Genomic DNA, 57,671 nt, shown 5'->3' with positions numbered 1-57,671 from the left:
TCGGCGGGAACCGCTGGTACAAGGTGCTGAACGGCGCCTCGTCACTCAGCGCCAAAAGCTTCTCCGAATATGAGCTGAGCTTCCGGCTCAAGACACCGGCAGTGATGGGTGATAATGTGACCCTGTATGTATTTGACAGGCAGGCCGGCAGCGGCTCCAGCCGGATCGGTTATAAGACGCGGGCGGACGGCAGCTCCGCCTGGCTGCTGTACAATGCGGCGTGGACGGTGCTTAAGGAAGTGAAGCTGCCGGAGCATGACCTGCTGCCGGATACGGAATATAACGTCAAAATGCTTGTAAAAGGCGGAGATATCAGCCTCTACCTGGACGGGGAATTCCGGCTGAAGGGCAATGATCCGGGGCACAATGCGGCGGGGAAAGTTGGCTTCTATGTCAATAACGTCAGCCACATGCTGTTCGATGACATTCAGTTCAAGGCCCCGACCACGGAGCTGGCCGGAATCATTCCAGCGGAAAGCCAGGTGCGGCTTGCCGCCTGGGAACAGCAGCAGCTGCATTTGTCCTTCGATCCTTCGGATACGCCTGACACAGGAGTTACCTGGCAGTCGGCTAACCCGGCGGTAGCTGCTGTAGATCAGACTGGAGTTGTCAGTGCTGTGTATGAAGGAAACACGATAATTACAGCGGTATCAGTGGCGAATCCGCTGATTAAGGCAGACATTGCCGTAACCGTGTCCAATATCATGCATGAGACTACCTTTGAGAACGGCGGCAACGGCTGGCCGGTGGACCCTAACCGCAGCATTTCAGCCGATCCTGACGGGAACCGGCGTTACAAGCTGCTGAACGGTGCAACTGCGCTGCTTGAGCGCAGTTTTACGTCCTACCAGCTGGAGTTCAAGCTGAAGACACCGTCCGTGATGCCGGATAACGGGATTCTCTATCTCTTTGACCGCCAGGACAGTACCGGCTCGACCCGGGTCGGCTACCGTACCCGGGCTGACGGCACCTCGGCCTGGATTCTGTACAATACTGCCTGGCAGAAGCTGACCGAGTCCGTCCTGCCTGGACATGACCTGCAGCCGGATACGGAATATACGGTGAAGCTGACGGCCAAGGACGGCGACATCAGCGTATATGTAGACGGCGCATTAAGGCTGACCGGCAACGATCCGGGCCACCGGCCTTCGGGCAAAGTTGGATTCTACACCAGCGGTTTTGAGTACATGCTGTTCGATGACATCGTGTTCTCGGTTATGCCTTGAGTGGTTGAGAGCAGGGGGGCAGAAGTGAAGGAGTGCAGAGGTGCTTGAGTGCCGGAGGACAAAAGTGCAATGAGTACAAGAGTGCAAGAGAGCAAGGATGCAAGAGTGCGAGGGTGCAAGAATGCAAGGGTGCAAGAATGCAAGAGTGCTAGAGCACTAGAGCACTAGAGCACAAGAGAGCAAGAGAGCAAGAGAGCAAGAGAGCAAGAGTGCAAGGATGTAAGGATGCTAAAGGCTGGCGGCGCCCTCCCTGCGGGGAGGGCTTTTTGGTTCTTGATGGCGCAGGCGAGGATACTGGGACAATACAACACAGGTACTAAGCAACACTGATATTAAACAACACGGGCACTAAACAACACCCAATGTGATACTCAATCAAACCAACCGTCGCGTGATTGTACTTTGTGCAACAGAATCCTTTCTAAACAACTGGCAATTTCATTCTATTGCATTCCATACAATTGATTTTAGGGAAATAAGGATAAAGGGACTGATATCTGAGAATCTGCTGTACAAAATACAACAGAATCCGTATTTAGGCTGATTTAACCGTTATCTGTTGTACAAAATGCAATAGAACCTCTTATCCCTCATCCTGAAGAAATCCGGCCTTCTTTTATAGGCTGGATCACAGGTTTTATCTGTTTAAAGCGTGTCGTTATTATGCTAAACATAGTCAGCATCGTCAAGGCGGTACCCGTTTGTATACGGTAACATGAAAGAGAACACAACGTTTGGGAGGTGCAGCATGAAGCGCTGTTTGTATAGGGCCGAATGGCTCGGGGATGAGAAGGGGGCGGCTGCTTTTTTCGGGAGCGGCGAGCTTTCTGTTTCGCTTAAAGAAGCGATGGTAGGTCTGCGTGTGGATCATTTAAGCCTGTTTGCCGCCGGTAAACAGCTGTTTCTGTATTATGAGTGCCTGGCAGAGCCGGCTACACCGGAGCAGCTGCTGCCGGATGCCTTACAGCGGCTTGCCGTCTGGCCGGGAGGGGTGCCGGGACGGTGCTGGGCACCGCTGGCTGATATTTTTCATTACCAGCAGCCTGTGTCGGCGGAACATTGGCAGCGGCGGAACACTGCGGGTAAGCCTTACGGCCGCCTGGCTATGCTGAAGCCGGATGCGGCGGCGAGCTACATTTACTACCATTATCAGTATCAGGAGGAACGGCCGGGGGACGGGGATAAGTACGGCATTATCGGACTGCATGAGAACGTGCTGTTTTTTTATGCCGAGCAGCCGGACACCCGGGAGCCTGCCCCGTATGAAGGTAAGCTGAAAACCTCGCTGCGTCCCGATAACTGGGCGGAAGTGATGGAGCCGCATTTTATGAAATGGGCAAGTGCACCGGTTGGGCAGGAGCTGTGGAAGAACATGGAGCTGCTGCTTGAGGTGTACTCCGCAAACGGAAGGCCGGTGATACGACATGCGTAATTTATTTTGCCTGAATGGGGAATGGGATTTCATGCCTCTGTATGATCAGCCGCAATGCCGCAGCCTGCCGGAAATCATCGTCTACGAGGATCGCAAGGTGCTCGTACCCTCCAGCTGGAGGAGGACCTATCCGCAGCCGGACGGCAAAACCTTCGGGAAGATTGCGGAGTATGATTATGCACCGTTTGACCTGCATGGTTATCCGGAGGAATGGGATGCTGCTGAGGCAGGAGTGCTGCACCGCAGCTTCCGGGTTCCGGAGAGTATGGCGGGACAGCGGATTGTGCTGCGGCTGGACGGTATTATGCAGAAAGCGGTCATCTATATAGACGGCCGGGAAGCAGGTGTATGGGAGGACGGCTATCTGCCGCTCAGGCTCGACCTCACTTCGATGGTGGAGCAGGGACGGGAGCATCAGCTGCATGTGGTGTGCAGCAGCTTCGACACGGTGCTTCTGCCGAATGGAACGCCCAAGATCACCGGGCTGATGGGCTCCTGGTACGGCAGAATCAGCCGGGGGATCTGGCAGGATGTGTATCTGGAAGGCTATCCTCAGGTTGCGCTGGAGGATGTAACGATCCGCACCTCTGTCAGGGAAGGACGGTTGGAGGTTCAGGCGGTTGCAGCCGGGGCGGAGGAAGCTGCGGCTGGCCGTGGTCCGTTAAAGGTGAGGCTGAGCGTCTGGGAGAAGGGTGTGCTGCGGCGGGGTGAGAACGGCGCGGAAAGGCCTGATGTGCGGGGAATAGATGAGGATACCGGGGAGCCGGAAGGGCTTAAAGAGCTGAAAGAATTGGAAGAGCTGAAAGAGCTGAAAGAGCTGAAAGAGCTGAAAGAGCTGAAAGAGCTGAAAGAGCTTGGAGCCGGGGGAGTACCGGGAGCTGTTGCCGGCCCTGTCCTGTCAGCAGAGGGTAAGGCTGAGCTGGTAGATGCTGCGGCTGCTGGGGAGCTCAGGCTGTGCGAGAACGCGCGGGACGGGGCTGTATACTGTGCCTCCTTCCAGCTGGATTGGGACAATGCCCGGCCGTGGAGTCCGGATCAGCCGTTTCTCTACACTGCGGTGCTGGAGCTGCTGGAGGGCGAAACGGTTATTGACCGTCACACTGAGGATTTTGGCTTCCGTGAATTCTGGAGCGAAGGCCCGCAGTTTATGCTGAACGGCATTCCGGTCAACCTGCGCGGCGATTCCTGGCATTTTCAGGGCGGGCTGCAGATGACGGAAGCTTATATCCGCAACTGGTACCGCATCTGCCAAAGCGTCGGCATCAACAGCATCCGTCTGCATGCCGAGCCTTATCCGGCTGATTATCTGCGGATTGCCGATGAGGAAGGCATGCTGATTGTCGATGAGACAGCGATTTATGGCTCGGGCAAATCGATGCTGGCTGACCATCCGGCATATGTGGAGAACTGCCGGAAGCATGTGCGGCGGCTGGTGCAGCGTGACAAAAACCATCCGTCCGTTATCCTCTGGAGCCTGCAGAATGAAATGCGCTGGGTGGACGGGCGGGACGGCTTCAAGCTGCACATGCCCGGCCTGATGGAGGAGATCCGTCAGCTTGATCCGACCAGGCTAATCATCGCCGAAGGGGACAACCGGCTGCTGGCCAAGGAGCATACGGAGGTGGAGAGCCGTCACTATAACATCGACGGAACGATCAGCCAGTGGGATCGGAAGGCTCCGCTGACCTTTGGGGAGCACGGCGGCTGGTGGTATATCTGCCCGCAGAACAGCAGCATGTACACCGGCCTTGAGGTGTACCGGGGAACAGATGAGAGCACTGCGGGGCTGGCGCAGAAGGAGCGGCTGTTTGTGGAGCATGCCAGACGGCAAGGGGTATCCGGCATTTCTACCTTTAATTTCGCCCATTATTTCATGCGGGCGATGCCGGAACGCGAGCTGGTACTGCCGCTTGCTGATCCGGCTACGCCAGGAGTGAAACCGAAGACGGTACCTGCCTATTCACTGACGATTAACAACGGAATGCTGCCGGAGGAATATCCGCTGTATATTCCCAACCCCGCCTTTGCCATTATGGCTGAAGCATTCAAGCCCGTAACGATTATGGCAGCTGAATACAACAGCTGGTTTTATGATCATAAACCGGTTGTCCGCAGCTTTGATGTCTATAACGATACTTATTCGCGCCAGGATGTCCGGGTGGAGATCGTAATCCGCCAGGGAGGCAAGAGCATCCATGAGCAGACCTTCCGGTTCGTTCAGCAGCCTGCTGAACATAAGGTTATCGGGCTGGAGTGGATGCCTCTCCCGGCTGGTGACGGAGAGCAGGCTGTGCTGACAGCACTTTTGTTTCATAACGGACAGCAGCTGCATGAGCTGCGTCTGGAATACAGAATGGTGTCCGCAGGCCTGCTGGAGACGCCGCTGAACCTGAGGCGGCAGGCAGCCTATTACGGAGCGGACCGTGATTTCGCCTATATCCGCAGGCTTGTTCCGGGTTGTGAACGGGTGGACTCCGCTGAGGTGGCCGGACTTGCTCCCGGTTCGCTGCTGATTATCGGCAGCTATGCGGAGGATGCGGACAGCACGCTTGAGGCCGGGCTGCAGGCCTTCGCCGCACGCGGCGGCCGGGTGCTGCTGCTGGAGCAGAGCAGCTTGTCGCCCGGCAGGCTGCCGCTCTCGCGGCGGCCGTTCCTCCGCGCCTATGCCGGCAGCTACCGGCATCCGGTGCTGGAGGGCTTCAGCGACAGCAGCCTTATGTTCTGGCACGCGGAGCTGCGTGAAGAAGGGCCGCTGCCGATTATCCGCGCGGCCTTCGAGAAGCCGGTGACCGGCGATTTCACCCTGCTGCTGGAATGCAGCTCGGGCGATTTCGGCGACGGCGGCGATCTGTGGTCGCCGCTGCTGGAATACCGCAGCGGAGCGGGCCTGCTCCTGGCCAATCAGCTGGAGCTGATGGCCAATCTGGAGCAGGTCCCGCAGGCCTGCCTGCTGCTGCGGAACCTGCTGGCCCACGCCGGGGGCACCGCCGGCGCAGGCCAGCCCCTCCCCGGGGCGCCGCTGGCGCGCCCCGGTAAGCCCGCCGCCGCGCTGGTCCGCGCCGGCGGTGAAGCCGCAGCCCTCCTGGAGGGGCTGCGGCTGCGGTACACGGCGCTGGAGGCACCAGCGCCGGCACTGCCGGGCGCGCCTGACGCAGCGGCGCGCGCACAACTGCAGGACTTCGGCTTAATTATAGCCGAAGCCTGCATGCTGGAAGCGCCGGGCACAGCCGCGGCGCTCCGGCACTACGCCGAAGCCGGCGGGCAGCTGGTGCTGCTGCCGGCTGAGCCAGGGCAGCAGGCGGCGCTCGGCAGCCTGCTGGACCGGCCCGTGCGCGTACAGCCGCACGAGGCGTATCATCTGGCGGCGGACTATGATTACGCCGCCGTGCAGGGGTTCAGCCCTGTCGACCTGTTCGGCTTCGACAAGGTGTTTTTGTCGCCGCGCGAGGTCAAGAACCATGTGCTGGCTGCGCACAGCCTGGACATCGCCGGTGCGGACGCGCTCTGCACAAGCGTCGAGGGAACAGCCTGGAAGGACTACTTCGTGCATGGTTATACCGCAGAATACAGCCGGCTCGCGCTGGTGGAGCTGAACCGCAGAAAGGCCCGCCCTGCAGGAACGTTTATGGCTGAAGTCAGGCTTGGCGAAGGGGCTGTAATCTGCTCGCAGCTCCTGACCGATCCCGGCAATGACAAGGCGGTCCGCCTGTATACCCGGCTGCTGGCCAATCTGGGCGCATCCTTTGATGACGGCCTGCTGGACAGCGTGAAGGGGGACGGGGAATGGGCTGTGGAAACGATGATGGCCCTGCCATGCCTGCCCCACATTCATTATGAAGAGATGAAGGCGTACTACATCGACCCGGAATTCTCATTAAATAACCTGGGCGAGGGCCTGTACGGCTGGATGCAGAAAAAAGAGCGCCGCCCCGGTGACGGCACCCTGCGTATAGCAAATGCAGGGAATAACCGCTGGTTTTTGAGCTGTTTTGTACATGTCCCGGAAAAAGCAGGGGAGGCCGCTCAGCATTACCCGGGCCGGCTGCGGATCAACACGGACGTACCTTATGAAATCTACCTGAACGGTGAGTTTGTAGCTGAGCCGGAACGGGAGTTTAGGCTGCAGACCGGGCTTAACCGGCTGATCGCCACCCTGCAGGGAACGGGCGGAGACCTGGCGTTCGGCCTGACCTTTTTGAACCGGGATGGCACCTACATGAAGGGCCTGGAATACCGTCTGACCCTGGATGAGGTCGAGCCGAAATAACCCCATTACATTATAGAGGAGCTGAAGCCCGGTGAATGCGGAGCTTACCAGAAATAACGACCCGAAAGCATACTATACCTTCAGGGATGAGGAAAAAGAGGTCGAATTCAAGCGGCACGACATGCCGACGCCGTGGATGAACTATCTGTCGAACGGCACCTTCCATACGATGCTGTCGCATGCCGGCGGAGGGGTGGCATTTTATAAGTCGCCCCAGATCTGGCGGATCACACGCTACCGTTTCTTCCATCTGCCGATGGACCGTTCCGGCCCGTACATCTACGTTCAGGATGCCAAGACGGGCAGCTACTGGTGCCCGACCAGCGAGCCCGCCCTGGATAAGCCCGAGGAATGGAAAAGTGCCCACGGGATGGGCTACACCCGCTTTGAGGCAAAGCGCGGCGATATCGCGGCCCGGACGGTGTATTTTGTCGGACCGCATGAGAATTCGCTGATCTGGAATCTGACCTTGACCAATGATGGGACCGAGGCAAGAGAGCTGAAGGTCTACGCCTACGCTGAATTCGGGATGATGGAATTTATGCGTGAGCTGCAGTGGCAGTGCTACAACAAGCATCAGGTGTCCGTGCAGTATCATGAGGCTGAGGCGCTGGTCTACCGGTACGGGGTGGAGAACCAGCCGAAGCCTGAGGAGACGCCGCTTGTCTATCTGGCTGCGGATACGCCGCTTGCCGGCTATGACGGTGACCGTGAGGAGTTTATCGGGAGCTACCGCAGTGAAACCAATCCGGCGGCCATTGAAAATGGCGGCTGTACCGGATCGACGCTGCTGGGCGGCGACCCGTGCGGCGCGCTGCAGTTCAATGTTACCCTTAAGCCGGGTGAGAGCCGGACGATTAATGTGTTTCTCGGCACAGCGGCGGATGAGGGGGAGGTGTCGCGGGCAATCGCCTATTCCAGGGAAGCCGGATTTGTAGAAGCCTCCTTCCAGGCGTTAAAGGAGAACTGGTCCGCCTATCTGGGCGCCTGGGAGAGCCGGCTGCCGGATCAGGATGCCGAGCGGATGATCAATATCTGGAATCCGTATCAGGCGCACCGAAACTTTCTGTTTTCGCGCAACATCTCCTTTTACGCGACCGGGACGTTCCGCGGTGTAGGCTACCGGGATACAGCCCAGGATATACTCTCGGTTGTGCCCTTTGATACGGAGCTTGCTTTTGACAAGCTGAAGCTGCTGCTCGGCCAGCAGTACAGGGACGGTCATGTGAACCATTACTTCTTCCCGAACGAGGGCTGGGAGCCGGTAACAAGCATTCACTCGGATGACCATCTGTGGACGGCGCTTTCGGCCTGGGACCTGCTGGCGGAGACAGGGGATGCTGCGTTCCTGCAGACAAAGGTGCCTTATTATGACGGCGGTGAGGGCACGGTGTATGAGCATTTGCGGGCGGCTATAGATTTTACGGCCTCACAGCTTGGCTCCCGCGGCTTTCCGCTGATGCTGCGCTCGGACTGGAATGACCAGCTGTTCCGGGTCTGCCGCGAGGGGAAAGGGGAAAGCATCTGGACCTCGATGCAGCTCGGAACCGTACTGCTGCGGATGATTGACCTTGCTGCGGCTGCCGGGCATCCGGAGGATGCCACCCTGTACGGGGAGATGTATGAGCGTCAGCGTGAGCTGGTCAACAGCATCGGCTGGGACGGCCGCTGGTTCCGCCGGGCGATCATGGATGACGGCCGGTACCTCGGCAGCGATGAACACGACGAGGCCAAAATCTGGCTCAACGCCCAGACCTGGGCCACCATCTCCGGTATGGCAGACGTGGACAAGGGGCTGCAGGCGATGGACAGTGTGCGGGAAATGCTGGACACCGAGCTCGGCATCAAAAAAATCCACCCGTCCATTACCACCTTCCCCGATCCTGCCGACCCTCTGACCAATTACAACAAGGGAACAGGAGAGAACGGAGCGGTTTTCTGCCACGCCAACACCTGGGCGATTATTGCGGAATGCCTGCTGGGCCGCGGGGAGCTGGCTTATAAATATTACCGCCAGCTGCTGCCGAATGTTGCCATGGATAAAGCAGGTCTATGGCGCTACAAAGCCGAGCCTTATGTCTATGCCTCCAACCTGTTCGGGCCGGAGTCCGACAAGTTCGGATTGGCTAACGTCTCCTGGCTGACCGGTACCGCTGCCTGGATGTACGTGGCCGTTACCCAGTATATTCTCGGGGTAAAGCCGGTATTGAATGGGCTGTCCATCGACCCGTGCATTCCGGCTGACTGGGAAGGGTTCACGGTCAAGCGCCGTTTCCGGGGCTGTGTTTACGATATCACTGTTACCAATACCAATAAGGTCTGCAAAGGCGTCAAAAGCATCACCGCCGACGGCGTACTGCTGGAGGGCAACATTCTTCCCGCGTATCCCGGACGCGCATCCGTCAGGGTTGAGGTTGTCCTGTAAAAAAACAGGTTTATCTCATTCAGCGGACTGTATGGGGTGTTTGAGCATACCGCCCATAGGCAAAATGGCTGTTCAACCCTTCCATTTGCCTATGGGCGGTTATTTGTGAATGCTGCCTGCTCAACATTTACGCCTGGTTCCAGCCCAAAATAATAGAGCGAGTACACTTACACCTGCTCCGAGCCAGCATACCCCGTTCCATCCGGCATAAGCGTAGATGCTTGTTGCGGCAATAGAACCGGCAGAGCTGCCGATCGAATAAAAGATCATATAAGCGGCGGTGAGACGGCTGCGGGCCTCGGGACGCACATTAAAAATCATACTCTGATTCGTAACGTGTACCGCTTGAACGGCCATGTCCAGAACTAAGATTCCGATAACAAGCGCTGCCAGGGAGCGCTCCGTACAGCTGATAGGCAGCCAGGAAAAGAGGAGCAGCGTGAGCGCAATTCCGGTTGTGATCTGTCCATATCCGCGGTCGGCCAGCCGTCCGGCACGGGTTGCCCCCAATGCCCCGGCGACTCCGGCTAAGCCAAATGCCCCGATGGCAGAGTGAGAGAGTGACAGCGGAGGCTGGCTGAGCGGTAACACAAGCGAAGTCCACAAGATGCTGAAAGCGGCAAAAATAAACATGCAAAGCAAGGAACGGATACGTAAAATCCGCTCTTCTTTATACATACTCAGTACGGAACGCAGCAGCTTGAAATAGGTAAGGGAGGTTTTTCGTTCCTCCTGAGGCATAATCCGCAGCAGCGTTAATGCAATTGCAAGAATGCAGACTGCAGACAGGAGATAGACCGCCCGCCAGCCTGCTACATCAGTGAGCACTCCTGCAGCGGATCGTGCCAGCAAAATACCGATGACAACCCCGCCGGTCACGATCCCAACCGTACGCCCCCGTTCGGATGGTGCGGCTAAGGTTGCAGCGTAAGCAACTAAGGTTTGTGTAACTACCGCCAATAACCCCACAATGGCCAGGCCCGAAAAAAACACGCCGACATTCGGGGCGAATGAGATTGCAGTTAAAGCCAACACGGATAACAGCATCTGAGCGGGAATCAGCAGGCGCTTGGTGAGTATATCGCCAAGGGGCACCAGCAGAAAAAGGCCTATCGCATAACAAACCTGTGTAACCGTAATAACAATACCCACGGATGAAGGGGCTATAGCGAATTCCTCCGCGATGACATCCAGCAGCGGCTGGGCGTAATACACATTGGCAACAGACAGCCCGCAGGCTATGGCGAATAATAAAGTTACTCTACGCGGCATAAAAGCCGGCTGTCCGGCAGTTGCGCCGGGTTTCCCCGTTACCTTTTGGATCCCCGCTTTTTCGCTGATTTGCAGCTTACCCAAGTGGTTTCACACTCCTCACATTATAAATGTACTTTACAGTATAATATACTGAATGATACAAAAAGCATGGAATAAAAATAAACTCTTTAGTAACTATAGTCAAGGCAAATTTAAAGAGTGGTTTGACAATCAGACGGCGTAATTATAGAATTTATAATATACCGATTAGTATGATATGGAGGGTGAACAATGGTCCGGCTCAGGGAGTTTGATGAGGAAAAGGTGCTTCATGCGGCGATGCGTGTTTTTTGGGAGAAGGGCTATGAGGCGACTTCAATTAACGATTTGACCTCGGCCATGGCGATTCAGCGGCCCAGTCTTTATTTAGCTTTTGGCGATAAAAAACAGCTGTTTGAAACCACTCTGCGAAAATACACCCAATGGCACGCTGCAAGTATACGGAAGAAGCTTGAAAGTAATCATTCTGTCCGGGAAGCCTTTCGTAGTTACTTCAAAGGTTTAGTTGACGGGGAGTACGCGGGGCAGGGGAGCCCGGGGTGCTTTTGCATCAATACAATGGTCGAGCTGTCGCCTCATGATGAGAAATTTGAAATTATTACGCGGGAGCATCAGATGTACCTTGCCGTCCTGTTTCAGGAAACGATCGAACGCGGAATCCGGTCAGGCGAGCTTCATCAAGAGACGAACGCCAAAGCTCTGGCTCAAAGTCTCGTTGTATCCTTAATCGGAATCACGGTATTGCTGAAGTCCCGGCCTGACCGGTCTTTTGTCGATAATGCGGTTGCGGTCTCGTTATCCCATTTGTAATCAGCTTTGTTCAGCGGATGCTCTTCCTGTACTGTTCCGGTGAGATTCCTTTTTGCTTTTTGAACATTTGGCTAAAATACGACGGAGAATAGCCGCCGACTTCTGCAGCGATCTCCTGGACAGACATGGAGGTGTTGGCGAGCAGAATACTGGCTTCCCGTACACGCCGCTGCATTACATACTCAGACAGGGTGATCCCGGCAAAATCCTTAAATAAATGTGAAATATGGTACGGGGACAGGTGCATCGCAGCGGCCAGCGTCTCCAGGCTAAAAGGCTTTTTGTAGTGTTCGTCCAGCCAACCGGTAATCCGTTCAACATGCGAACCTCCGCGTGACTGGTTATTGAAATCCCCGGGCAACACGCCGGACATGTTCTTTTGCAGCAGCCGGATTAACTGGAGCATCAGAAGTCCCATATTTTCTTCTCTATCCGCAGCGGAGTTATTGTCGGCGTAATGCAATTCCTCCAGCACAGCGGCAACCGGCGTATTTTGCAGGTCATATACAACCGGCCGCTGCAGGCTCCCCCTCCACAGGCTGCGAAAATACTTCTCCAGTAAAGGAAAAGCCGCAAGATAACGCTCCAAAAAACCGGGATCAAAGGTCAGATTGGTCCGGATATACGAATGGCCCTGGGCCGCCGGAACAAGTACACGGTGCAGCTGATAGGGCTGAAACCAGACCAGCGTGTGATCCCGGATCGGATACGTCTGATTCTCTGCCATAATCTCGCCGCGGCCGCTATAAATGTACAGCATCTCAATGCCCCTATGCGCGTGGAACCAATGGGCTTCCGCATCCTCAACCTTATACTTGTACATAAACAACCCGGGCTCCAGCCCCTGGGGCGGATGATTGTTCCTGTTCATATAGCGCTCCCTCATGAACCAGTATTACTTTTAGTATAAGTAGCCGTCCGGTAAAAAGAAACCGTTTCATCTGCGTACTTAAGTAACTATGCAGCTCCAAGTAACCAGGTAAATCCTTAGTGGGAAAAATCCCATTAAGTAGTCCAGTTCAGCCCGTAGACAGCCACTATAGAGGGAAAAATACCTCTGATTCCGGCGGATTAGGGGAAATGGGCCAAATGAAGGCAAAAATGCCCTTGATTCCGGCGGATGAGGGGAAATGGGCGAAATGAGAGGCAAAAATGCCTCTGATTCCGGCGGATGAGGGGAAATGGGCGAAATGAGAGGCAAAAATGCCCTTGAATCCGACGGATGAGTGGAAACGTGCGAAATGAAAGGCAAAAATGCCTCTGATTCCGGCGGATTAGGGGAAATGGGCGAAATGAAAGGCAAAAATGCCTTTGATTCCGGCGGATTAGGGGAAATGGGCGAAATGAGAGGCAAAAATGCCTCTGATTCCGGCGGATTAGGGGAAATGGGCGAAATGAAAGGCAAAAATGCCTTTGATTCCGGCGTATAAGGGGAAATGGGCGAAATGAAAGGCAAAAATGCCCTTGATTCCGGCGGATGAGGGAAAATGTGCGAAATGAGAGGCAAAAATGCCTCTGATTTCGGCGGATGAGGGGAAATGGGCAAAATGAGAGGCAAAAATGCCTCTGATTCCGGCGGATTAGGGGAAATGGGCGAAATGAGAGGCAAAAAGACTGGTTACTCCTAACTAACTATCGAGCCTACCTCTCAGCTAAACTCTGACTTTGTCACCTACTGCCCCACACACCCATCCAGAATGCTAACCAGCTCAGCACTCCACTCGATGCACTCACCAAACTAACCCGCTTAGCACTCCAACTGATACACTCGCCAAACTAACCCGCTCAGCACTCCGTCCGACACACTCACCAAACTAACCAGCTCAGCACTCCACTCGACGCACTCACCAACTAACCAGCTCAGCACTCCACTCGATGCACTCACCAAACTAACCCGCTTAGCACTCCAACTGATACACTCGCCAAACTAACCCGCTCAGCACTCCGTCCGACACACTCACCAAACTAACCAGCTCAGCACTCCACTCGACGCACTCACCAAACTCACCCGCTTAGCACTCCAACTGATACACTCACCAAACTAACCCGCTCAGTACTCCGCCCCACACTCTCACCAGACACACCCACCCAACTCTCCACCATTCCAATCACCAGTCTCCAGCCAGGTCCCCGCGCCTCACCAACCTACCATGCCCCCTAATCCTGCCGGCCGTACCAATACCCCGGAATGCCCTGCTCCAGGCGCAGCAGCGCCTCCAGGAAGAAATAGTCGCCCCAGATCATGAAATCGTCCGGGGAGGAGTTGCCTCTGACGGAATAGGAGCCGTGGCGCAGGAAGCCTTCCTCGTCTGGATTGCCGGCGGTGAAGTAGTTGCCGATCAAGGAATCCATTGACCGGGTTACCGCGTCGCTCAGCAAAGCGCGGTCCGGGTCGCCTTCCGGGAGATGGTCCAGCAGCTCAAGCACGCCGCACACAAAGATGGCTGAGGCCGAGCTGTCACGTGCTGTGCCTTCCTCCTGCGGGGCATCGAAATCCCAATAGGCGACATGGTCCTCTGGGAGATGCTCCAGGAAGTAGCGGGCCAGCCTCCGCGAGGTTTCGAGGAAACGCTCCTCCCGCGTATAGCGGTAAGCCAGCGCGAAGCCGTAGACGCCCCAGGCCTGGCCCCGCGTCCAGGTCGATCCGTCCTGGAAGCCCTGCGCGGTTCCGCCGCGGATGGCATTTCCGTTCTCCTGGTCAAAGTAAAAGGTGTGGTAGGAGGAGTCGTCCCCCCGCACCAGGAAGCGGCGGCTTTTGTCGGCATGAATAGTGGCGCACTCGGCATAGCTGCGGTCTCCGGTCTGTTCAGCTGCCCAGTAGAGCAGCGGGAGGTTCATCAGGCAGTCGATGATAATCCGCCCGCCGTTGTCGGGGTCACCTTCCGGCCCCCACGCCTGGAACACCTGCGGTGCTGAGCGCCAGCGCTTCATCAGCACATCGGCGGCCTGCAGTGCCAGCAGGCGGGAGGTTTCATCGTTGTCGACGATCCACCGCGCTTTGGCGGACAGCGAGTAGAGGAAGCCGATGTCATGATGATCCAGCTCTTGCCCTGCTTCCATGCGCTCACGGAAGGAATCCACCGTCTGGATCGCTGCATAATAAAGGGCGGGATCTTTGCTGTATTCATAGCTCAGCCACAAAATACCGGACCAGAAGCCCTCCGTCCAGTTGGTCTGGTCAGTCAAAAAGTATTTGCCGTCACCCATACTGACAATTGGAAAACGGTTACCGAAACGCTCAATGTTAAGGCGGGTGATGGCCAGGGTCTGTTCAATTACGGATTTCCGGTTCATGCTGGAATAACCTCCTAGTATCGCTTTATTGTTCTTAACCTCATTATAAATCTGATGTTATATCGGTTTGTTGTGTAATTGATTAGGTATATTGCGGTTTGAACATGGCCGGATTAAAGATTGTGAAGACAATCCCCCGGTCTTATGGTAAAAATTACTTATGCCGATAGAGCAGACCTACATAATGTTATTAACCACAAGGGGGACCAGATGGAGAAGGTTAACCGAAGCATTTCTGTAATTTTTACAGCCGTTATGGCAGCTGCCGGGATATACTGGGCAACGCATGCCAGCAGCTGGACATTTATGGGCACTGCAGCTGCAGCGGCCTGTTACGGATTGTTCATCATGACCGGCCTGCGTGCCATTCCCGCATTAACCGAATATATTGCAGCAGGCGGGAACCCCCAGCATGCCAGACTGGAAGCTGCCGCGGATCTGCGCAGACAGGCGTGGACGAAAATTATTGTCTGGGTGCTGCTCAGCAGGCTGCTTATGGCGGTTGCCGCCTACGCTTTTCTGATCCTGAAGAACGGTTACACCGGGGGGCTAATTGAGCACCTAAATGAGGCTTGGCATATAAAAGGAATCGATGCTCCATCTTATCTGGGCATTGCCGAGAACTGGTATGTGACGGAGGGGGATCCCCGGTTCCATATCGTGTTCCTGCCTTTTTTCCCAATCCTGATCAAGGTAGTTCACTTCTTTACCAATAATTATCTTGCTGCTGGCTATGCCGTAGCCAATCTCTGTACAGTTGCCTTTGCACTGGTTGCTTATGAGCTTGCGGCGCTGGACATGGACAGGAAAGAAGCGCTACGGGTAATAAAATATATGTTTATTTTTCCAGCTAGCTTCTTCTTCCTGCTGCCGATGACGGAGTCCTTATTCCTGCTGTTGTCGTTATTATCCATTTATCTGGTCCGCAAAAAGAAGTGGCTGTTTGGTTGCCTGTGCGCCGCCCTGGCCGGATTCACGCGTTCTCCCGGGGTCCTGCTGGCGGTACCGATTGTTATTCTGCTGTGGCGCGACCTTGCTGAAACGTACAAATCTGCCCATAAAGGAGCGTTCAAGCGCAAGCTTGCAGCTGCTGCCGGATGCCTGGCAATCGTGCTGCTCGGCCTGCTGGCCTATCTGTACATTAACTATGCGGTCTACGGAAACGCGCTGCAGTTCAGCATTTATCAGCGGGAGCACTGGTTCCAGCGGCAGTATCTGTTTTTTGATACCGTGAGGTACCAGATGGAGTACGCGGTCGGCAAGTTCAAGGAAGGGGACAGCCGCAGTTTTCTCGGGCTCTGGCTGCCGAATCTGATTGCTATTTTTACTACACTGTATGCAATGTTCAAAAGCGCCAGGAAGCTCCACCCCTCCTATACTGCTTATATGCTTGTGTATTTTGTATTCGTCACCGGTCCGACCTGGCTGCTGTCCGCGCCGCGTTATCTGGCTGGAGCTTTTCCGCTGGCCTTTGCGGTTGTGCTGCTTACGAAGGATAAGGCTAAGGACAGTGCCATAACGGTATTATGTATAGTAGGAAGTCTGTTGTATCTGGCGATGTTCGTATGGGGATATCCGATTTATTGAGTTTCGCTGATTGTAACGGTTAAGGAGAGCTGTGCTTATGTCCAAAATAATGATTGTGGAGGATGACATCAAGATTGCGGAGCTGCTGCAGTCTGCCATCCAAAAATACGGGTACGAGGCGGTGCTGGTCCAGGATTTCGGGCAGGTGCTGGAGGAATTCCGGCAAGCACAGCCGGAGCTGGTACTGCTTGATGTGAACCTGCCGAGTTATGACGGCTATTACTGGTGCAGGCAAATCCGCCGCGTCTCCACTTGTCCTATCCTGTTTATCTCAGCCCGTGAGGGTGAGATGGACCAGATTATGGCGCTGGAGAACGGCGGGGATGATTATATCACCAAGCCGTTTCATTCCGGGGTTGTGCTGGCCAAAATCCGCAGCCATCTGCGGCGGGCGTTCGGGGAATATGCCGGAGTACGCCAGGAAACAGTGATTGAGCAGGACGGGCTTATTCTGTATCCCGAGAGGCTCGAGCTGCAGCTTGGGACAAGCCTGGTAAGCCTGACTCAAAAGGAAACGGATATTCTGGAGAGCCTGATGGAGCGTTACCCGCGGGTAGCCAGCAGGGAAGCACTGCTTGAGAAGCTGTGGGACCAGCCTCAGGCTTTTGTTGATGAAAATACGCTTAATGTGAACATTACCCGGGTCCGTAAAAAGCTGCATGAGCTTGGGATCGAGGAGGCTGTGCTGACGGTCAGGGGAACGGGCTACAGGCTGAATGTTACCTGGGGAGAGGGTGTCTGATGAAGCTGTTTATCCGGGAGCACCTGCTGCTGATTGCTGTCCAGCTGGTCCAGTTCGGAGCGATCATCTCCATTTACTGGCTGGACGGTTACCGTCACTTGCCGGTTGCCTTGTATGCCGTGTTTATAGGATTTTTCTTCCTCTCCTGTTATCTGGTTCACCAGTACCTGACCCGCCGCCGCTTTTACCTCCGGCTTAGCCGGCCGCTCGATTCACTGGATGAAGCCTTTCAAAAAATAGAGGAGGCCCCCGTATCCAAAGCCCTTGAGGAGCTGCTGCATTCCCACTACCGCCATACCATGCAGCAGCTTACCACAATGAAAAAGCAGCAGGAGCAGCATCTGAGCTTCATCGACCAGTGGGTGCACCAGATGAAAACCCCGCTTTCGGTTATCGAGCTTACCGTCCAGAACATGGACGAGCCTGAGTTTGCCAGCATCCGGGAGGAGCTGGAGCGGATGCGCAGCGGTCTGCATACGGTGCTGTACATGGCCAGGCTGCGGGCGTTCGAGAAGGATTTTAACATCAGACAGGTGGTTCTGCCGCAGCTGATCCATGAGGTTCTGCATGAGCATAAACGCCAGTTTATCCGCAACCGGATCTATCCGGCGGTGGAGGCAGCTGATCCGGGCATTTCCGTCCAGACGGACGAGAAATGGCTGTTCTTCATGCTGTCGCAGATCATTAACAATGCGATCAAATACACTGCGGTTAAAGCTTCCGGCGATAAAAAAATCACAGTTTCCTGTTATTTGCGGGACAGCGAGGCTGTTATAGAGGTCAGGGACGAGGGGATCGGCATTCAGGCGTCCGACCTTAAGCGGGTATTTGATCCCTTTTTCACCGGTGAGAACGGGCGGGGCCTGCGTGAATCCACAGGGATGGGGCTGTATCTGACCAAGGAGTCTGCCGACCGGCTCGGGCATGTAATTGAACTGGAGTCAGAGGCCGGGAAGGGAACGGCGGTCCGGCTTATTTTTGCAGCGAATATATAGCTTACATGCATGTAAGAAAAGTGAAACCTTAATCAATAGCGGCTCTTCTGCCTGCCCTGTATATTGGGAACAGAACCCGCCGGCTATAGAAAGGAGACAAGAGCAAAGATGCTGCAGGTAAAACAAGTCAACAAAATATATGAAGGCAACATCGCCTACCGGGCGCTGACAGATATTGATCTGACGGTGGAAGAGGGGGAATTCATCGGGATCATGGGGCCGTCCGGAAGCGGAAAAACGACACTCCTGAACCTGATTGCCACTGTCGATAGCCCGACAACCGGAGAGATTCTGATTGACGGCAGGAGCATAGGCGCGATGGGCAAAAATGAGCTGGCCGTCTTCCGCCGCCGTCAGCTGGGCTTCGTCTTCCAGGACTTCAATCTGCTGAACACGCTGACGGTGGAGGAGAACATGGTCCTGCCGCTGACGCTGGACGGAGTCCCGGTCCGTGAGATGAAGGAGAAGGCGCAGCGGATCGCTGACAAGCTGGGCATAGCCTCTATTCTAAAAAAGCGTACTTATGAAATCTCGGGAGGCCAGTCCCAGCGGACAGCCATTGCCAGAGCGATGATTCATTCGCCCAAGCTGCTGCTGGCCGATGAGCCTACCGGCAATCTGGATTCCAAGGCAGCCAAGGATGTTCTGGATATGCTGATGACAATCAACCAGGAGCAAAAAACGACGATGCTGCTCGTTACCCATGATGCCGTGGCCGCAAGCTACTGTCATCGTGTGGTGTTCATCAAGGACGGCCGGTTTTATACCGAGATTCACCGCGGCGACAACCGCCAGGGCTTTTTCCAGAAAATCATTGATACACTTTCGCTGCTGGGGGGATACGGCAATGACGTTCCGTCAATTCGCATTCCGTAATGTCACCCGCAACAAACGGCTGTACAGCGCTTATTTTCTCAGCAGCATGTTCATGGTTATGGTGTTCTTTACGTTCTCGATCTTTGCCTCGCATCCGCAGCTTAGTGCCGACAGGCTGAATTCGGGAACTGTGGTTGCCCTGAGCGTGTCGATATGGATTATTTATGTATTCTCCTTTTTCTTCGTACTATACTCGATGAGTGCCTTTCTGCAGTCACGCAAAAAGGAATTCGGCCTCATGATTCTGCAGGGCATGACGACCGGTCAGCTGCGTAAGATGATTTTTATGGAAAATATGCTGATCGGCATCAGTGCCATTGCCGGCGGTCTGGGCCTTGGACTGGTCTTCGCGAAGGGGATTCTGCTGGCCGGGGAAAATATAATCGCGCTTAATGAGCGGCTGTATTTCTATTTTCCGCTGCAGGCGATTGTGCTTACCCTGGTCTCCTTTCTGCTGCTGTTCGTGCTAATCTCCCTGTTTATTTCGGCGGTACTGCGGAGCGGCAAGCTGATTACCCTGATCAAGTCAGACCGTCAGCCGAAAAAGGAGCCGAAAGCCTCGCTGCTGCTGTCCCTGCTTGTCGTAGCCCTGATCGGGAGCAGCTACTTCCTGTCGCTGCGTGCGGAAGGGCTGGAGGCCGTGTTCCTGCTTCTGCCTGTGGTGATTATGGTTACTGTAGCAACCTATCTGCTGTTCACCCAGCTCAGCGTCTATATCATCCGGAGGCTGAAGAGTCAGGAGCGTCTTTTCTGGTCCAAAACCAATATGCTGCTGTTCTCCGACCTCTCCTACCGGATGAAGGATAATGCGCGTACTTTTTTTCTGGTGGCTATTATTTCAACGGTGTCCTTCTGTGCCATCGGGGCGTTGTACGGCTTCCAGTCGATGCTGTACGGTTCAATGCCCAAGCATAACCCTTATTTGTTCACTTACTTAGCTAAGGAAGATGACAGTATGGAGCAGACACATCTGCAGCTGATCCGTCAGAAGCTCAGTGAATCGGGGCTGAGGACTGAGCCGGCTGAGCTAACGCTTAGTTATTATCCGCTTGCGGCAGGGAACGATGAAATGCTGCTGCTGGTGAAGCAAAGTCAGTACAACCATATTGCGGAGCTGATGGAGCTTGAAACTATAGAGCTGGAAGAGGGACAGGCGGTGGCTGTCGATTTCGGGCTGTCCCGCAATGGAGAGGGCATGCTGAACCAGCCTTTGCAGCTGCGGACGGGGACCGTGGTGGAAGCGGACCGGGCCATTCTTTCTCCGGTTGTCAGCGTTGTCAGCCATTATTTGGTTGTCCCGGACGCGCTGCTGTCAGGCCTCGGCAATCCGTCCAAGGCGGATCATTACTATACCTGGCACGGACCGGCTGGTCAAAAGGGAGCAGTGGCTACAGGGGGACAGCTGCTGAACAAGCTGCCCTACTCCGAGGCTTATCAGTTCGATGCCTTGGATTATCAGATGGACATGACGGTTAAAAATTTCGGACCCATGATGTTCGTAGGTTTCTTTGTCGGCATTGTGTTCTTTGTGTCGGCAGGCAGCTTCCTGTACTTCCGGCTGTACAGCGATCTGGATGAGGATAAGCACAAGTTCAAGGCAATATCCAAGCTGGGCCTCAGTGAAAAAGAGCTGGGCCGGATTTTGAACCGCCAGATCAGCCTGCTGTTTTTTGCGCCTATTCTTGTAGCGCTGGTCCATGGAGCCGTGGCGCTTACGACCCTGTCGCATATGTTCCAGTATTCATTGCTCAAGGAATCCGCGCTTGTGCTGGGTATGTTCTGCATCATCCAGCTGGTCTATTTCCTGATTGTGCGGCTGTTCTATACTAGACAGGTGAAATTGGCGCTTAGGCAGTAGTGGTATAAAAAGAGGCCGCATCCCGGTTAGGGGAGCGGCCTCTTTGCTGTGCTTGGATATTACACCAGGTTCGGGATGTCTACCGCCGGATCGGTGTCTGCTTCATAATCCACACCTTCTGTGCGGAAGCCGAACAGGTTGAAGAAATCCTCCTGGTAGCCTGGCAGATCAGCCAGTTCAGGTACATTGGCTGTCTCAATTTCGCTCCAGCGCTTCATCACCTCAGCCTGAACGTCCTCACGCATTTCCCAGTCGTCGATGCGGATCAGATGGCTGCCGGCTTCACTGTTATACAGGTGCTCCGCGAACAGACGGTACATCTGCTGGATACAGTTCTCATGCAGCTCTTTTTCCTTCATCACTCTGTACAGGGCGGAAATGTACAGCGGGACAACCGGAATGGCCGAGCTGGACTGGGTTACCAGTGCCTTGTTAACCGATACATAAGCCCGTCCGTTTGTAGCGCTCAGCTTCTCGTTCAGTGCGATTGCCGTTTTCTCCAGGTCATTTTTGGCTTGCCCGATTGTTCCGTCTTTATATATCGGGTGAGTAACCTCAGGTCCGATGTAGGAGTAGGCTACCGTTGTTGCCCCTTCAGCAAGCGCGCCTGCTGCCTGAAGCTGGTCGATCCACATGCCCCAGTCCTCGCCGCCCATAACCGCGATCGTCTGGCGCACTTCATCGTCCGTTGCCGGCTCGATCGTTACGTTCGTAACTTCACCGGAGTGGAAGTTCATTGTTTTGTTGGTATACGCATTGCCTACCGGCTTGATCACGGAGGAGAAGGTTTCTCCTGTAACCGGATGAGTGCGGCGCGGGGAAGCCACGCTGTACACTACGAGATCAACGTTGCCGAATTCGGCTTTGATCAAATCGATCGTCTTGGTCTTGATGCTGTCAGAGAACGCGTCACCGACGATGCTGAACGACTTCAGGCCCTGTTCGGCAGCAGCCTTCTCCAGCGCAGCGGAGTTATACCAGCCTGCGGAAGCCGTACGTGCGCCTTCGGCGGGCTTGTCAAAGAAGACGCCGATCGTGTTCGCTCCGGCACCAAAAGCAGCGGTAATCCGCGAAGCCAGTCCATATCCGGTGGAGGCTCCGACAACCAGAACATTGACGGGTCCGCTCAGTTTTTTGTGTGCTTTTACATAGTCAATTTGCTGCTGTACCTGCCGGGCACAGCCTTCGGGATGCGCCGTGGTGCAGATGAAGCCGCGTGTTTTGGGCTGGATGATCATATAGGAAATCCCCTTTGTTTTTAATTTTAACTTTACAACCACTGTTATAGAGTATAGCAAATGATGGCTCAGAAAGATAAGCCCCCCGGTTATTTTATCTCCGGTATTTCGCAAACGGCCAGGATAGCGCTATGATAAATAGAAGAAAAAAGATAGCTGACAAGACTGGAGGCCGTACATCATGCTGGTGATTAACGGAAAAGAAACAGCGGAGATTCTATCGATGCAAGCCTGTATCGGTGTCATGCAGGATGTGCTGGCAGCACTGTCTTCAGGGGATGCGGTTCAGAGCCTGCGGCAGGTTATGCCGCTTGCGGACGGAAATCTGTTCGGGCTGATGCCGGCTTATCTGCGGCAGGAGGCGGCGGCGGGAGCCAAGCTGATCAGCGTGTTCCCGCACAATCATAACAGAGGGCTGCCCTCCCATCAGGGGGCGGTTGCCCTGTTCGATGCAGAGACCGGCAGGCTGAATGCCATCGTGGACGGCCGGCAGATTACGGCAATCCGCACAGCGGCGGTCAGTGCGGTAGCAACCAGGCTGCTGGCCCGGGAAGATGCCGGTGTACTGGCGATTCTCGGCACCGGCGAGCAGGCGGCCAGCCATCTGGAGGCGATGCTGCTGGTGCGCAGCATCCGCGAGGTCCGTGTCTGGGGGAGAACGCCGGACAAGGCGCAGCGTTTTGCCGCGGAGATGGCCGCCAGATACGGTATAGAAATAACGGCAGCGGCTACCGTGCGCGAGGCGGTACAGAAAGCCGACATTATCTGTACCGTGACGGCCTCTAGTGTACCGGTGCTGAATGGCGAGTGGGTCCCGGAGGGAGCCCATATCAACGCCGTCGGCGCCTGCCGGCCGCATGAGCGGGAGCTGGACTCGGCGCTGGTGGCGGCATCCAGGCTCTACGTGGACCGGCTGGAATCCGCAATCCATGAGGCGGGGGACTACCTCATTCCGCTGGCTGAGGGTGCCATAGCTGAAGGCCATATCGCCGGCGAGCTCGGCGGGCTGCTCCTGCAACAAGTGGAGGGCAGAACAAGCCGGGAGCAAATCACCCTGTTCAAGGGGCTGGGCCTGGCGATTGAGGATCTGGCGGCGGCGCATTATATTTACAATCAGGCGGTGCTTTTGCATAAGGGTGTTGAGGTGGAGATGTAATTGGAGGAGGCCAGACAGATGAGCTTACAGTCAGGATTGTATGATTTTAAATTAACGGAGGCGCAGGAGCTCCGCGCACAGCGGCTGCATGAGCAGAATATCAACATTGATCTGCTGTTTCAGGGGCCGTTGTCACCAAGCGCAATTCCCGCTGCTGTCTCGGATAGAATCAGGGAGCTGAGCGAGCCGTACAAGGATGAGCCGATGGCCTACAGCTCCATGCCGGCCAAATGGGTGACCAAGCTGGCTGCGGGCGGCGACATTCCCCAGTACAAAGAGGAGTGGTTCAAGTCCGGCATTACAGCCGGCAACCGGGAGCTGCACCTGAACGATATGGACAGCCTGATTACGAGCATGGGCGAGGTGCAGCTGCAGTTTGATGCCAATGACTGGCTGATTAAGGCGCTGACTGCCGGAGATATCCGCAGCGCCAAGCAGTCCGGCAAGGTGGCGGGCATTGTGACAGCACAGGAGACGGATGCCCTCGGCACCAATCTGGAGCTGCTGGAGGTGCTGCATAACTTCGGGCTGCGTATTCTGCAGCTGACCTACAATAAGCAGAATCTGATCGGCTCCGGCTGCGCGGAGCAGGGGAACGGCGGTCTGTCGAATTTCGGGGTCCGGTTTGTGCAGCGGATGAACGAGCTGGGGATCATTGTCGATACCGGACATTGCGGCAAACAGACGACCCTGGATGCCTGCAAGGTTTCAAGCACACCGGTCATTGCCTCACACACCGGAGTAGAAGCGATATATCCGCATATGCGCTGTAAAAGCGATGAGGAGATTCTCGCCATTGCCGGTACCGGCGGCGTCATCGGGATTTTTGCCATGCCGTGGTTTGTCCATGAAGACCCTGACCACACGACGATCGACCATGTGCTGGATCATATGGAGTACGTGATCCGTCTGGTCGGCGTGGATCATGTGGGCATTGGCACAGACTGGCCGATGAGCGATCTCGACTGGTCGCTGGTTTATTTTAAAGAGCATATTGCGCCCAAACTTGGCTTTGCACCTGGGGACGGGCCTTCGACCGAAACGGTGGCGGGACTTGAGAAATACAGCACGTTTATCAACTTCACCAGAGGTCTGGTAGCACGCGGTTATACGGATGAAGACATTGCTAAGATTATGGGCGGCAACTGGCTCCGGGTGTTTGAACAAATCTGCGGATAGGGGATTGCACTGATGACTACTTATTTACATACAACTGACTTCCATTTCTACTGTTCGGGGATTTATAGCGGCAGGATTCATTTTACGGAAAAAGCAATTATGCACGCCACGGTAGACGTCCGCCGCCGCACGCAAATGCAGGACAATGTGCTTGATCCAAACGCGAAATATGTGCTTCCTTTTGCCAAAATCGCCCGCCAGCTCGCTTCCTACGAAACTGCAGACTGGACGGGAGAAAAGGTTGTACTGGATACTGGCGAGGTATACCACAAGCATATCAGCTATGAGGCGGAGATTGACGGAAGGCTGGAGGCTTCACAGGTCTGGGCACTGCGGGGTGATACGGCGCTGGATGTGGTGACGCTGAACGGGGAGGTCATCGCTTTTCTAACCCCTAACCGCTATGGGATTGAGCTGATCGTCAAGGCAGGCTATGAAAAACTGACTCCGCTGACGGTGTATGATGAGCCGCTTCTGTCCAAGCCGGAGTATGGCGTTAATGACCTCGGAACGTTCCTGATTCCTATGCGTGACGGCATCAGGCTGGCAACCGATGTGTTTCTGCCGGAGGGCATTCAGCCGGGGACGAAGCTGCCGACGATTCTTGTGCGCACCTGTTATGACCGCAACGGGAAAAAAGAGATTTTTATGCGCTGGGCGAACAAAGGCTATGCCGTAGTCTCCCAGGATGTGCGGGGCCGGGCGGACTCTGAGGGTGAGCTGATTCCTTTTTATAATGAACGGGATGACGGCTACGACACGATTGACTGGATTATTGCCCAGGACTGGTCGGACGGCAAAGTCGGCATGTGGGGCGCCTCCTATCTCGGCTATGTTGTTGTGACAGCAGCGACCAGCGGGCATCCGAACCTCAAGGCGGTTGTGGATGAGGTAAATGTGGGCTCACCGTTTATTGATACCGCGCGCAAAGGCGGGACGCTATGCTCCTGGCCGCTGCTGTCGTGGACCCTGGCACAGTCGGTGGGGACGCGGACGGATTTTGATATTTTTGGCGGGATCACGGTAAGCCCGGAAGCGGCGGTTGATGCAAGGCCGATCCGGGACATTCCGCAGCAGATGATCGGGAAGACCTCAGGCCCGTGGGAGCTGTGGAGCCGGCATCCGGAATACGATGACTTCTGGCGGAACTGCACCTTCACCGAGCTGGGCCATCAGGTCAAGGTTCCAATGTATGTGATTTCCGGCTGGTATGACGGCGACAGTCCCGGTGTATCTGAGACCTGGCGGATGCTGACCGAGCATGATGTGCCGAACCGCAAAATTCGCTTAGGTGCCTGGGAGCACGGGCCGAACCGGGCCAGGGATCTGCAGGGAGTGGCTTTTGGCGAGGATGCGGTTGTCTACGATTATGATGTCTCGGTGCTGCGCTGGTTTGACCGGTTCCTGAAGGAGATTCCAAACGGTATCGATGAAGAGCCGCGGGCTTCCTATTATGTAGTCGGTGAAAACCGCTGGAGAACCTCTGAAGACTGGACTCCTGCTGAAGCGGTGGTTACGCCGTTCTATCTCGCAGGTTCGGGCCGGGCGAATTCGTCGTTGGGTGACGGCAGGCTGGTATTTGCACCGGAAGCGGATTCCGCCCTGGATACATTTATCTATAATCCGGCAGACCCTGTTGCAGACAGCGGGGAACGGGAGCCGGAAAATATGCGGAAGCATGAGCTGCGCAGCGACATTGTGGTGTACACCAGCGAACCACTGGCGGACAAGCTGACGGTTGCGGGGGAGCTGTCCTGCGTTCTGTATGCGGCAAGTACAGGCCTTGATACCGACTGGGTTGTGACGCTCAGCGATGTGTATGAGAACGGCGATTCGATCCGGCTGTCTAACTATATTGTGCGGGCCAAGTACCGTCACGGGCTGGACAATCCGCAGCTGCTGGTGCCGGGTCAGGTGGATAAGTATGATATTTTCCTGCAAAATATCGCCCATACCTTTGCTGCCGGACACCGCATCCGCTTCACGGTTACCTCGTCCAGCAAATTTGTCGCGTTCCCGAATACGAATACCGGCAATGATCCGTATGAGGATACGGGAGCGGTGATTGTTCAGCAGACGATTTGCCATGACACGGAATATCCAAGTCATATTTTGCTGCCGGTGATACCGAACATTTAAAAAAAATGAAACATTTTCCATTTGTGCTCGTCAAGAAAGGTATATAAGCATCTGCCTGAGCTGATTGAGATAAAGGGGGAAATGTTCATGAAAAAAAGACCTATGCTGCATCTGTGTGTCCTGCTGCTCCCGTGTGTTGTGCTGGCCGGCTGCGGTTCAGGCAGCTCTGGTGACGTTGCTGGCGACTCTGCCAGCTCAGAGATGAACTTCAGTGAAAGGGCAGCGTCAGCGGCGAAGCTGGATGCCCGGCTTGCCCGGCATAGCAATGAGCTTGGCCTGCAGCTGCTCAGCAAGCTGAGGGAACAGGGCGGGGCTGAAGGGAATTTGACGGTTTCACCGTATAGCATATCGGCCGCGCTGGCGCTTGCTTACAATGGCAGCCGCGGGGAGACGGCGGAAGAGCTGGGAGAGCTGCTGGGTTATGCTCCCGGGGAGCTGGAGCAGCTGAATGCCGGCAACAAGGCATTGCTGCCGCTGCTGAACGATGCCGGACCCGGCATTCAGCTTGAGCTTGCCAATTCGGTGTGGGTAGAAAACGGTATAAAGCTGCGCAAGAATTATCTGGAAGCAGCCGAAGCCAGCTATGGGGCGCAGGTTCGCACAACAGACCTGTCTGCGGAGAAGACTGTCACCAAGGTGAACCAGTGGGTTTCAGACCATACGGCAGGGAAGATAGACAGGATGCTGGAGCAGCCGCCCGGTGGCAATACGGTGGCGCTGCTGGTCAATGCCTTGTATTTTAAAGGAGCATGGCAAGTGAAGTTTCCTGTGGAGAATACCACGTTGGCGGATTTTCATCCGGATAAGAGTACCACTATAGAAGTCATGATGATGAAGCAGACCGGTAACTTTGCTTATGCAGAGAATGAGGACTGGCAGGCAGTCCGGCTTCCTTACGGGGAAGGACAAATGGATATGCTGGTTATTCTGCCGTCTGAACAGTCGTCTATGGATCAGGTGCTTCAGGGCGGGTTGCCTGCGGCAGAACAGTTTTCCGAGAGATTCGGAACCGTCGGTCTTCCGCGGTTCACTGCCGAATACGGCGCTGATCTGAAGGAGGCTATACAGGCACTGGGTGTTAAGATTCCTTTTGACCCGGCCAAGGCCGATTTCTCAGCGCTTGCAGATGTGGATATGCCCATTTTCATCGGCTCGATTATTCATAAGACGTATATCGAGGTAAATGAAGCCGGAACCGAAGCTGCTGCCTCAACGCTCGTTGCAATGGATGCTGGAGCGGCTCCCACCGCGGACTTACCCTTTGAGCTGACTGCCGACCGGCCGTTTATCTTTGTTATTGAGGACACACAGACGGGCTTATGGCTGTTCCTTGGGGCAATCGGGAAGCCGTTGCCGGCGGAATAGCTGAATATGCATGAATATGAGGAAAAATGCGTGCGCGCATCAGACTAAGTGGATTTTCGCCATCTAATTCTGCCTTGAACGCTGCTGCCGGGAAACTAGTTGGAAAAACGTCACTTAAATTGATGAAAATCAGCCTCAAAGTGATAAATGCCCGGAAACAGATGACTTTTTTCCACTTAGTGGCTGCAAACTCCGGGATTCACGGCAATTAAGTGGCTAAAATCCAACTAAGTGTAGCGAAGGGGAGTTTGGAACGTTGTATTCCCCCGTTGAATAGCAACATTTTTCCGCAGTGGCGCATAATCCCTTCCTTCACAGGCCACAATAGCCAAAAAAGCAGAATGAAGGGATTACAGTGAACGCTTTTCGCTTGAAAAAACAACTGTGGCGGCGGTGGAGACGATGGAAAAATGCCCCTTGGGTTGGAGCGGCCTGTATCGCATTAACGGTGCTCGGCTGGCGGGGGATGCAGGTTCCGGAACAGCTGAGCGGACTGCTCAGCACAGCCGAATGGAGTATGCCGGAAACAGCTGGAACATTTTATGATCCCCTGCAGGGCGGAGACCCGGACAACAGTGTAGCAGCCCTTGCAGCTGTGCATCACCCTGCCGGAGACACCGGGGAAGATGGAAGCATTACGCTGGAGCGTGCCAAATTACTGGAGACGGTAAGCAGTGAGGGGATCAGCCGGGTAGTGCATCTGAAGACGGTCTACATTACCGGTGAGGAGATCCAGACGTTGCCCGGCCTGAAAAGTCCCCGGCAGCTGAAGGTGCTGATCAAGGACCGTCCGGGCTGGAGCGGGTGGATCAGCGGGGAAGGCGATCTGTGGCTCGAGAAGCGGGTAAATGACCTGTCGCCGCTGACCAAGCAGAATGCCTACATCGGCGTCGATGAAGAGGGAAATCTGAGCCTGTTCAAGGGCCGGCCGGAAGGGGAAGAGGTGCTGAAGACCTTTTTTCAGATGGATATGGGCTCGATGAAATCCTCACTTCCCGAAGAGGTGTGGAAGCAGCTGCATGAAGGCATACACGTACAGGATATCGAGGAGTATAACAGTGTGCTTTCGACCTTCAGTGACTATGCACGGGATTCGGCAGAGCAGGTTATGCAGGCTGAATAGATACGGTACTTAACGGCTATGCGCCCTATATGGGCAGCATGGCCGTTTTTTTGTAATAAAGGAATCTGAGTTTCCGGGGGCCCTGTCCAAAGAAGCTGTTCCAGACGCCTGTAAGCCCTATGTCTGCAGCGCCTTGTCCGGCCTGAACCGGTCATCCGGGTGCTGCCTGGTGCGAATAATATCGCAGTTATTATCTAAATTACGCCTGTTATGACATAAAAGTATATCCGCACGCTCCGATGCTAAACTGTGATTGTAGGAAACAAGGTGGCAGATGCTTCCAGGGCAGTCTTTACATAAGCAGGCCCTTAAGGCGGTGCTATAAAACATTTAGGAGGTACATCAATGCGGACAATCTTTTCTGGCGAGGCTATAGACTTCAGTTACAACAAAAAGGAACCGGTACTGGACGGTCTTAGCATCTCTATTACTGACAAACAAATTTACGGGCTGCTTGGCCCCAACGGGGCAGGCAAATCAACCTTGACCAAAGTAATGCTTGGTCTCGAAAACCCTCAAAAGGGCAAGCTGCAGTGGTTCAATGAGTACCCTAACCAGAGCACGAAGAGCCGGGTGGGCTATGTGCCTCAGGATCTGGCGCTGATCTACGATCTGTCGGCCTATGAGAATGTAGAATTCTTCGGCAAGCTGTATAACCTCAAGGGTGAAAAGCTGAAGAAGCAGGTGCGATATGCTCTGGAGTTTGTAGGGCTATGGGAAGAGCGCAAGCAGAAGCCCAAGAAATTCTCGGGCGGGATGAAGCGGCGCCTGAACATTGCCTGCGGGATTGTACACAATCCCGATGTCATCATCCTCGATGAGCCGACCGTAGGGGTTGACCCCCAGTCGCGCAACCGGATTCTGGATGCCATTCTGGAGCTGAACCAGCTGGGCACAACCATCGTCTACATCTCCCATTACATGGAGGAGGTCGAAAAAATCTGCTCGCATGTCGGCATTATTGACAACGGCACGCTGCTCTGTGAAGGCAGACTGAGCGACATCCTGGAAGCTTATACGGATCAGGCCATTCTGAAGCTGGAGCTTCAGCTGAAGAGCTCCGCTTACACCGCACGGCTGGCGGATTACACGGTAGTTGCTATTGAGGATAACAAAATAGAGCTGGCGGTTCCGAAGAACAATGTCGGCGTAATCAGCGAAATCAAGGACAAGCTCGGCGATGAGCTCAAGAGCTTCCAGTACATCTCGCCAAACCTTGAACAGGTGTTTTTCAAACTGACTAAGAAGAATTTGAGGGATTAGCCATGTGGACGATCTATATAACAAGCATGAAGCGGAAGATCAAGAGCCCTGTCGTCTTTGTCAATTACATTCTGCTGCCGCTGCTGCTGATTGTGATTCTGGGCAACGCCCTGTCGACCATGTTCCAGCAGGAATCCAAGGAGACAGCTGCAGCGGTCAATATTACACAGACCCGTACGGTCGTGGTTAATGAGGACAGCGGCCAGTTTGGAAAAGATATCGTAGCCTTTTTGACCAGCGCTGAGAACCGTGAGCTGTATGAGGTCACCGTTGCCGCAAACGCGGAGGAGGCACGCAAAGCCCTGGAAGCTGATGAATATGACCAGTTCATTTATCTGCCCGCCGGCTTGACCGAAGGCGTCACAGCAAACCGGGAAAGTACGGTTACGGTTTACGGCAAGGATCAGAACATTGACAAGGTGGATATAACCGCCCTGACCCTCTCCGCCTTCGGCGACGGGTACCAGGCTATGGGCGTATCCGGACGGGATAATCAGCCGCTTGTCTACCAGCATGCCTACAGCAATCTGCTGACGGCGGGCGGTGCCGCCGGAGAGAAGGGTGAAGCAGGCGGTATGTCGGGTCTGAGCTACTATGGCGTGACGATGCTGGTCCTTATCCTCTTTTACGGACTGGCCAATACGATGAATTTCATTCAGGAAGAGTACAATGAAGCGCTTGGTGACCGCTATCTGATCTCGCCGGTATCCAAAATGTCGCTGGTAGTAAGCCAATGGCTGACCGGCTGCTCGATCTCCATTCTTCAGGGGCTGGTCATCGTGGCCTGTGCCAAGCTGTTCTTCAATGTCTCTTACGGCAATAACAATCTGGTGGTCCTGTTCATCATTATTGTCGGCGCCATTTTCTTTAACGCGCTGGGCCTGTTCCTCGGAGTGCTTGGACGACGCATGAAGGCACTGGACAGTATCGTCTCCCTGCTGATTCCGGTCATGACGTTTATCGGCGGCGGCTTTATCAAGCTGGATTTCGGTTCGCTCAGCAGGCTGAGCATCAATGAGGTGTTCCAGCAGCCGCTGTTCAATTATATTCAGCAGGGGGTAATCGACCTGATGCCTGTCTATAATGCACTGGTCCTGTCTCTAGGGTTTGTATTGATTTCCGTCTATTCATTAACCCGGAAGGGGGTCAGATAACATGAGAATCTTTGGACTTTATTTGAAGCGGATTGTGAGAAGAAGGCTGACGCTTATTTTCATGGTACTGCTGCCCGTTCTGTTCACCTTCATGGTGGTTACCCAGTATAACGATGCGACCAAGGTAACCTTGGCCATGTATGTACCGGATCCAGCAGTTGATTCCTATGTCTCCGCCATGCTGGAGAAGCAGGATGTAACCCTGATTCATGCAAAGGATGCAGACAGCGCTATTCAAGCAAGCGCGAATCTGGGGATTGTTTTTACCAGTACAGCCGGCGAGCTCTTTGCCAATCCGGATGCGCTGAAGATCGAGAGCTATGCCAAGGAGGTTAATTTCAACTCCAAATCACTTGAGGTCAAGCTGAACAGCATCTTCTCCTCACTGCAGACGCTGGCGAACAATGCACCCGATGCCGGAGCCTTTCAGGAGAGCATGAAGCTGATGGCGGATACTCCGGCACCGGTCACAATCGAGCCGAGTATTCTGGGCAATCCGCACGCAGTGGTGCTGACCAGCACGTTTAACATGATTGTGTTCATCATGCTCTTCCTGACCATGACCAACACCCTGCTGTTCCTGGGTGACAAGGTTCATTCCACGACTGAACGGGTGCTGCTGACGGCCAGAAACAAGCTCAGCTACTATTTACAGACGGTCAGTGTATTCGCAGCGATCGGTATCGTCCAGTTCCTGCTTATGATTGCGCTGATGAGCGGGGCCTTCGGAATCGACCTGGAGCTGTCCGCTTTCCATCTGCTGCTGCTGGTGCTGGCTTACGGTCTGCTTAATGTCATTGCTGCGGGCATCGGCCTGCTGCTGGTCAGCCGCACTACGAAACAATCCACCGGACGGCTGCTGGTCACCGTTGTCTCCCTGCCGCTGGCGATGCTCGGCGGTACACTCTGGCCAAGCTCCATCATGCCGGAAGGCATGCAGCGCTTCGCCCGGATTCTGCCGACCCGGTGGATTACGGAGCTGAACACAGAATTGTTCAGCGGGTTCACGGGAAGCGGCAGCGCGGTAACGGTTCATTTTGTCAGCCTGCTGGGCTGTGCGGCGCTCATTTTTCTCCTGCTCACCCGGGTAAAGACTCAGGATATCTAGGGCAGGCCACAGGCTGTGTTGAAAGGAGGAGAAGAGCACGATGCTTAACAGTCCCGAGACCGGCACACGGCATTACGAGCTGGAGCCCTTGCAGCAGAAAATTTTATATGCCGAAAAGCACGGTAAGGATTACGGTATTTATTTCACCGTTACTTATGATGACCGGTGGAGCAGGGATGAGATGGATCAGGCTGTCACGAAGGTAATGAACGCAGTTGAAGCCTTCAGCGGCAGAATTATCAGACAGGATTCACAGTACGTGTTTGCCGTGGACAGCGGCTTCAAGGATTACCGGAGCAGCGTGCCGCTCGGCGGCCAGAGACTGGCTGTCTTCGGGGGCGGACGCCTGGCCGCTTACTATCTCAGGGAGGAAGAGCACTGCATTGAGTTTCTAATGCATCATCTGATTATGGACGGTGATTCCCTGTATCTGTTCCTGGACAGCCTGGAACAGGAACTGCTGACCAAGAGCGCCCCTGTGCTTGATGAAGGCAGTTATTTCCGGAAGCCGGGTGGCCGGGCCAAGGCATTGCCGGGAATGGACGGGTATGCGGACAGAATCAGGCAATATCAGCGTCCGGATCAGACCGGCCGCCCGTATGCCGAGCCGGTTTACGGCCGCGGCCGGCTGACAGACGGGGCTTTCAGAGCGGCGGTATCGCTGTCAGGCAAGCTGAAGGTTACCCGGTTCGGCGTTATCCTGCTTGCGCTGGCCCTGCTGTCGCCGCAGCGGAGGAACCTGATTGGAGTAGTGGTGTCCCGCAGGGATCAAATGCAGCAGGCCGGTGTAATCGGGAATTTCACGGATATTGCGCCTGTTCTTCTGCAGATAGACGACAGCCTTAGCTACGCGGGCAATGCCCGCAGTATATTCAAAGAGCTGTTCCAGTCCATCAGCGGCTCTGCCCTCCTGTCCTATGAGGAATATATGGAGCTGCTGGGGTACCACGGGTATGACTACGTATTGTCTTATACCGGAATGCCGGAGCTGGAACAGAGATCGGCGGTATTCTCCCGGCTTACGCTGGGTGGCTATCTCCACAAGTACAATAACCATCTTCAGTTCAATGAATACGGCGACCATCTGGAGTATGAATACTGCTGCGACCAGCCCTTGATCCGGCACCTGTTCTCCGGACTGGAGGAGATGCTGCTTATGCTGGACCGGCTGGAGCTGTCGCAGCCTGCCGGTGATACGCTTGTACCGCAGGCGGCTGTCATGGAGACTGCAGCGGCGTCTGCCGGACCCGCTGCGCGGGAAGAGAGAAGCAGCAGGTGGTTACCCGATATTGGCGAGGATGAGGACCTGTTCCACTCCTCGATCTCATCAATGGATATAGCAAGAATGATTACGGACATTTACGAGCATCTGGGGGTACAGCTCAGCTATCAGGATATTTATACTTCGGGCACGCTCCGCGAGCTGAAGCGGCTGATCCTGGAGCGGGCCGGCCATGCCGCCTTCCCGCAATGGGATGCTGCAGAGCCGGACGGATACGAATGCCCGAACTTTATGAAGGTGCTGTTTATCGACAGCTTCCGCCTGGCGGAATCCAATATGTACGATGTGAAGTATGCTTACCGGATTTCCAAGCAGGGCACGGTTGAGTTGAATGCGCTGCAGGCTGCGATTGAGCATGTTATTGCATGCAATGATGTCTTCTTCACAGAGTATGTCTACGCCGATGGCGGGGTACACGGGAAGATCGGACAGAACAGGCATGTGGAAATTGAGCATATCACACTGGCTGATGCCGGTCAGCTGCAGGAGCTCAGCAGCGGGTTCCGCCTGCAGGGCGGTGGACGGCTATGGGATATCAGGCTGGTTACACTGCTCTCCACCGGGCACACCTACCTGTATCTCAATATGCACCATATGCTTATTGACCAGATAGGTCTCGGTATTCTGCTCAGCCAGATCGAGGACAGCTTCAACGGCCAGCCTGTGCAATTTGCCCAGTATGCGCAAATAGCCGGCAGCTATAAAGCAGCTATTGCCGGTGATGTGCAGGGCTGGCAGCCGCTTCTCCGTTACAACGCCTATCCAAGTCTGGGCAAGCCGGTTCGGACCAAGGGAAGCTATCATTTTTATGAGTTTACCTGTCAGGCAGAAGAAGTGCCGTATCCGGAGCAGGAGCACAGGCTGCTCTCTTCCCTGACGAGCCGTCTGGCACTGGCTTTCAATCATACACAGGGTTATGTGGGCGCGGTGTACCACGGAAGGGTAATCCCCGGCGCAATCCATGTTGTCCAGTCCTTCGCCCGGGTCCTGCCTGTCTTCTTCGACACTGAGGATGACAATGTCCTCAGGGAGAGCCTTACTACAGCACACCGGTATCAGGCGGCATCGATCTATGATTTGAACGGAGCCGGCTTCACACTGGAGTTCCCGGCAATTGTATTTCAGACCCTGGTGGCCGGCAGCAGTGAAGGACCGTTGTTTGACCAGGTGCTGGAATTCCCGGGTGTGTCGAAATTTCAGCTGCTGGTGAATTTCCAGCTGTCTGCCCGGGAGTGCCGGATCAGCTTGTATATTGACGATCTGGTGTACACGCTGGAGGAAGAAGCACAGATTGTCCAAGATGTGCGGTCAGCCTTTCAGGAGCTTGCTGTAGAGGCAGGTGAAGCCGATCATGCTTGAATATGCATATTCTCCGGATCCCGGGGAGCAGGAGGAGATCAGCGAGCTGACCGCCATCCAGCGCAAGATGTTCATCTGCAATAAACTGCCGCTGTACCGGCTGCCGCTGTTGTACACGCTTGATGCGGATACCAGTTACGGGGCTGTAAGAGCAGCATTGTACACCGTTATTAAGGCACATAAGACGCTCCAGGTAAAATATGAATACGATCCGCAGCTGCGGAAATTCTACCAGCGGTATACCCCTTTGCGGCCGGAGGATTTCAGTGTGGAACCACTGGAAATTCATGAAGCGCCTGAAGAATTTATCAGAGGCTGCAGCTCCGGGATTGATCTGGCTGCACATTATCCCTGGCGCCTGACCTTTCTGGAATGGCTGGATATGCGGTTCCTGTATGTGGAGTTCCATCATATCGCCGTGGATGGCTTGGGAATCCGCCGCTTTGAACAGGATTTCATCGGCAGGCTGCTGGAAGGGCAGGAGATTATACCACAGGCTTCCCTTGCGTTATCCGGCTACCGTGCAATCTGTGAGCTCCAGCGGCATAGCGCTGCTGCGGCAGAGGTGAAGGAAAGGCTGCTGAGGCTGCCGGCGCTGCAGTCCAGGCCTGCTCCCGGTGCCGGAAGGCTTGCCATCAGGCTTACAGCCGCCCGGCAGGAAGCGGTACAGCAACTGGCCGTACGACTAAAGGTCACGAAGAACGCTGTTTTTCAGGGTTTGCTTGAGGAGGTACTGGGCCGCATATGCGGCGGCGATACCTACGGCACAATCGGTAACTGGCGGATGAGAATCGGAAATTTCAATGAAGCAGGCTGCTATGTGCAGATTTTGCCTAAGCAGATTCAAGCGGAAGAGAATATGGATTCCAGAATCCGGAATATTCACGGCAGCAATCTTCAGAGCTTCAGAGACCACAGCAATGACTCCCACGGGATAATTGAATATCCGATCGTGTACTCCTATGAGGAGGACATGTTCCGGCATTTCCGCTACATACCGGCTGACCGGATGTGCAAGTTTGAATTATACATCAGGGTCTACCATTACCAGCAGGAGAACGGCATAGAAGTGGAATACAGCAAGGCCAAGTATTCAGATGATCAGATTGCAGCCATTATAGGTGACTTCGGCAGCAGGCTTGATTATTTGGCGGAAAAGGGGGATTTCTGTGGATTTTAAAGAAAAAATTAACAATATATTTAAATTATACCATGATAAAACGGCTATTCTGGATGATTCCCGCACATTAACCTATCGGCAGCTGGATGAGCTTACCCGCGGTGTTGCTGCCGGCCTCTGCAGCCGGGGCGTCGGTAAAGGGGATGTGGTGGCCATTGAATGCCCGGAAAGAGCAGATTCCATTGTGCTTATGATCGGTACCATCCGGGCCGGAGCCGCTTATTGTGTTATTCCGGAATCCTATCCGGACCATCGCAAGGAGAAGATGAAGTCACTGGTCCAGGCCAAGGTTAGTCTGCATACTATCGCCGAGGCCGGAGGCGGCCGGGAAGCTGCACTTCCGGAAACGGAAAGACAGCCTGACAGCCTGCTCTATATCATCTTCACCTCAGGCTCCACCGGAGAGCCGAAAGCGGTAGCTATCGAAGACCGGTCTATCGGTAAGATAGTCAATGAACCAAGCTTCTACCAGGGTGAGATTATGGGCCAGCTTGCCCCGCTGGAATTCGATGCTTCAGTCTATGAGATTTTTGGCGGACTGCTGAACGGAATGACACTGAAGCTGATCAGCAAGGATGACAGCCTGGATTGCGAGACGGTTCCTGAACGGTTTGACGGAATTGATACATTATTCCTGACTACAAGGCTATTCAACCTCTATGTGGATGAAGCCCCTGAGCTGTTCCGCAAGGTCTCGCTGGTTCTGACCGGAGGCGAGCGCTGCTCCGTACATCATCTGCAGGAGGCCGCGCGCTACTGCACCGTCCTCCATGTCTACGGGCCAACGGAGACCACGGTCTTTGCCACAGCCCACCGGGTTGACGGTACTGAGCTGCAGATGCCGATCGGCAAACTGTTTGACCAGGGGGCGTTCATGATTGTAGACGGGGATAATCTCGCGGTTCCTGCAGGGCAGCAGGGAGAGCTGCTGATTGCAGATTCCGGCGTCATGCGCGGTTATTTGGGGAATGCGGTGGCAAGCAGCAGAGCTCTGCTGGAGCTGGACGGCCGGCGGTTTTACCGGACCGGAGACACAGTGTACCTTGATGCTGAAGAAGAGATTATCTATGTGGAGCGTAAGGACAGGCAGGTCAAAATCTCCGGCTACCGCATTGAGCTGGGGGAAGTGGAGAAATGTGCCTATAGCTTCGGCCTGCAAAAGGATTGTCTGGCTCACTACGACGGACAGCGGCTGATGCTCTATGTGAAGGATCAGGTGAATCTGGAGCAGCTGCGCGGACATTTGCGGAGCAGGCTGCCTGAGTATATGGTTCCTACAGTGAAGGTGGTGGATATTATTCCTATGAATACTAACGGTAAAACGGATATCTCAGAAATCAATAATGGCAATTCTATGGCCGGTAATAACCGCAATGAAATTATGCAGGTGATGACAAGTGTGCTGAAAAGTGAAATAGCAGCAGAGCAGACATTCCTGGATCTGGGCGGAGATTCCATCAAGGCGATGGAAATCATCTGGCAGCTGGGAAGCAAGGGCTATCAGCTGGACCTGGATATGCTGTTCAGCAGAACTTTAGGAGAGATAGCGGACAATGTCAGCCACGGTTAGCAGTGCCGAGAAAAGAATTGTGAGCAGCTGCCTGCTCAGTCCTACCGCCTATAATATTCCGCTGTTTGTCCGGTTTGCCGAAGGACTGAATATCCCAAAAATGTATAATCTGCTGACCCGGTATGTGGAGCAGTTCGACTTGTTCCGGACCACCTACCAGATCCAGTCCGAGATTTACAAAAGAACCGGAGATGAAGCGCCGACGATTGAGGTCAGAACCTTCGGTCGGCTGGATAAGGAGCGTCTGATCAGCGAGCAGCTGATTACCGTGAGGGACCGTGCGCTGGTGCGGATTCTGATCTGCAGGGTGCTGGACGAGCCGGCTGATTATCTGTTCATCAATGCTCATCATGTGCTTCTTGACGGGTTCAGCATGAACCTGTTCCTACAGGAATTGACCGAAGCTTATCTGTCCGGGGAAGCTGCCGAATCACAGCTGCACCCGCCTGTGCTTGAAGTTGACGGGCCGGATAGCCAGGAGCCGGCAAGTATAATCAGCTTCGGGGGCTATGCACCGTTCAAGTCCAGGCTGCTGGCCAGACAGTGCAATGAGGTTCATTACCTGAATGACCGCTTCACGCTGGAGCCGGGATATGTCAGGAGGCACTCGGATTTTGCGGTAGCGCTGACCGCCTTCTCCCTCAGCCTGGCGAGCCTGCTGCACAGCGGAACGGTCTATCTGGCCTATCCTTACCTGGGCAGAGATCCCCGCAATTACCGGGCGCTCGGCAATTTCGTGCAGCTGATCCCGTTTGCGGTGCAGCTGGAGGAGGAGCTGGAGACGGGAACGGATCAGCTCATTGCCGGGATTCAGGCCAGGATATTCTCCGGCTTTGCCGGACGTGACCATTACGGGGAGCTGATCCGTACCGAGCCTATGAGCAGCATGAACATTTTCAGGGATATTATTTTTGACTATAAATCAGGCAGCCTGATCGCCAAAAAACTGAATGAGGCCCATGGCATTGAGCTGGAGGAAGCCGCCGGCTACCAGGATGAAAAATACGGGCTGCATTTCTCCGTCTATAAGACAGGGGAAGATTGGGAGATCAGTGTCATCTCCAGTGAATACGGGCTGGAGGATCTGCAGGCTCTGCAGTCGCTGTACCGCAGCAATCTCCGGAGCTTGTATGCGAATGCAAGCGGCGGGCTGCGTGTGGGTGATCTGGTGTCCCTGGCTTTAAGAGAAGAAGAGCCTTGCGGTGCAGAAGACAGCTTGCAGGCACAGGGCGGAGAGATTTACAGCAAGATTACCGAGATCGTATCCGCCCTTCTGGGAGAAACGGATGTGCAGGCAGATGTAAGCTTTTTCGATCTCGGCATGGACTCGCTTCTGCTTGTAAAGCTCAAGAAAAGGATCAGAGAAGCTTTCAATATCAATCTTAAAATTTCGGATTTCTTCAACTTTCATACAGCCGGGCTGCTGGCCGGTAAAATAAAGGATCATCTAAAGGAGGCTAATTAAATGAATATTGCATTGCTGTTGCCCGGACAGGGGACACGTTTTACGGAGCAGGTGAAGGAGCTCTGGCTGGAATCGCCCGGAGCGTGTGCGCTGATTGAATCAGCGGAACATCAGCTGGGCTTCCCGGTTTCGGAATGGCTGACCGCGGATTTAAGCCAGGACACCCACAAAGCACAGCTTGCCACCTATGTCGGCTCCATGTGCATGTACCAGTTATACAAGCAGAGAATCGGCCTTTATCCCGGCTTCTTGCTCGGCCACAGTCTGGGTGAAATTACTGCACTGACCATTGCCGGAGCAGTCACCTATGAAGAAGGGCTGGAGCTGGTGAACATCCGCGGCAAGGCGATGAAGGCGGCAATTGAGCAGCAGGAGAGCCTGGGGATGATGGCGGTGTTTGCCTCTCCCGGAGAAGTCGAGGCACTCGCCGCCGGCTGGGAGAACGTGTATGCGGCCAACCTCAACTCGGAGCAGCAGACCGTGATTTCCGGTACCCGCCAGGCCATTCAGGAATTTGTCAAGCACCACCGGCTTGAAGGGGTTATGCTAGGCGTGAACGGGGCCTTCCACACCCCGTATATGAAGGAAGCAGCGGATGAAGTATACGCGCAGCTTGACGGAATGTCCTTCAGCCCCAGAGTGCAGACCCAAGTCATCAGCAATAAGAGTGCAGGGCCTTATGACTTCACGAATCTGCGGGGAGAAATTGCCGCACAGATTATCAGCCCTGTCCGCTGGCAGCCGTCCATTGATTACGCGCTTAGCCGCGGGGTGCAGCTCTTCGTGGATCTCTCTCCTAACGGAATGTTCGTCAAAATGCTCAAAAGTGTTAAAGGCATCTTTGCCTTCCATAATGAAGAAAGCATGGCGGCGCTATGCACAGAGCTGAAGGATGATATTGAGGTCAACCGGCACTATGACGTATTCTCCCGCGCGCTCGGCATCATTGTCTCCACCAAAAATAACAGCCTGGATGCCGAGGCCTATGACGATATCGTAATAAGCGGCTATAACCGCATCAAGTCTCAGATCGGCAAAGCAGCCTCGGATGCTGAGATCCGCGAGACACTGTCACTGCTGGAGCTGATCCTGAGCGCCAAGGCGGTTCCCGCCGATGAAATTACAGAATACTGCAACCAGTTAGCCTGGAAAGTCGGATAACAACGCAAATAATGCGTTTATAGGAATGAGGTGGATGAGCTTGAGTAAAGATGATATAGCAATCATTGGTCTGGATCTGTCCATGCCTGGCTGCCGCAATCAGGAGGAGGTGTGGCGGTTTCTAAGCGCAGGGCAGGTGTCCAAGGGGCAGTTTCCCGGCCAGCGGCTGAAGCGGAGCGGGCTGTCCGGGAACGGGGAGCTTTATATGGAGGGCTCCTATTTCCCGGCCATCGATCAGTTTGATCATAAATATTATCATATTGCCCAGAAAAGCGCGGAGTACATGGACCCGAATCAGCGCCTGACACTGCTCTCGGCTACGAGGGCGCTGAATGACAGCGGCTGCCTTGAATCCATCCGGGGGACAAGGACCGGCGTCTACGGAAGTGTCAATACAACCCAGCAGTACCAGTATCAGCTGCAGCTGCAGGCGCTGGGCCTGACTCCCGACCTGCTGGGCATGCTGAATTCAACTATAGCCAGCCGGATCAATTATATCTTTGATCTGAAAGGGCCTGCGGTCATGACAGATACGGCCTGTTCTTCTTCACTCGTATCGGTTATCCAGGCAGCTGATGAGCTGCGCCGGGGTATTACCGATTATGCGGTAATTGTCAGCTCCAACCTGTATATCAAACCCGGTGAGAAAGCGGACAAGCTGGTTGATATTCTGGCTGCCGATGCAACGACCAAGGCTTTTGACGAGCGGAGCACCGGTACCTCCATCGGGGAAGGCGTATGCTCGGTCATCCTCAAAAGACGCAGGGAAGCGGAGAGGGACGGCAACTATATTTATGGGCTGATTAAAGGCTATGCTGTCAACAATGACGGGCATACCGTCAATATGTCCTCCCCAAATCCGCTTGCCCAGGAGGGCCTGATTGAGGAAGCCTGGAGCCCGTTCGCAGATCAGCTGGACCGGCTGGCGTTTATCGAGTCTCACGGCACTGGTACAGCGGTCGGGGACAGCATCGAGTTCGAGAGCCTGACCCCGTTTTTTCTGGAGCATGGCGTGAACAGGCAATCGGTGGCGCTCACTGCCTGTAAGTCGAACTTCGGACATCTGGATGTGGCTTCCGGCCTGTTCTCACTGATCAAGTCCGTGATGAGCCTGGAGCGTGGTATTCTGCTGCCGCATCCCAATTTCCGGATACCGAACAGCGAGATTGATTTCGAGCAATCTGTATTCTTTATCCCGGACAAGAGCAGCCCGCTCCGCCGGTGTTCGCTTGCCGGCGTCAGCTCCTTCGGCATGACGGGAACGAATGCACATGTCATCCTGGAGGGCTATGAGGGGGCGGGGGAGCGGAAGGTCAAGCCTTTGGAAATGCAGCTGCGGCCTTACTGGTTCCCGCTTGACCGCAACTCCTTTGCAGTCAGCCATCCTCTCCAGCGTATGGAAACGGAGCATACACTGTGTGTTCAATTTCCGCTGAGCATGCAGCAATGCTGGGAGATCAGAGAGCATATCTTTGGCAGCAGCCATCTGATGGTCGGCACAGCGATCTTTGAAATTCTTGCCCAGGGCCTGCAAACCACCGCTTACGGCCTGGAAGCGTTCAATATCCGTAATCTGCATATACTGGCACCGCTCTCTACCTGTGAGGAAGCGCTGAAGATTAACGTTGTTCTTGATAAATTGACTTTGCGGGGTACAGTTTCTTACTCCGCAGCGGGAGAATTCCGGAACTGGCTTCAGTTTGAGCTGGTACCCAGAGCCGGCCGCCAGGCTGAAGGACTTGCTGCGGGGCTTATCCAGGATATGGGACTGGAGGAGCTGGAGGAGCTTGAGGTCACCAGCCAGGTCGGAGACGGGCAAGGAGGCGGGCTGCAGGTCTCAGGGAGATGGGAGACCGTGGACAGGCTCTGGGTCAGTGCGGAGCGGGACCGTGCGCTGGTCAAGCTGAAGGCACCTTCCGGCTATGAGCGTGAATTTGGCTTATACAGCTTCTATCCTTCTCTTCTGGACCCGGCATTCAACGCACTGAACCGGATGGCAGTGCCCGGCGAGATTCTGTTCCCCTGGCTGTGGAGCGAAATTGATTTCAGCACCGGTGCGCTGAGCGGCAGCGAGTTTTACTCGGATCTAAGAATCCGGGAGAAAACTTCGGATAACATAGGCAATATTATATTATCTTTGGATATTACCCTGTATGACAGCTTAGGCAGAGCAGTCATTTCAGTCAGGAACTACAAGGTCAAGAATGCTCTGAATACAGGCGGGGAGCCGCGGGGTGATTATTTCAAGCAGGAGTATTATGTCGAGACGGTATTCAAGGAGCAGGAAGATCCGCAGGTGCCGCTGCTGATTATGCACCGCTCGCTGCAGAGAAGGCTTGCGCCGGATGGGCCGGTTCATTACTTCGAGAATATCTCCGAGCTGCAGCAGCTGCTGCCGTCGGCAATAACGTCCCAGAGGATTTTTTTATGGGACAAACCCTACTACGATGAAGCCGCTGTAGCAGAAGAGACCTTTGGAATCGGCTGCTGGCTGGTGGAGCTTAACCGCTCTAACTGCCTGAAGGAGTTTCATTACATCGGCACCGGGCTGTTCAGCCGGGATGAGATGAATGCGCTCAGCCGCAGTGTGGCGATGGGCATCTACTCCCTGCGTCTGGAGCTGAATTTCAGGATCAGGCTGATTGATGCCCAGCCGGTGCTCGGGTCACTGGAGCTTGTCCGCAACAGCTATCACAACGAGGAGCTGATTGTGCTCAGAGACGGAAATTATCACGCCCTCCGCTTCAAAAGTCTGAAGCTGTGGGGCGGCGAATCCGGCAAGCTGGCCGGACGGACGCTCCTGATTATCGGCGGCGGTTCGGGCATCGGCAGAGAATACGCCTGTTATGTGGCCTCAGCCTATCCTGACACGGACATCATTGCAGCCGGACGCAGCCCCGGGTGGCAAGGCGGATCTCCACCCGCTAATATCCGCTATCTCACACTGGATATTACGGATGAGCAACAGGTCCGGGCCTTTGCCGCAGGACAAGGCAGAAATGTGGAGTATGTGCTTAATTTTGCCGGGGAGCCGGCAAAGGGGCTGTTCGTCAACAAAACAAAGGCGGAATTCTGCGAACGGACCCGCAGCAAAATTCAAGGTTCTTATCTGCTCGGCAAATACTTCGGACATGCCCGGGAGATCATTCACTTTGCTTCCGTCGCCGGTCTGATCGGAGCCATGGGACAGACGGAATATTGTGCCGCGAATGCGTACCAGTCAGGACTGGCGGCAGAAGGAGGCCGTGTCCGGACTTTAAATCTGACCGGTTGGGAGGACGTCGGGATGTCGGCCGGGAAGGCAGACTATTACTTTGAGAAGCTCCACAGCCGGGAGGGTGTGAAGCTGATTGACCGGTTCGTTCATTCTGGCGTACTGCAGGCTTCCATGCTGAAGCTTAAGGCGCCGGCCGAGGATTATTCGTCCCTGTTCGGCAGACCTGAACCTGCCGCAGACGTCTTTAGCAGGCCGTCTGCGGCATCCCGGCCGGCCGGAGCAGGCATCCCGGCCATGCAAGGTGTTGCCGAAGCGTGGAAGCGGACGCTGGGTGAAGACCATTATGATGCAGAGCTCAGCTTTTTTGAGCAGGGGGGAGACTCGATCTCCATTGTGCAGCTGTGCGATGAACTCAACCGCTTGTTTCCCGGATGCTTTGATGTAACGACTCTGTTTTCCATTCCGACCATTAGAGGACAGGCTGAATTCATAGAACAGACCGTGGGGACACCGGTACAGCAGGCGGTGCCTGAAGCTGCATCACCTGACGCTGCTGAACTGCTTGATTTCCTGAGATTTCAGAAGATATAGCAATACAGTTCAATAAACTTGAAAGAGGCGAAGGCAATGAGAGCAGGCGAATATATATTTGATCAGGTAAAAAAGGGCAATCTGGACTCGGCAGCAGGCAAGGCCCTGCTGGAAGAGATTATTCCCGATGATATCGCTATCGTGGGCATCTCCTGCGAATACAGCAATGTAAAAGATACCTATGAATTCTATCAGGCGGTCAAGCACGGTATGAGAGGGTTCAAGGAATTTCCGGAGAACCGGATTCCGTACATTCCGAAGGATCATGATTACCTGCAGAAGGGCGCCGAGCACCTGAAGACGACCCCGGAGGAATTTCTCCAGCGGCTGTGCCGGGAAAAAGGGGCGTATCTGGAGGATATTGATACCTTTGATCCGGAGTTCTTTGGCATCTCCCCGGAGGAGGCCAAATATATCGACCCGACACACCGTCTGGTCATGAAGCATTCCTATCTGGCGCTTGAGGATGCGGGGATCCGCCTGGATGCCGTCAAGGACAGCAAGACGGCCATCTATATCGGCAAGGATAAATCAATTACCGCCAATTACCGCTCGGAAATCGAAGAGGATTCCAATTATGTCAATTCCGGCTGCTGGGAAGGCATTCTGGCCAGCCGCCTCAACTATATCTACAACATGTCCGGCGGCTCCTTTGTCATTGATACGGCCTGTTCCTCCTCGCTGGTAGCCGCGCATCTCGCCGTCAAGACGCTGCGAGACAAGGAGATCGACACCGCGATTGTCGGCGGAATTGCGCTCGGCCTGTTCCCCCGCCAGGGCAGCGTGCTGGACCAGTACAGCAATGTAGAGACCTCACGTTCCTTCCTGAAGGTGTTTGATGCTGAGTCAGAGGGGACGATCTTCGGCGAAGGTGTGGGTATTGTCATCCTCAAGCGGCTGAAGAACGCGATTGCCGACAATGACAACATTTATTCGGTAATCCGCGGAAGCATGATCAACAGCGATGGCAAATCGAACGGGCTGACCGCGCCTAATCCGCATGCCCAGAAGGACCTGCTGCTGGATACCTATGAACGCAGCTCCATCTCGCCTGAGACTGTTGAATACATTGACGCTCATGGCACCGGCACCAAGCTCGGTGACCCGATTGAAGTCAGAGGTCTTACGGATGCCTACAGGCAGCATGCGGACAGAAAAGGTTTTTGCGCCCTCACCAGCCTTAAGGAAAACATCGGTCATACAGTAGGTGCAGCTGGTGTCGGCGGACTGATCAAGATGTCGCTGGCGCTGCGCAATCAGGAGATTTTTCCGAATCAGACGTTCGAATCTCCGAATGAATATATCAAGTTTGTCGACAGCCCTTTCTATATTCCTACCAAGGTCCGCAGATGGGAAAAAGGCAAGTACCCGCGCCGCGGCGGCATCAGCTCCTTCGGATTCAGCGGCACCAACGCCCATATCGTCCTGGAGGAATATGAGCGCCAGCAGGAAACGTTCCAGCCTGGGGAGCCGTACCCCTTTGTCTTCACGGCTGAGTCCCATGACCAGCTCCTTGCCTTGCTGAATAAATTTGTGCGCCAGGCAAGCCGGCTGGAGTGCTTCAGCCTGCACAACATCTCTTATACGCTCGTTCATAAACGGAATCATTTTAAAACCGGAATCGGCTTTGAAGCAGCTACCCTTGATGAATTCATCAGCAGGCTGCGTACAGCAGTCGGTGTTCTGGCCGGCGGCCAGCCGGCGGACGGAATCTTCCAGGGGGAGCACCGGGAGATTACAGCTGACATGAGAAAGCTGATGCAGCACCGCCTCAAAACCGGCTACGACCAGTACCTGACAAGTGAACTGATCCAGCTGTATCTAGACGGTTACAGCCAGGCGCTGGAGCTGTATCCGTACCGCGGCGGGATCACGCTCTCCCTGCCGACCTATGAGTTCAAACGGGAAGTGCTCTGGGCAAATGTCAGAAAACATAATATTTACACCAATTCCGGCCCCAGCCTGCCTGTTGCCTCAACACTGATCCGTAAGCAGACCCTGAAGACAGGGCGCTCCGACGTCTATTCTGTACAGCTGTCGCCGGACGACTGGTTTGTGGACGATCACCGGATCGGCGGCCAGCGGACCTTCTCCGGGACGACCTATACGCAGCTGGCGGCCGAGCTGGCCGTGCTCTACTTCGGAACTCCCGCATTCCAGCTGGAGAAGCTGTATTTCAAAAATCTGATCCAGCTTGAGGATACGTACCGGGAGTTTCAGATCCAGGTGGGCAAGCCGTCCTCGGGACAGCTGGAGGTTGAAGTATTCTCCTATGAGAATCAGGACATGAACAACTATGTGACACACGCCTCCTTTACGATTAAAGCGGCGGAGCCGGGAATGGATACGGCAGAAGGAGCGGAAATAAGCACGATGTTCGAGCAGCAGCTGCTGACCGCGAATTTCGGCTCGGAAGAGAACAGCTTTTTCAAGGGCCGCTGGGATTTTGCCAAACACAATTTCCGTCTGGCCCGCCCGTCCGGCTCCGAGATCCTGCTGTCCCTGACGCTTCACGAACAGTATGCAGGCGATCTGAATGCCTTCCATCTGCATCCTTCCCTGCTGGATGGGATCCTCGGCGCAATGGTATATGAGCGTGCCCAGGCCCGCGGCAAAAGCTACCTTCCGCTGTCCTACGGCAAATTTATTTACACCGGCAAACCGTTTACCAGCCGTATTTATTCGCGGACAGAGCTCCTCTACGATACTGCAGGGGACCATGAGGTTATCTCGGGCAACGTATCCGTCTACAACGAGGCCGGAGAGAGAATCGCGTATCTGGACAAATATGTGATGAAGGCTTTCGCCAATGCCTATTTCAAGCCTCATCTGCACGAGGTGGGCTGGAGTCCTTCCGCCTTCCGTCTGCCTGAGACAACCGCAGCTGCCGCCGGCAAATCCGTCCTGGTTATCAGCAACGGACAGGCATTGGAGCTAGCCGCGGCTGAACAGCAGGAAGGAGTGGAGCTGCTGGATTACAGCGGGATCTCTGCCTTCAAGCCAGACAGCAAGTATGACATCGTTATCTATGCCCCCTGGTATGAAGCCGACGTGCCTGACAGCGGCAGCATAGAAGAGGAGATGCTGCATTACTTCCATTTCGCCAAGCAGGTGCCTTCGCTGGTCAAGCGCGGCGGAACGGTAGTGTTCCTTGCGGATAACGGATTTGCCCTGAATGCAGACTCCGCGCTTAATCCGCTGAACTACTCCCTGCTGAGCTCCGGGAGAGTTCCGGGACTGGAGAATACCGGCTTTAAGACGCAGATGCTGAACATGAAGGTATTCGACCTGGGAACCATCCTGGCCATCGCCGGGCAGGAGCAGCTGAATGGCCTCAAGCTGCTGTATGAAGGGAACCGGCTGTATGAGGAAGCGTTAACGGAGGTTGTCAGGCTGCCTGAGGATTCGGGGCTACAGCTGGGTGAACGGGACTGTGTCATTGTTACCGGGGGGTACGGCGGTATCGGTCTTGAATATATCGATGTTCTGCTGGAGCGCCAGCCGTGGCTGCACATTGCGGTTCTGGGACGTAAGGATGCCCGGTCTGTGCTGCAGGCCCAGACTTCCTTGACTGAACAGGAGTCTGACAGGCTGAACCGCATGAACCAGGTACTGGGCAAAGGGGCCAATGTAACCTTCCACAGCTGTGATCTGGCGGACGAGGAGCAGGTTAAGCAGGTCATCGGCGCTCTGGCCGGTACGGAGACCATCTCCGGGGTTATTCATCTGGCAGGCTTGCCGGAGGAAGGCATGCTGTTCACGAAATCGGAACAGGAGTTTCTTGCCGTAGCCTCCCCGAAGGTAACGGGAACGCTGCTGCTGCGCAAATATCTGGCCGGGCAGCCCCTGAAGTTCTTCATTGCCAGCTCCTCCATGACGACCATTGCCGGGTCGGCCGGCCAGTTCTCCTACACCTTCGCTAACGCTTTTCTTGAAGGCTTCCGGGACAAGGCAACGACTACAGTGCAGTGGCCCGGCTGGAAAGAAACCGGAATGGCGCTGCAGTTCGGAGATCTGGCTGCAGCAGACGGACAGCTGCTGATGAAGTCGCTCCCGTCGGCAGCCGGAAGAGAATACATCCGGCTCTCGCTGGACAAGCGGTTTGGTAAAGTGATTGCCGGCGAATTCAACAAAGCAAGGACTGCCGAATACCTTGGCGGATACATCCGCCTGCCTGAGCAGTATGCGGGCACTGCAGCTGCCGCTCCTGCACCGGATGCAACAGCGGAAGAGGCTGCAGGCATTCAGATTAAGGAGTACTCCGCTTTAAAGATCACCGGAACTGAAAGCCAGGATGAAGTGGAGCAATTTATTACGGTCGTCTTCGCCTCGGTGCTGGACCGCAACGAGATCGATGTCAACAAGAGCTTCACGGACCTGGGAGGCGATTCGCTCAAAGCCTTCGGCATCTATGGTCCGGTAGCGGAGCAGTTCAAGATTGATATCGAAGTTGCGGATGTGTTCATCTATCCGACCATTACCCAGCTCAGCCAATACGTCAGAGACCTGCTGGAGGAAGCCAATGGATGACCGCAGAGTCGTTATCGTCGATTATATCTGTGATTACCCGAACCGCGAATCGGGGAGCCCGGAAGAGCTGATCCGGCGCAAAGACGCAGCCTGGGAGCAGCGCATGCTGGAGCTTGCACGGAACTATAACCAGGAGCAGGCAGAGGCGTCCTGCTTCGACGGTATATTCTATACCTCCGTCGAAGAACGCTTCAGGCTGGAGCATGTGCCGCAGGAGGACAGCAGATTCCTGCTGTCCAGCGAACGGATCACACTCAGCCTGATGCAGACGCTGGCTGACCGGAACAAGCTGGGCCATAAGAACAGCCTGCTTGTCTCAGTCGGAACTGCCCAGACGGATATCCTGTCCAAATACGCCTTAATGGGCGTAGAAGGGGAAGACTTCCGGCATGCTGTGAAGCTTATTGATCCGCTGGGCTACCTGAAGCTGCTGCAGCTGGGCTGCACCCCTGCCGTCCAGCTGATCAGCGAGGCTTCCACCTCGGGGATCAGCTCCATGTACAGCGCCTACGCCAAAATCCGCAAGGGCGAGTTCGATACTGCTCTGACGGGGGGAGCGAGTGCCGTTACCTTCCCGGTTCCGTATGAGCTGTCCCAGTTCGGAACAGGGGAGGAACGCTATACGGAGCCGTTTGAAGAAGGAGCTTCGGGACGTTACTTCTCGGAAGGCGGCGCCGTCTTCCTGCTGAAGGAGCGGGAGCTGGCGCTGGCGGATGGTGATGTTATCCTGGCCGAGATCAGAGATATTTCCTCCGGGAGCATGGGCAATCCGGTGGTCAACCGGACCGCGGTGAAGAAGCTGGTGAGCCGGTCGCTGGAGAAGGCCGGGGTATCACCTGAAGCAGAACTTTTTCTGGAGCTGTACGGCCGCGGCAATGAGATTGATGATACGGCAGAGTTCTCCTGCCTGAAGGCTCTGCAGAAATCCTACCGGAACATGAAGGGCGGATTCCTGAAGGAGGATATTCATTATATCGTGGGCTATTACGGCTTGACCGGTGTCTGCCGTCTGCTGGATACCCGCCCTTCGCACAGTAAACTGTCGGGGCGGGAAGTAGCCAGGCCGAATCCTTACATCGGCACAATCGGCGGGGAGCAGTGGAGCAGCAGCCCCGGGGATTTCGGGCTGTTCGCGTCGGTACTGTATTCGATGCACGGCAACTGTTACTGCCTGCTGCTCCAGCTGGAGGAAGCCGGCGCCTGTTCCGGAGGAGGTACCGGACGATGAAGCTGATCCTCCTCCCGTATGCCGGTGCCCATGTCAATGTGTTCGCCGGGCTGCAGAAGCAGCTTCAGGCAGGTTACCCGGAGCTGACGGTTCTGTCCCTGGAATATCCGGGCCATGGCAGAAGATTCTCCGGCAAGCCGTTAAGCTCCATCCGGGAGATCACCGCTGATCTGCTCTCAACGCTGCGGCAGACTCTGGACCCCAAGGAGGAGCTGATACTGCTGGGCTACAGCATGGGTTCACTGATTGCCTATGAGCTTGCCCATGCACTGCTGGACTCCGGCTACCCTGTAAGCAGGCTGCTGTTCATGGCAGCCACTCCGCCGCACCGGATTGAGGCGGTGGATGAAGAGGAGCCGGATGATGATGCGCTGCTTGAACGCTGCCGGATTTACGGCCTGATCAAGGAGGGGCAGTTCGACTCCCGTCAGATGCGCCAGCTGTTTCTGCCGGCTCTGCGGAGCGATATTACGGCAGTGAACCGCTATAACCTGGATAACCAGTACCGCTGCCGGAGGTTTGGGGCAGAGGTCCGGATTGCGGTCTTCCAGGGGCTTGAGGACCGCTCGGTCACCGCAGTTCAGGACTGGGGCGACCTGTCCGGGAAGGATATTTCCTTGCACACCTATCCGGGAGGCCACTTCTTTTACTATGAGTTCGAGCAGCAGGTATACAGCCACATTATCAGCTTCATTACAGCCGGCCAGACAGGCCAATTCAAAGGGGGAAACGGGCAATGAACAATATACTAGGCAGTTTAGTGGGCAATATGCAGACTTTCAGGGATAAGACGGCTATCACGGAGAGCAGCCGTTCCATCACTTACGGCGGACTCAATACACTGTCCAATGTCTATTTGCGCCAGCTCCAGGAGCAGGGCATCCAGGCTCATGATGTGGTGGCGATTGAGCTGGAGCGCAGTATTGAGGCCATTGCGGCCATGGTCGCGGTGCTGAAGGCGGGAGCCGCCTATACCGTAATCAACAAGGACTATCCGGACAGCCGCAAGCAGACGATGCGCAGTACGATTCAGGTTAAGGCCACCATCAATGAAGTGCTGCAGCCTAATTCTCTGCTGGAAGATATGTGGGATTTTCCCGCCCGTTCAGCGGAGCAGCTTTGCTATATTGTGTTTACCTCGGGAACCACGTCAACACCCAAAGCAGTCGGCATTCCCGACCGGGGTGTCCTCCGCCTGCTGGGAGATGAACGGCTCGGACTCTCACCGGAGAAGACCATTTCCCACATCAGTCCGCTGGAATTTGATGCTTCCATTATTGAAATCTGGGGCGGGCTGCTGTCCGGGATGACCATTTCACTGTTATCCAAAACCGAGATTCTGAATATCTATCATGTGGAAAAGCGGATCAGCCAGGGAATCGACGTCATGTGGATCACCTGCTCCCTGTTTAACTTCTGGGTGGACAAGAAGCCGGAAATGTTCCGCAGCCTCTCCCGGGTCATTGTCGGCGGTGAGCAGCTTAGCCTGTCCCATGTCAATGAGGTGCTGAAGCATACCACTGTCGTCAACGGCTATGGACCCACGGAGAATACGGTGTTTACGACCCTTGATGTTATGGAGCAGGGCAGCGTGATGAAGGAGATTGCCATCGGCACGCCGGTTCATGGAACGCAGACATTCATTGTGAATGAAGACGGGGAGAGTGCGGCGGAAGGAGAGCTGTATGCCGGGGGACAAGGGGTAGCGATCGGTTATCTGGGCAATTCCGAGAAGACGAAGGAGGCCTTTATCCGGTGGCAGGGCCGGGACGTCTATAAGACCGGAGATCTTGTCCGGCTGAACGAAGAGGGCAAAATCGTCTATCTGGGACGGAAGGACACCCAGGTAAAGATCAACGGCTACCGGATTGACCTGCAGGAGATCGAATATACCGTCCGTGCCCAGGGCATCCGGAACTGCCATGCTTTTGTCCGCGATAAAAAGATCTACCTGGCAATCACCACCCGCTCCGAGCAGCTTGGCCAGGTTTTGAAGCAGCTGCTGCCGATGTACATGCTACCGTCCAAGATTGTATATGTGCAGGAGATTCCGCTGACCGCCAACGGCAAAACGGATACAAGGGCGTTATATGAACAGCATTTTCTCAGCAAAAACAAAAAGCTTGCCCAGATTCTCCAGCATTACCTGCCCGGCGCGGCCCTGAATGAGCAGACGAACATCTTTGAACAGGGAATCGATTCTGTGACAGTGTGGGAAATCGCCCGTGAGATTAACCAGAGGTTCAATGCCGATATCAGCTTCTTTGATGTCTTTGAGCACCCGTCCATCGAGCAATTATCCAATATGCTGGGAGAGGAATCTTATGCAGCGAACTATCTATGATTTTTTGTACCGTAAATACGGCTTCAGCGCCCCCGGAGAAAATAAGGCCTTCCGCAGCCTGTTCAGTGCAGGTATGAGGGCCTACTGGGGAGTGAAGCTGCTGGCGGTCGGCCTCTTTTTCTTCCTGTTCCTGCGCTTTACCGGCAAGGACCGGTTCATCCCGGAAGATACGTACTGGTTCATCGGAAGTATAGCGGCAGCGCTGATACTGGTGACTCTTTCCTATCTGAATGTATTCGGGGCCTGGTATGCGATTGCCCTGAGCAGACACCGCAGATGGATAGATTCCCTGCTGATTCTTTCGGGACTTGTGCTCTGCATCCGATTCCCCGTGTATGCCTTCGGGGAGGCGATGCCTGATGTCGGCGAGCTGCGTGAGTCACTGATTCTGCCGGGAATTCTGATGCTGATGCTTGGCATTTACCGCAAAATCCATTACCGGAGCTCCGGAGTAGTGCCGCTCAGCGCGCTTGCCAGTCTGCTGATTACAGCAGGCATCCTGTTCAAATACCCGATCCATACCATTACAGAGAGTATCTACTTAAGCTTTATACTGCTGATCAATGCCGGATTTGTAGCGGACCTGCTGCTGTTTCATTATTGGCACCGCAAATCAAAGGCCGGCGAACGATAAGGGGATGAGGCCATGATTAGTCCGCATCTGATCGATATGAAGGAGCAGCATGCCTTCGAGGCCAGTGAAATATTAAGCTCAACAGAGTATATAATGTACTGCAATATCTGCAATGAGAGCCGGCGCAGGGAATTTCTGTACGGGCGTTATGCGATCAAAAAAAATCTGGCCAGCCAGTCCGCTTCCTTTAAAGGGAAGCTCAGCGGCATTACGGTTGAGTACGGAAGCCTGCGTTATCCGATTATTAAAGACCAGCCGGTTGAGGTAGGTCTCAGCCATTCCAAGCGTTATGTGCTATCCGTCGTCTACTCCAAGGATAATATAGTAGGCATTGATATGGAGACTATCCGGCTGGAAGTACCGATTGAAGAAATGCTGAGCAACGGGGAAAAGGAGCTGATAGCCGGGTATGGCTCGTCCGTCCGTTTCGCTTACATGTTCTTCAGCTGCAAGGAGGCGCTGGGGAAGGCGTTCAAGATGGGGCTGCTCGCGGATTACTCCATTTATGAAATCTCCGGGATCAGGCCGGAGACCATGTTCGGTACGGAGGTCTTCAAGGTCTGCTTCAAAAACTTCCCGTTCCTGGCCGGTTACTCCTTTATGAAAAACGATCAGGAAATCTGCAGTCTGGTCGTCCCGCAAAAGATTGAGGTGGGCGATGTCCTGAAGGTTCTGATCGACACTTGAGCAAAATATATGTACCACCCGCCCATTCGCCGCCGCGCATCCGGACTCTCTGGATGTACGGCGGCGTTTTTCATAGAGTGCGCTGTATTCGTTTTCACAGGTACGTATAATTTCGGTACATTTAGGACATGCCACTGCGTTTATATCAGCATTTGGTACATCTAAGCGGCCTCCTGGGCATGAACCGTAAATCTCTCAGAAAAATGTTTAATATTAAGGACAAGAGAGGTGACCAAATAAGATGGAAGCTGAAGAAGCAGTAAAGATGGGATTTACCGAATCGCTGGCCTGTAAAATGGCCCAAAGGATGAACAAGGAGCGTGAGGGGGAATACATTGATTACCTGAAAATGAAGCTGGGATTTGAAATGCTGCTGATTAACCTGAGTAAAATGGTTCTTGTCTACGGAGCGGCAATCCTGTTCCATCTGCTCTGGCAGACATTAATCATGCACGGCGCCTACTTCGCGATCCGCAAAACAGCATTTGGCCTCCATGCAAGCAGCAGCTTGATGTGCAGTATATCAAGTACTGCGATGTTCATAGGCATACCGTATTTATGCGAACAATACATAAGGTTCAACAACATACAGGTAGGAATCATTGGTTTACTGGCTACATTGCTGCTTTACCGGTATGCACCGGCGGATACAGATAAATTTCCGCTGCTTGGCAAAGAAAGAAGAGAAAAATTAAGAAGGGCTACAACAAGGTCCAGTCTGCTGATTGTATTTACCGCTCTGGTGATTCCAAGCCCCACGGTCAAGGCTTTACTGCTCACGGGAATTCTGCTTCAAGTAATGATGATTCTGCCAATAACCTATAAACTATTGAAAAGGAGCTATAACAATTATGAAAACTATGACGCAAAGAATGTTTAACGAGGTAAAAGACGGTATGGCCGCAGCAGTGAGAAGTGCAGCAATCAAGAGCGGAGATATTGCAATGGAAACCTGCTGCTCGCTGCTGTTCCATGAACCTAAAATTCCAATGGAGCTATTGAAGTCCTCAGCCAATAAATAACTACTCACTCCAAGCGATACTGAATAACAGTGGAATTAATAGAACCCGAAAAGTTCCCCCGGTATAGGGGGATTTTTTGGGTTATTCAGCTTTACTAGTTTATCTTGTATGAATTACAATGAAATGGATAGGGTTAAAGTACCAATCTTGTATAAAATTACAGAATGAACTTATGCTGAGGGGGATAGGGGATTTTGAAGGAATTACTTGCAGTTTGCGCTCAAATGCTGACACTTTGTTTGAGTATTTACATTTTAAATCAGCGGAGATTCAGTCTAAAGTTCAGTCTTGTAATGTTCATAGGCGCTATTTGTATCGGGTATCCTCTCTACATCTTGATCGGTGTCCCCAGTATTGCCATTATTCTGCTTTTGTGTATTGCCTCGAGCTATTGGAAGTCCAGGGGAATTGTATTCAGTATTATTTTTCCGATTATAGCGATAATTATTTCAGTCATCAGCGACTACATAACAAGCGGTATCTTTATCAGGTTCTTTAATACCTCTCCGGAAGAGATCAACGAGGGATTCCTGAACAATATGTACTACTACCCTACTTATTTCGTGATTGCCATCCTTCTCGTTTTTGCCGTCCGGTTTCTTTTCACCAGATTCCAGGCATATGATCTTTTATTCCGCAGATACGGGATTTTGTTTGCCATACTTTGTGTAATTACGGTAGTGATTTTTTATGCCAATATTCTGATCGGGAAGCAGCAGGGATTTACGGATGCCAATATTCAGGCGAACAGTCTGCTGTTTGCATTTTATTTCATTCTCCTAATCGGTGTTTTCATGGTGCTGACGCGCAGTGTAATGAAAGAAGCTGCGATGCAGGGCAAGCAGGAGCAGTATGAACGTCTCCTGGAGTACACCGACAATCTGGAAATGATGTACACCGACATGCAGAAATTCCGCCATGACTATATCAACATACTGCTGTCGATGTCCGAATACATAAGATCGAAGGATTTGGAAGGGCTGAGTACCTATTTTGACCACAAGATCCTTCCGATCAGCCAGGGGATGCAGAATAACAACTATAAGCTGGGGACGCTGCAAAATGTAAAGGTCCAGGAGCTGAAGGGCATTCTGTCCTCGAAGCTGATCCGTGCCCAGGAGCTGCATATCGACGCTGTTGTAGAGGCAGTAGAGCCGATTGAAGCCATCAATATGGATTCCGTCAAGCTCTGCCGGTGTCTTGGGATTATCCTCGATAATGCCATTGAGGAGGCGGTCAAATGCGAAGCCTCCAACCTGCGTGTTGCGCTGGTCAAACGTTCCGGAGGTCTGCTGATTGCCGTTGCGAACAGCTGCCAGCCGAACGGTCCCGAGCTGCACCAGATTTTTGAGAAGGGGTTCTCCACCAAAGGTACGGGCCGGGGGCTCGGGCTGAGCAACCTGAGGGAGATCGTCTCCCAGTGCGCCGGTGTTACGCTGGATACATACAGGAAAGACGGACAGTTTATTCAGGAACTTGAAGTGTATTAGATTGGAGGAAAAGGAATGCTGGAGATATTTGTATGCGAAGATGACCCGGAACAAAGAAAGCGGCTTAACAGTTACATAGAGAACTATATCATGATGGAGAATCTGGATATGAAGCTGGTCATTTCCACAGGGCGTTCCCAGGATATCCTTGACTATCTGCAGAATAACCGGGTGACGGGGCTGTACTTTCTGGACGTGGATCTGCAGGAGGAGAAGAGCGGGATTGCACTGGGCGCGGAGATCCGCCAGTATGACAGCCTGGGAGCCATTGTTTTCGTGACCACTCACTCGGAGCTGACCTATTTAACTTTCACTTACAAGGTAGAAGCAATGGATTATATAACGAAGGACAAATTTACAGATATCCGCCAGCGCGTTATTGAGTGCATTGATACTGCCAACACCCGTTATCTGCAGAACAAGTATAACAATATTAAGAAATTCCAGACCAAATCCGGCGATAAGATGATCAGCGTTGATTATAATGATATTTTATTCTTTGAGACCTCGCCGCAGCTGCACAAAATCATCCTGCATGCCAAAAACCGCCAGGTCGAGTTCTACGGCAAGCTGAAGGATATTCTGGAGATGGACTCGCGGTTCTACCGCTGTCACAACTCCTTTGTCGTCAATAAGGATAATATTGCCGAGGTGGATACGAAGAACCGTGAAATCCGGATGACTAACGGGGAGATTTGTTATGCCTCCAGCCGTTTTCTGGGGGGACTGAAGGATATTATTCCGCACTGATAAGAGAAACTATATTTATATTACTGAAAAAGCGGATCAGCAACGGGGCAGCCGGGCATCCGCTTTTTTTTGTTTCTTAATCTCCGGGGAAAGCAAATTTTATGCTCCCGCCAGGGGGATTTTTGTTATAATGGTTAGAAGGAATACATATGTTCGCTTTAGGGGCGGACAATGGACCGTCAATGAGGAATATCCTGCCTGTAGCAGAGGAGAGATCGGATTTGCGTATTTTGGGAATTGACCCGGGGCTGGCAATTGTCGGCTTCGGTTTTATTGATAAGACAGGAAATAAACTGACACCCGTTCAATATGGCTCTATTCAGACAGAGGCGCATACGCCGGAGGAAGATCGGCTGTTGCATGTCTATGAGGGCATGGTCCAGCTCATTGACCGTTATAAGCCGGATATGGTTGCTATAGAGAAGCTGTTTTTTGCCCGGAACGTAACGACAGCACTCCCGGTGGCGCAGGCCCGGGGTGTGCTGATTCTGGCGGCTGTACAGAAGGGGCTCCCTGTTTCCGAATATACGCCAATGATGGTGAAGCAGGCGGTCGTCGGATACGGCAAGGCCGAGAAGAAGCAGGTGCAGGAGATGGTGAAGCTGCTGTT

General features: G+C 54.2%; 40 protein-coding genes (2 of these 40 running past the window's edge). 36 read left to right on the top strand and 4 right to left on the bottom strand.

Going from position 1 to position 57,671, the window contains the following annotated elements:
- The 4 genes from AC4G46_RS25285 to AC4G46_RS25270 all read left to right on the top strand — a co-directional run.
- A protein-coding gene (locus AC4G46_RS25285) for an Ig-like domain-containing protein (RefSeq protein WP_491125139.1) crosses the window boundary here: on the top strand, positions 1 to 1,226 show its 3' end. The gene continues 2,551 nt to the left of window position 1, outside the view; the window shows 1,226 of its 3,777 coding nt (coding positions 2,552-3,777); its start codon lies off the left edge, out of view; its stop codon occupies positions 1,224 to 1,226.
- A 748-nt stretch (positions 1,227 to 1,974) separates the two neighbouring features.
- Entirely contained in the window at positions 1,975 to 2,658 is a 684-nt protein-coding gene (locus AC4G46_RS25280; RefSeq protein ID WP_491125138.1) for a hypothetical protein, read from the top strand.
- A complete protein-coding gene (locus tag AC4G46_RS25275; RefSeq protein ID WP_491125137.1) occupies positions 2,651 to 6,925 on the top strand; it encodes a glycoside hydrolase family 2 protein in 4,275 nt (1,424 codons plus the stop codon). The genes AC4G46_RS25280 and AC4G46_RS25275 overlap by 8 nt, the downstream gene beginning before the upstream one ends.
- Before the next feature lie 31 nt (positions 6,926 to 6,956).
- On the top strand, positions 6,957 to 9,350 hold the full coding sequence (locus AC4G46_RS25270) for a GH36-type glycosyl hydrolase domain-containing protein (protein WP_491125136.1): 2,394 nt from the start codon (positions 6,957 to 6,959) through the stop codon (positions 9,348 to 9,350).
- 120 nt (positions 9,351 to 9,470) lie between these two features.
- Here the strand turns inward: AC4G46_RS25270 and AC4G46_RS25265 are convergent, their stop codons facing one another.
- Entirely contained in the window at positions 9,471 to 10,622 is a 1,152-nt protein-coding gene (locus AC4G46_RS25265) for an MFS transporter (protein ID WP_491128974.1), read from the bottom strand.
- A 273-nt stretch (positions 10,623 to 10,895) separates the two neighbouring features.
- Here AC4G46_RS25265 and AC4G46_RS25260 point away from each other — a divergent pair, with 273 nt between their 5' ends.
- Positions 10,896 to 11,474, top strand: coding sequence for a TetR/AcrR family transcriptional regulator (locus tag AC4G46_RS25260; protein ID WP_491125135.1), 579 nt, complete (start codon positions 10,896 to 10,898; stop codon positions 11,472 to 11,474).
- 10 nt (positions 11,475 to 11,484) lie between these two features.
- On the opposite strand, the gene AC4G46_RS25255 is transcribed toward AC4G46_RS25260, so the two are convergent.
- Entirely contained in the window at positions 11,485 to 12,345 is an 861-nt protein-coding gene (locus tag AC4G46_RS25255; RefSeq protein WP_491125134.1) for an AraC family transcriptional regulator, read from the bottom strand.
- 370 nt (positions 12,346 to 12,715) lie between these two features.
- On the opposite strand from AC4G46_RS25255, the gene AC4G46_RS25250 reads away from it, so the two are divergent.
- Positions 12,716 to 12,904 (top strand): hypothetical protein, encoded by a 189-nt coding sequence (locus AC4G46_RS25250; protein WP_491125133.1) that lies wholly within the window; start codon positions 12,716 to 12,718, stop codon positions 12,902 to 12,904.
- A gap of 727 nt (positions 12,905 to 13,631) precedes the next feature.
- Here AC4G46_RS25250 and AC4G46_RS25245 read toward each other — a convergent pair.
- Entirely contained in the window at positions 13,632 to 14,768 is a 1,137-nt protein-coding gene (locus tag AC4G46_RS25245; RefSeq protein ID WP_491125132.1) for a glycoside hydrolase family 88 protein, read from the bottom strand.
- A gap of 210 nt (positions 14,769 to 14,978) precedes the next feature.
- Between AC4G46_RS25245 and AC4G46_RS25240 the strand changes: the two genes are divergently transcribed.
- The 5 genes from AC4G46_RS25240 (at position 14,979) to AC4G46_RS25220 (ending at position 20,826) form a co-directional block, all read left to right on the top strand.
- Entirely contained in the window at positions 14,979 to 16,355 is a 1,377-nt protein-coding gene (locus tag AC4G46_RS25240) for a hypothetical protein (protein ID WP_491125131.1), read from the top strand.
- A 37-nt stretch (positions 16,356 to 16,392) separates the two neighbouring features.
- On the top strand, positions 16,393 to 17,097 hold the full coding sequence (locus tag AC4G46_RS25235; RefSeq protein WP_491125130.1) for a response regulator transcription factor: 705 nt from the start codon (positions 16,393 to 16,395) through the stop codon (positions 17,095 to 17,097).
- Positions 17,097 to 18,092, top strand: a complete 996-nt coding sequence (locus AC4G46_RS25230; RefSeq protein WP_491125129.1) for a sensor histidine kinase — start codon at positions 17,097 to 17,099, stop codon at positions 18,090 to 18,092. Before AC4G46_RS25235 ends, AC4G46_RS25230 begins: the two co-directional genes overlap by 1 nt.
- Positions 18,093 to 18,200: 108 nt before the next feature.
- The gene (locus AC4G46_RS25225) at positions 18,201 to 18,968 is read left to right on the top strand and encodes an ABC transporter ATP-binding protein (protein ID WP_491125128.1); all 768 of its coding nucleotides are present in this window, start codon (positions 18,201 to 18,203) and stop codon (positions 18,966 to 18,968) included.
- A complete protein-coding gene (locus AC4G46_RS25220) occupies positions 18,940 to 20,826 on the top strand; it encodes an FtsX-like permease family protein (RefSeq protein ID WP_491125127.1) in 1,887 nt (628 codons plus the stop codon). The genes AC4G46_RS25225 and AC4G46_RS25220 overlap by 29 nt, the downstream gene beginning before the upstream one ends.
- Before the next feature lie 59 nt (positions 20,827 to 20,885).
- On the opposite strand, the gene fabV is transcribed toward AC4G46_RS25220, so the two are convergent.
- Positions 20,886 to 22,064 carry an enoyl-ACP reductase FabV gene (gene fabV / locus AC4G46_RS25215; RefSeq protein ID WP_491125126.1) on the bottom strand — a complete coding sequence of 393 codons (1,179 nt, stop codon included), beginning with the start codon at positions 22,062 to 22,064 and terminating at the stop codon, positions 20,886 to 20,888.
- A gap of 181 nt (positions 22,065 to 22,245) precedes the next feature.
- Here fabV and AC4G46_RS25210 point away from each other — a divergent pair, with 181 nt between their 5' ends.
- The 25 genes from AC4G46_RS25210 to ruvC all read left to right on the top strand — a co-directional run.
- On the top strand, positions 22,246 to 23,220 hold the full coding sequence (locus tag AC4G46_RS25210) for an ornithine cyclodeaminase family protein (RefSeq protein WP_491125125.1): 975 nt from the start codon (positions 22,246 to 22,248) through the stop codon (positions 23,218 to 23,220).
- Positions 23,221 to 23,238: 18 nt separating this feature from the next.
- On the top strand, positions 23,239 to 24,399 hold the full coding sequence (locus tag AC4G46_RS25205) for a dipeptidase (RefSeq protein ID WP_491125124.1): 1,161 nt from the start codon (positions 23,239 to 23,241) through the stop codon (positions 24,397 to 24,399).
- 12 nt (positions 24,400 to 24,411) lie between these two features.
- On the top strand, positions 24,412 to 26,538 hold the full coding sequence (locus tag AC4G46_RS25200) for a CocE/NonD family hydrolase (RefSeq protein ID WP_491125123.1): 2,127 nt from the start codon (positions 24,412 to 24,414) through the stop codon (positions 26,536 to 26,538).
- A gap of 87 nt (positions 26,539 to 26,625) precedes the next feature.
- Positions 26,626 to 27,903, top strand: a complete 1,278-nt coding sequence (locus tag AC4G46_RS25195) for a serpin family protein (RefSeq protein ID WP_491125122.1) — start codon at positions 26,626 to 26,628, stop codon at positions 27,901 to 27,903.
- A gap of 370 nt (positions 27,904 to 28,273) precedes the next feature.
- Complete coding sequence (locus AC4G46_RS25190) at positions 28,274 to 29,026, top strand: BofC C-terminal domain-containing protein (RefSeq protein ID WP_491125121.1); 753 nt, start codon at positions 28,274 to 28,276, stop codon at positions 29,024 to 29,026.
- 345 nt (positions 29,027 to 29,371) lie between these two features.
- Positions 29,372 to 30,289 (top strand): ABC transporter ATP-binding protein, encoded by a 918-nt coding sequence (locus AC4G46_RS25185; RefSeq protein WP_491125120.1) that lies wholly within the window; start codon positions 29,372 to 29,374, stop codon positions 30,287 to 30,289.
- 2 nt (positions 30,290 to 30,291) lie between these two features.
- A complete protein-coding gene (locus tag AC4G46_RS25180; protein WP_491125119.1) occupies positions 30,292 to 31,443 on the top strand; it encodes an ABC transporter permease in 1,152 nt (383 codons plus the stop codon).
- Position 31,444: 1 nt separating this feature from the next.
- Complete coding sequence (locus tag AC4G46_RS25175; protein ID WP_491125118.1) at positions 31,445 to 32,551, top strand: ABC transporter permease; 1,107 nt, start codon at positions 31,445 to 31,447, stop codon at positions 32,549 to 32,551.
- Positions 32,552 to 32,591: 40 nt separating this feature from the next.
- On the top strand, positions 32,592 to 35,192 hold the full coding sequence (locus tag AC4G46_RS25170; RefSeq protein WP_491125117.1) for a condensation domain-containing protein: 2,601 nt from the start codon (positions 32,592 to 32,594) through the stop codon (positions 35,190 to 35,192).
- On the top strand, positions 35,185 to 36,372 hold the full coding sequence (locus AC4G46_RS25165; RefSeq protein WP_491125116.1) for a condensation domain-containing protein: 1,188 nt from the start codon (positions 35,185 to 35,187) through the stop codon (positions 36,370 to 36,372). Before AC4G46_RS25170 ends, AC4G46_RS25165 begins: the two co-directional genes overlap by 8 nt.
- On the top strand, positions 36,362 to 37,942 hold the full coding sequence (locus AC4G46_RS25160; protein WP_491125115.1) for a non-ribosomal peptide synthetase: 1,581 nt from the start codon (positions 36,362 to 36,364) through the stop codon (positions 37,940 to 37,942). Before AC4G46_RS25165 ends, AC4G46_RS25160 begins: the two co-directional genes overlap by 11 nt.
- Positions 37,926 to 39,407 carry a condensation domain-containing protein gene (locus tag AC4G46_RS25155; protein WP_491125114.1) on the top strand — a complete coding sequence of 494 codons (1,482 nt, stop codon included), beginning with the start codon at positions 37,926 to 37,928 and terminating at the stop codon, positions 39,405 to 39,407. Before AC4G46_RS25160 ends, AC4G46_RS25155 begins: the two co-directional genes overlap by 17 nt.
- Positions 39,408 to 40,568, top strand: a complete 1,161-nt coding sequence (locus tag AC4G46_RS25150; RefSeq protein WP_491125113.1) for an ACP S-malonyltransferase — start codon at positions 39,408 to 39,410, stop codon at positions 40,566 to 40,568.
- A 40-nt stretch (positions 40,569 to 40,608) separates the two neighbouring features.
- Complete coding sequence (locus AC4G46_RS25145) at positions 40,609 to 44,376, top strand: beta-ketoacyl synthase N-terminal-like domain-containing protein (protein ID WP_491125112.1); 3,768 nt, start codon at positions 40,609 to 40,611, stop codon at positions 44,374 to 44,376.
- A gap of 36 nt (positions 44,377 to 44,412) precedes the next feature.
- Entirely contained in the window at positions 44,413 to 48,906 is a 4,494-nt protein-coding gene (locus tag AC4G46_RS25140; protein ID WP_491125111.1) for a beta-ketoacyl synthase N-terminal-like domain-containing protein, read from the top strand.
- Positions 48,899 to 50,134 carry a beta-ketoacyl synthase N-terminal-like domain-containing protein gene (locus AC4G46_RS25135; protein ID WP_491125110.1) on the top strand — a complete coding sequence of 412 codons (1,236 nt, stop codon included), beginning with the start codon at positions 48,899 to 48,901 and terminating at the stop codon, positions 50,132 to 50,134. The genes AC4G46_RS25140 and AC4G46_RS25135 overlap by 8 nt, the downstream gene beginning before the upstream one ends.
- Positions 50,131 to 50,874, top strand: a complete 744-nt coding sequence (locus AC4G46_RS25130) for a thioesterase II family protein (RefSeq protein ID WP_491125109.1) — start codon at positions 50,131 to 50,133, stop codon at positions 50,872 to 50,874. The genes AC4G46_RS25135 and AC4G46_RS25130 overlap by 4 nt, the downstream gene beginning before the upstream one ends.
- Positions 50,871 to 52,478, top strand: a complete 1,608-nt coding sequence (locus tag AC4G46_RS25125; protein ID WP_491125108.1) for a non-ribosomal peptide synthetase — start codon at positions 50,871 to 50,873, stop codon at positions 52,476 to 52,478. Before AC4G46_RS25130 ends, AC4G46_RS25125 begins: the two co-directional genes overlap by 4 nt.
- Positions 52,459 to 53,112, top strand: a complete 654-nt coding sequence (locus AC4G46_RS25120; RefSeq protein WP_491125107.1) for a hypothetical protein — start codon at positions 52,459 to 52,461, stop codon at positions 53,110 to 53,112. The genes AC4G46_RS25125 and AC4G46_RS25120 overlap by 20 nt, the downstream gene beginning before the upstream one ends.
- Before the next feature lie 12 nt (positions 53,113 to 53,124).
- Positions 53,125 to 53,799: a 4'-phosphopantetheinyl transferase family protein gene (locus tag AC4G46_RS25115; RefSeq protein ID WP_491125106.1), complete on the top strand. Its 675-nt coding sequence runs from the start codon at positions 53,125 to 53,127 to the stop codon at positions 53,797 to 53,799.
- Positions 53,800 to 54,040: 241 nt separating this feature from the next.
- The gene (locus AC4G46_RS25110) at positions 54,041 to 54,679 is read left to right on the top strand and encodes an accessory gene regulator B family protein (protein WP_491125105.1); all 639 of its coding nucleotides are present in this window, start codon (positions 54,041 to 54,043) and stop codon (positions 54,677 to 54,679) included.
- Positions 54,651 to 54,821: a cyclic lactone autoinducer peptide gene (locus AC4G46_RS25105; RefSeq protein ID WP_491125104.1), complete on the top strand. Its 171-nt coding sequence runs from the start codon at positions 54,651 to 54,653 to the stop codon at positions 54,819 to 54,821. Before AC4G46_RS25110 ends, AC4G46_RS25105 begins: the two co-directional genes overlap by 29 nt.
- A gap of 239 nt (positions 54,822 to 55,060) precedes the next feature.
- The gene (locus AC4G46_RS25100; protein ID WP_491125103.1) at positions 55,061 to 56,311 is read left to right on the top strand and encodes a sensor histidine kinase; all 1,251 of its coding nucleotides are present in this window, start codon (positions 55,061 to 55,063) and stop codon (positions 56,309 to 56,311) included.
- A 15-nt stretch (positions 56,312 to 56,326) separates the two neighbouring features.
- Positions 56,327 to 57,061: a LytR/AlgR family response regulator transcription factor gene (locus AC4G46_RS25095; protein ID WP_090712524.1), complete on the top strand. Its 735-nt coding sequence runs from the start codon at positions 56,327 to 56,329 to the stop codon at positions 57,059 to 57,061.
- Between the two features lie 221 nt (positions 57,062 to 57,282).
- On the top strand, positions 57,283 to 57,671 hold the 5' portion of the coding sequence (gene ruvC / locus AC4G46_RS25090; protein ID WP_491125102.1) for a crossover junction endodeoxyribonuclease RuvC. The gene runs 115 nt beyond the window's last position; 389 of the gene's 504 nt are visible here — the first part of the coding sequence; the start codon lies at positions 57,283 to 57,285; its stop codon lies off the right edge, out of view.

Source organism: Paenibacillus sp. fava2, from assembly GCF_058313675.1.
This window is presented reverse-complemented; position numbering and strand designations above follow the sequence as displayed.

Excerpts from the sequence above, each read along its gene's own strand:
- AC4G46_RS25280 (WP_491125138.1), top strand. The coding sequence starts at position 1,975 with ATGAAGCGCTGTTTGTATAGGGCCGAATGGCTCGGGGATGAGAAGGGG.
- AC4G46_RS25275 (WP_491125137.1), top strand. The coding sequence starts at position 2,651 with ATGCGTAATTTATTTTGCCTGAATGGGGAATGGGATTTCATGCCTCTG.
- AC4G46_RS25265 (WP_491128974.1), bottom strand. The coding sequence starts at position 10,622 with ATGCCGCGTAGAGTAACTTTATTATTCGCCATAGCCTGCGGGCTGTCT.
- AC4G46_RS25260 (WP_491125135.1), top strand. The coding sequence starts at position 10,896 with ATGGTCCGGCTCAGGGAGTTTGATGAGGAAAAGGTGCTTCATGCGGCG.
- AC4G46_RS25255 (WP_491125134.1), bottom strand. The coding sequence starts at position 12,345 with ATGAACAGGAACAATCATCCGCCCCAGGGGCTGGAGCCCGGGTTGTTT.
- AC4G46_RS25250 (WP_491125133.1), top strand. The coding sequence starts at position 12,716 with ATGAAAGGCAAAAATGCCTCTGATTCCGGCGGATTAGGGGAAATGGGC.
- AC4G46_RS25245 (WP_491125132.1), bottom strand. The coding sequence starts at position 14,768 with ATGAACCGGAAATCCGTAATTGAACAGACCCTGGCCATCACCCGCCTT.
- AC4G46_RS25240 (WP_491125131.1), top strand. The coding sequence starts at position 14,979 with ATGGAGAAGGTTAACCGAAGCATTTCTGTAATTTTTACAGCCGTTATG.
- AC4G46_RS25235 (WP_491125130.1), top strand. The coding sequence starts at position 16,393 with ATGTCCAAAATAATGATTGTGGAGGATGACATCAAGATTGCGGAGCTG.
- AC4G46_RS25230 (WP_491125129.1), top strand. The coding sequence starts at position 17,097 with ATGAAGCTGTTTATCCGGGAGCACCTGCTGCTGATTGCTGTCCAGCTG.
- AC4G46_RS25225 (WP_491125128.1), top strand. The coding sequence starts at position 18,201 with ATGCTGCAGGTAAAACAAGTCAACAAAATATATGAAGGCAACATCGCC.
- AC4G46_RS25220 (WP_491125127.1), top strand. The coding sequence starts at position 18,940 with ATGACGTTCCGTCAATTCGCATTCCGTAATGTCACCCGCAACAAACGG.
- fabV (WP_491125126.1), bottom strand. The coding sequence starts at position 22,064 with ATGATCATCCAGCCCAAAACACGCGGCTTCATCTGCACCACGGCGCAT.
- AC4G46_RS25210 (WP_491125125.1), top strand. The coding sequence starts at position 22,246 with ATGCTGGTGATTAACGGAAAAGAAACAGCGGAGATTCTATCGATGCAA.
- AC4G46_RS25205 (WP_491125124.1), top strand. The coding sequence starts at position 23,239 with ATGAGCTTACAGTCAGGATTGTATGATTTTAAATTAACGGAGGCGCAG.
- AC4G46_RS25200 (WP_491125123.1), top strand. The coding sequence starts at position 24,412 with ATGACTACTTATTTACATACAACTGACTTCCATTTCTACTGTTCGGGG.
- AC4G46_RS25195 (WP_491125122.1), top strand. The coding sequence starts at position 26,626 with ATGAAAAAAAGACCTATGCTGCATCTGTGTGTCCTGCTGCTCCCGTGT.
- AC4G46_RS25185 (WP_491125120.1), top strand. The coding sequence starts at position 29,372 with ATGCGGACAATCTTTTCTGGCGAGGCTATAGACTTCAGTTACAACAAA.
- AC4G46_RS25180 (WP_491125119.1), top strand. The coding sequence starts at position 30,292 with ATGTGGACGATCTATATAACAAGCATGAAGCGGAAGATCAAGAGCCCT.
- AC4G46_RS25175 (WP_491125118.1), top strand. The coding sequence starts at position 31,445 with ATGAGAATCTTTGGACTTTATTTGAAGCGGATTGTGAGAAGAAGGCTG.
- AC4G46_RS25170 (WP_491125117.1), top strand. The coding sequence starts at position 32,592 with ATGCTTAACAGTCCCGAGACCGGCACACGGCATTACGAGCTGGAGCCC.
- AC4G46_RS25165 (WP_491125116.1), top strand. The coding sequence starts at position 35,185 with ATGCTTGAATATGCATATTCTCCGGATCCCGGGGAGCAGGAGGAGATC.
- AC4G46_RS25155 (WP_491125114.1), top strand. The coding sequence starts at position 37,926 with ATGTCAGCCACGGTTAGCAGTGCCGAGAAAAGAATTGTGAGCAGCTGC.
- AC4G46_RS25150 (WP_491125113.1), top strand. The coding sequence starts at position 39,408 with ATGAATATTGCATTGCTGTTGCCCGGACAGGGGACACGTTTTACGGAG.
- AC4G46_RS25140 (WP_491125111.1), top strand. The coding sequence starts at position 44,413 with ATGAGAGCAGGCGAATATATATTTGATCAGGTAAAAAAGGGCAATCTG.
- AC4G46_RS25135 (WP_491125110.1), top strand. The coding sequence starts at position 48,899 with ATGGATGACCGCAGAGTCGTTATCGTCGATTATATCTGTGATTACCCG.
- AC4G46_RS25130 (WP_491125109.1), top strand. The coding sequence starts at position 50,131 with ATGAAGCTGATCCTCCTCCCGTATGCCGGTGCCCATGTCAATGTGTTC.
- AC4G46_RS25125 (WP_491125108.1), top strand. The coding sequence starts at position 50,871 with ATGAACAATATACTAGGCAGTTTAGTGGGCAATATGCAGACTTTCAGG.
- AC4G46_RS25120 (WP_491125107.1), top strand. The coding sequence starts at position 52,459 with ATGCAGCGAACTATCTATGATTTTTTGTACCGTAAATACGGCTTCAGC.
- AC4G46_RS25115 (WP_491125106.1), top strand. The coding sequence starts at position 53,125 with ATGATTAGTCCGCATCTGATCGATATGAAGGAGCAGCATGCCTTCGAG.
- AC4G46_RS25110 (WP_491125105.1), top strand. The coding sequence starts at position 54,041 with ATGGAAGCTGAAGAAGCAGTAAAGATGGGATTTACCGAATCGCTGGCC.
- AC4G46_RS25105 (WP_491125104.1), top strand. The coding sequence starts at position 54,651 with ATGAAAACTATGACGCAAAGAATGTTTAACGAGGTAAAAGACGGTATG.
- AC4G46_RS25095 (WP_090712524.1), top strand. The coding sequence starts at position 56,327 with ATGCTGGAGATATTTGTATGCGAAGATGACCCGGAACAAAGAAAGCGG.